Annotated in this window: 50 protein-coding genes (1 of these 50 running past the window's edge); 30 read left to right on the forward strand and 20 right to left on the reverse strand. The window is 71.1% G+C overall.

Translation table 11 applies throughout. The annotated features are described in order from the left end of the window. Positions 1-195: 195 nt before the first annotated feature. Positions 196-1,230, reverse strand: coding sequence for an RNA polymerase subunit sigma-70 (locus ABD811_RS18810; RefSeq protein WP_344948995.1), 1,035 nt, complete (start codon positions 1,228-1,230; stop codon positions 196-198). Positions 1,231-1,418: 188 nt separating this feature from the next. Next, positions 1,419-2,399, reverse strand: coding sequence for an alpha/beta fold hydrolase (locus ABD811_RS18815; protein ID WP_344948998.1), 981 nt, complete (start codon positions 2,397-2,399; stop codon positions 1,419-1,421). A gap of 1,583 nt (positions 2,400-3,982) precedes the next feature. Here ABD811_RS18815 and ABD811_RS18820 point away from each other — a divergent pair. Further along, positions 3,983-5,743 carry an ATP-dependent nuclease gene (locus tag ABD811_RS18820; RefSeq protein ID WP_344949000.1) on the forward strand — a complete coding sequence of 587 codons (1,761 nt, stop codon included), beginning with the start codon at positions 3,983-3,985 and terminating at the stop codon, positions 5,741-5,743. Positions 5,744-5,792: 49 nt separating this feature from the next. Here ABD811_RS18820 and ABD811_RS18825 read toward each other — a convergent pair whose 3' ends face one another. Then, positions 5,793-6,335 (reverse strand): flavoprotein, encoded by a 543-nt coding sequence (locus tag ABD811_RS18825; RefSeq protein WP_344949003.1) that lies wholly within the window; start codon positions 6,333-6,335, stop codon positions 5,793-5,795. After that, on the reverse strand, positions 6,332-7,822 hold the full coding sequence (locus tag ABD811_RS18830; RefSeq protein ID WP_344949006.1) for a helix-turn-helix domain-containing protein: 1,491 nt from the start codon (positions 7,820-7,822) through the stop codon (positions 6,332-6,334). Before ABD811_RS18830 ends, ABD811_RS18825 begins: the two co-directional genes overlap by 4 nt. Positions 7,823-8,258: 436 nt before the next feature. On the opposite strand from ABD811_RS18830, the gene ABD811_RS18835 reads away from it, so the two are divergent. The 3 genes from ABD811_RS18835 (at position 8,259) to ABD811_RS44030 (ending at position 9,427) form a co-directional block, all read left to right on the forward strand. Further along, positions 8,259-8,657: a hypothetical protein gene (locus ABD811_RS18835; protein WP_344949008.1), complete on the forward strand. Its 399-nt coding sequence runs from the start codon at positions 8,259-8,261 to the stop codon at positions 8,655-8,657. A 13-nt stretch (positions 8,658-8,670) separates the two neighbouring features. Continuing rightward, a complete protein-coding gene (locus ABD811_RS18840) occupies positions 8,671-8,889 on the forward strand; it encodes a hypothetical protein (RefSeq protein ID WP_344949011.1) in 219 nt (72 codons plus the stop codon). Between the two features lie 196 nt (positions 8,890-9,085). Continuing rightward, positions 9,086-9,427 (forward strand): DUF2399 domain-containing protein, encoded by a 342-nt coding sequence (locus tag ABD811_RS44030; protein WP_425549432.1) that lies wholly within the window; start codon positions 9,086-9,088, stop codon positions 9,425-9,427. A 147-nt stretch (positions 9,428-9,574) separates the two neighbouring features. Here the strand turns inward: ABD811_RS44030 and ABD811_RS18845 are convergent, their stop codons facing one another. The 3 genes from ABD811_RS18845 to ABD811_RS18855 all read right to left on the reverse strand — a co-directional run bounded on the left by ABD811_RS18845 (position 9,575) and on the right by ABD811_RS18855 (position 12,000). After that, positions 9,575-9,760 carry a hypothetical protein gene (locus ABD811_RS18845; RefSeq protein WP_344949013.1) on the reverse strand — a complete coding sequence of 62 codons (186 nt, stop codon included), beginning with the start codon at positions 9,758-9,760 and terminating at the stop codon, positions 9,575-9,577. A 9-nt stretch (positions 9,761-9,769) separates the two neighbouring features. After that, entirely contained in the window at positions 9,770-10,744 is a 975-nt protein-coding gene (gene corA, locus ABD811_RS18850; RefSeq protein ID WP_344949015.1) for a magnesium/cobalt transporter CorA, read from the reverse strand. Positions 10,745-10,842: 98 nt separating this feature from the next. After that, on the reverse strand, positions 10,843-12,000 hold the full coding sequence (locus ABD811_RS18855; RefSeq protein ID WP_344949016.1) for a magnesium and cobalt transport protein CorA: 1,158 nt from the start codon (positions 11,998-12,000) through the stop codon (positions 10,843-10,845). 466 nt (positions 12,001-12,466) lie between these two features. Between ABD811_RS18855 and ABD811_RS18860 the strand changes: the two genes are divergently transcribed. The 3 genes from ABD811_RS18860 to ABD811_RS18870 all read left to right on the forward strand — a co-directional run bounded on the left by ABD811_RS18860 (position 12,467) and on the right by ABD811_RS18870 (position 18,736). After that, positions 12,467-16,900: an HAD-IC family P-type ATPase gene (locus ABD811_RS18860; protein WP_344949018.1), complete on the forward strand. Its 4,434-nt coding sequence runs from the start codon at positions 12,467-12,469 to the stop codon at positions 16,898-16,900. A 600-nt stretch (positions 16,901-17,500) separates the two neighbouring features. Beyond that, on the forward strand, positions 17,501-18,319 hold the full coding sequence (locus ABD811_RS18865) for a DUF2637 domain-containing protein (RefSeq protein ID WP_344949021.1): 819 nt from the start codon (positions 17,501-17,503) through the stop codon (positions 18,317-18,319). Between the two features lie 174 nt (positions 18,320-18,493). Next, on the forward strand, positions 18,494-18,736 hold the full coding sequence (locus tag ABD811_RS18870) for a hypothetical protein (protein ID WP_344949023.1): 243 nt from the start codon (positions 18,494-18,496) through the stop codon (positions 18,734-18,736). 33 nt (positions 18,737-18,769) lie between these two features. On the opposite strand, the gene ABD811_RS18875 is transcribed toward ABD811_RS18870, so the two are convergent. Next, the gene (locus tag ABD811_RS18875; RefSeq protein ID WP_344949026.1) at positions 18,770-20,275 is read right to left on the reverse strand and encodes a bifunctional aminoglycoside phosphotransferase/ATP-binding protein; all 1,506 of its coding nucleotides are present in this window, start codon (positions 20,273-20,275) and stop codon (positions 18,770-18,772) included. Beyond that, entirely contained in the window at positions 20,157-20,651 is a 495-nt protein-coding gene (locus ABD811_RS18880; protein WP_344949030.1) for a CBS domain-containing protein, read from the reverse strand. The genes ABD811_RS18875 and ABD811_RS18880 overlap by 119 nt, the downstream gene beginning before the upstream one ends. Positions 20,652-21,249: 598 nt before the next feature. Between ABD811_RS18880 and ABD811_RS18885 the strand changes: the two genes are divergently transcribed. Beyond that, complete coding sequence (locus tag ABD811_RS18885) at positions 21,250-22,089, forward strand: universal stress protein (protein ID WP_344949033.1); 840 nt, start codon at positions 21,250-21,252, stop codon at positions 22,087-22,089. Positions 22,090-22,628: 539 nt separating this feature from the next. Here ABD811_RS18885 and ABD811_RS18890 read toward each other — a convergent pair. From ABD811_RS18890 to ABD811_RS18900, 3 genes are all read right to left on the reverse strand, one after another. Next, positions 22,629-23,309, reverse strand: coding sequence for a CBS domain-containing protein (locus tag ABD811_RS18890; RefSeq protein WP_344949035.1), 681 nt, complete (start codon positions 23,307-23,309; stop codon positions 22,629-22,631). A 242-nt stretch (positions 23,310-23,551) separates the two neighbouring features. After that, positions 23,552-26,023, reverse strand: coding sequence for a glycoside hydrolase family 65 protein (locus ABD811_RS18895; RefSeq protein ID WP_344949038.1), 2,472 nt, complete (start codon positions 26,021-26,023; stop codon positions 23,552-23,554). Positions 26,024-26,039: 16 nt separating this feature from the next. Further along, positions 26,040-26,468 carry a universal stress protein gene (locus tag ABD811_RS18900; protein WP_344949041.1) on the reverse strand — a complete coding sequence of 143 codons (429 nt, stop codon included), beginning with the start codon at positions 26,466-26,468 and terminating at the stop codon, positions 26,040-26,042. Between the two features lie 429 nt (positions 26,469-26,897). On the opposite strand from ABD811_RS18900, the gene ABD811_RS18905 reads away from it, so the two are divergent. Further along, on the forward strand, positions 26,898-27,467 hold the full coding sequence (locus ABD811_RS18905; protein ID WP_344949044.1) for a hypothetical protein: 570 nt from the start codon (positions 26,898-26,900) through the stop codon (positions 27,465-27,467). 339 nt (positions 27,468-27,806) lie between these two features. Here the strand turns inward: ABD811_RS18905 and ABD811_RS18910 are convergent, their stop codons facing one another. After that, the gene (locus tag ABD811_RS18910; protein ID WP_344949046.1) at positions 27,807-30,470 is read right to left on the reverse strand and encodes a bifunctional acetate--CoA ligase family protein/GNAT family N-acetyltransferase; all 2,664 of its coding nucleotides are present in this window, start codon (positions 30,468-30,470) and stop codon (positions 27,807-27,809) included. Positions 30,471-30,963: 493 nt separating this feature from the next. On the opposite strand from ABD811_RS18910, the gene ABD811_RS18915 reads away from it, so the two are divergent. From ABD811_RS18915 to ABD811_RS18950, 8 genes are all read left to right on the forward strand, one after another. Next, positions 30,964-31,833: a universal stress protein gene (locus tag ABD811_RS18915; RefSeq protein WP_344949049.1), complete on the forward strand. Its 870-nt coding sequence runs from the start codon at positions 30,964-30,966 to the stop codon at positions 31,831-31,833. 6 nt (positions 31,834-31,839) lie between these two features. Beyond that, positions 31,840-32,988 carry a 4Fe-4S dicluster domain-containing protein gene (locus tag ABD811_RS18920; protein ID WP_344949051.1) on the forward strand — a complete coding sequence of 383 codons (1,149 nt, stop codon included), beginning with the start codon at positions 31,840-31,842 and terminating at the stop codon, positions 32,986-32,988. Further along, positions 32,969-33,451: a cyclic nucleotide-binding domain-containing protein gene (locus ABD811_RS18925; protein ID WP_344949054.1), complete on the forward strand. Its 483-nt coding sequence runs from the start codon at positions 32,969-32,971 to the stop codon at positions 33,449-33,451. The genes ABD811_RS18920 and ABD811_RS18925 overlap by 20 nt, the downstream gene beginning before the upstream one ends. Next, positions 33,439-34,269, forward strand: a complete 831-nt coding sequence (locus ABD811_RS18930) for an FAD/NAD(P)-binding protein (RefSeq protein WP_344949056.1) — start codon at positions 33,439-33,441, stop codon at positions 34,267-34,269. Before ABD811_RS18925 ends, ABD811_RS18930 begins: the two co-directional genes overlap by 13 nt. A gap of 1 nt (position 34,270) precedes the next feature. After that, complete coding sequence (locus ABD811_RS18935; RefSeq protein ID WP_344949059.1) at positions 34,271-35,071, forward strand: NADH-quinone oxidoreductase subunit B family protein; 801 nt, start codon at positions 34,271-34,273, stop codon at positions 35,069-35,071. Further along, entirely contained in the window at positions 35,068-36,375 is a 1,308-nt protein-coding gene (locus ABD811_RS18940; protein ID WP_344949061.1) for a Ni/Fe hydrogenase subunit alpha, read from the forward strand. Before ABD811_RS18935 ends, ABD811_RS18940 begins: the two co-directional genes overlap by 4 nt. Beyond that, positions 36,363-36,839 (forward strand): hydrogenase maturation protease, encoded by a 477-nt coding sequence (locus ABD811_RS18945; RefSeq protein WP_344949063.1) that lies wholly within the window; start codon positions 36,363-36,365, stop codon positions 36,837-36,839. The genes ABD811_RS18940 and ABD811_RS18945 overlap by 13 nt, the downstream gene beginning before the upstream one ends. A 255-nt stretch (positions 36,840-37,094) precedes the next feature. After that, entirely contained in the window at positions 37,095-38,027 is a 933-nt protein-coding gene (locus ABD811_RS18950; RefSeq protein WP_344949066.1) for a universal stress protein, read from the forward strand. A gap of 60 nt (positions 38,028-38,087) precedes the next feature. On the opposite strand, the gene ABD811_RS18955 is transcribed toward ABD811_RS18950, so the two are convergent. Continuing rightward, positions 38,088-38,711: an Rv1733c family protein gene (locus ABD811_RS18955; RefSeq protein WP_344949069.1), complete on the reverse strand. Its 624-nt coding sequence runs from the start codon at positions 38,709-38,711 to the stop codon at positions 38,088-38,090. A gap of 183 nt (positions 38,712-38,894) precedes the next feature. Here ABD811_RS18955 and hypF point away from each other — a divergent pair, with 183 nt between their 5' ends. The 13 genes from hypF to ABD811_RS19020 all read left to right on the forward strand — a co-directional run bounded on the left by hypF (position 38,895) and on the right by ABD811_RS19020 (position 51,032). Next, positions 38,895-41,249 (forward strand): carbamoyltransferase HypF, encoded by a 2,355-nt coding sequence (gene hypF / locus ABD811_RS18960; RefSeq protein ID WP_344949072.1) that lies wholly within the window; start codon positions 38,895-38,897, stop codon positions 41,247-41,249. Between the two features lie 5 nt (positions 41,250-41,254). After that, positions 41,255-41,524, forward strand: coding sequence for a HypC/HybG/HupF family hydrogenase formation chaperone (locus ABD811_RS18965; protein WP_344949075.1), 270 nt, complete (start codon positions 41,255-41,257; stop codon positions 41,522-41,524). Next, complete coding sequence (gene hypD / locus ABD811_RS18970; RefSeq protein ID WP_344949077.1) at positions 41,521-42,609, forward strand: hydrogenase formation protein HypD; 1,089 nt, start codon at positions 41,521-41,523, stop codon at positions 42,607-42,609. Before ABD811_RS18965 ends, hypD begins: the two co-directional genes overlap by 4 nt. Then, positions 42,606-43,652 carry a hydrogenase expression/formation protein HypE gene (gene hypE / locus ABD811_RS18975; protein ID WP_344949080.1) on the forward strand — a complete coding sequence of 349 codons (1,047 nt, stop codon included), beginning with the start codon at positions 42,606-42,608 and terminating at the stop codon, positions 43,650-43,652. The genes hypD and hypE overlap by 4 nt, the downstream gene beginning before the upstream one ends. Before the next feature lie 36 nt (positions 43,653-43,688). Then, a complete protein-coding gene (locus ABD811_RS18980) occupies positions 43,689-44,120 on the forward strand; it encodes a hypothetical protein (protein ID WP_344949083.1) in 432 nt (143 codons plus the stop codon). Next, positions 44,117-45,040 carry a hypothetical protein gene (locus ABD811_RS18985; protein ID WP_344949086.1) on the forward strand — a complete coding sequence of 308 codons (924 nt, stop codon included), beginning with the start codon at positions 44,117-44,119 and terminating at the stop codon, positions 45,038-45,040. The genes ABD811_RS18980 and ABD811_RS18985 overlap by 4 nt, the downstream gene beginning before the upstream one ends. Further along, positions 45,027-46,481, forward strand: a complete 1,455-nt coding sequence (locus ABD811_RS18990; RefSeq protein ID WP_344949089.1) for a V-type ATPase 116kDa subunit family protein — start codon at positions 45,027-45,029, stop codon at positions 46,479-46,481. The genes ABD811_RS18985 and ABD811_RS18990 overlap by 14 nt, the downstream gene beginning before the upstream one ends. Further along, positions 46,478-46,720 carry an ATPase gene (locus ABD811_RS18995; RefSeq protein ID WP_344949092.1) on the forward strand — a complete coding sequence of 81 codons (243 nt, stop codon included), beginning with the start codon at positions 46,478-46,480 and terminating at the stop codon, positions 46,718-46,720. Before ABD811_RS18990 ends, ABD811_RS18995 begins: the two co-directional genes overlap by 4 nt. After that, on the forward strand, positions 46,717-46,944 hold the full coding sequence (locus ABD811_RS19000; protein ID WP_344949095.1) for a V-type ATP synthase subunit F: 228 nt from the start codon (positions 46,717-46,719) through the stop codon (positions 46,942-46,944). Before ABD811_RS18995 ends, ABD811_RS19000 begins: the two co-directional genes overlap by 4 nt. Before the next feature lie 71 nt (positions 46,945-47,015). Next, the gene (locus ABD811_RS19005) at positions 47,016-47,501 is read left to right on the forward strand and encodes a hypothetical protein (protein ID WP_344949098.1); all 486 of its coding nucleotides are present in this window, start codon (positions 47,016-47,018) and stop codon (positions 47,499-47,501) included. Beyond that, positions 47,486-48,991 carry a V-type ATP synthase subunit A gene (locus ABD811_RS19010; protein ID WP_344949101.1) on the forward strand — a complete coding sequence of 502 codons (1,506 nt, stop codon included), beginning with the start codon at positions 47,486-47,488 and terminating at the stop codon, positions 48,989-48,991. The genes ABD811_RS19005 and ABD811_RS19010 overlap by 16 nt, the downstream gene beginning before the upstream one ends. Continuing rightward, positions 48,988-50,433, forward strand: a complete 1,446-nt coding sequence (locus ABD811_RS19015) for a V-type ATP synthase subunit B (protein ID WP_344949103.1) — start codon at positions 48,988-48,990, stop codon at positions 50,431-50,433. Before ABD811_RS19010 ends, ABD811_RS19015 begins: the two co-directional genes overlap by 4 nt. Then, complete coding sequence (locus ABD811_RS19020) at positions 50,430-51,032, forward strand: V-type ATP synthase subunit D (protein ID WP_344949107.1); 603 nt, start codon at positions 50,430-50,432, stop codon at positions 51,030-51,032. Before ABD811_RS19015 ends, ABD811_RS19020 begins: the two co-directional genes overlap by 4 nt. 23 nt (positions 51,033-51,055) lie before the next feature. Here ABD811_RS19020 and ABD811_RS19025 read toward each other — a convergent pair whose 3' ends face one another. The 6 genes from ABD811_RS19025 to ABD811_RS19050 all read right to left on the reverse strand — a co-directional run. Then, the gene (locus tag ABD811_RS19025) at positions 51,056-51,517 is read right to left on the reverse strand and encodes a pyridoxamine 5'-phosphate oxidase family protein (RefSeq protein WP_344949110.1); all 462 of its coding nucleotides are present in this window, start codon (positions 51,515-51,517) and stop codon (positions 51,056-51,058) included. A gap of 70 nt (positions 51,518-51,587) precedes the next feature. Then, positions 51,588-52,622 (reverse strand): Acg family FMN-binding oxidoreductase, encoded by a 1,035-nt coding sequence (locus tag ABD811_RS19030; protein ID WP_344949113.1) that lies wholly within the window; start codon positions 52,620-52,622, stop codon positions 51,588-51,590. 157 nt (positions 52,623-52,779) lie between these two features. Beyond that, the gene (locus tag ABD811_RS19035) at positions 52,780-53,700 is read right to left on the reverse strand and encodes a universal stress protein (RefSeq protein ID WP_344949116.1); all 921 of its coding nucleotides are present in this window, start codon (positions 53,698-53,700) and stop codon (positions 52,780-52,782) included. 157 nt (positions 53,701-53,857) lie between these two features. Further along, positions 53,858-54,850, reverse strand: a complete 993-nt coding sequence (locus ABD811_RS19040) for an HAD-IC family P-type ATPase (protein ID WP_344949151.1) — start codon at positions 54,848-54,850, stop codon at positions 53,858-53,860. Then, positions 54,738-56,471: a cation-translocating P-type ATPase gene (locus tag ABD811_RS19045; RefSeq protein WP_344949119.1), complete on the reverse strand. Its 1,734-nt coding sequence runs from the start codon at positions 56,469-56,471 to the stop codon at positions 54,738-54,740. The genes ABD811_RS19040 and ABD811_RS19045 overlap by 113 nt, the downstream gene beginning before the upstream one ends. A 674-nt stretch (positions 56,472-57,145) precedes the next feature. Beyond that, on the reverse strand, positions 57,146-57,284 hold the 3' end of the coding sequence (locus tag ABD811_RS19050; protein ID WP_344949122.1) for a CBS domain-containing protein. 236 nt of this gene lie beyond the right edge of the window; only the last 139 of its 375 coding nucleotides appear in the window; the start codon falls outside the window, past its right edge — the gene reads right to left on this strand; it ends in the stop codon at positions 57,146-57,148.

The raw sequence follows: 57,284 nt of genomic DNA on the forward strand, positions 1-57,284 counted from the left end.
CTCAAGCAATGGAGAGGGCTGGCCACCCGCTACGACAAGACACCCGACAGCTACCTGGCCGGACTCCACCTGCGCGGATGCATCATCTGGCTCCGCAGCCTGCCAGCCCTTCCATGATCTGAACTAAGAACAGGCCCTAGTAGGCCCGGTCCTCGCCGACGGCCAGGACGACCACACGCCGCCGGAGCCCCACGGTCATGAGAGGACCAGCGGCAGGCCGAACGCGGCGAAGTGGCGTGGTGCGAACGACGTGATCGTGGTGATCCGGCCGTCGTCGACACGGAGCACGTCCAGCACCTGCGCGCGGTACGCCCCGGCCAGGCCCCTGGTCTCCTCCGCCGTGGGGTGCTGGACGTAATGCGCCACGGCGGGCTGGAGGTTGGCGCCGGTGACCACACCGCGCCAGCCCCCGTGGTACCACTCCGACGCCTGGTCGAAGACCTGTGCGGTGAGGGTGAGCAACGGGTCCCGCCCGACCAGCCAGGCCGGATACGGCGGCATCGTCACCTGCACGTCCTCGGCCAGCAGCCCGGCCAGAGCGTCGAGGTCGGCCTGCTGGTGCGCCTGGACGTAGCGTCGCAGCAGCGCCTGCTCCCGCGCGTCCGGCTCCCTCGCCCTGGACCAGTCGTCCCGGCGCGGCGGCAGATGGTCCTTGAGCGTCGCCCGCGCCCGCTGCAGGGCGCTCTTGACCGACGCCACGCTCGTCCCCAGCAGGGCGGCCGTCTCACCGGCCGGCCAGCCCAGCACATCCCTGGTGATCAGCACGGCCCGCTGCCGGGCGGGCAGCCGCTGGATCGCCACCAGGAAGGCGAGCTCGATCGTCTCCCGCGCGACCGCCGCGGCCGCCGGATCCTCCGCGGCGTCCGGGGCCAGCACGTGATCGGGGACGGGCTCCAGCCAGGCCACCTCGAACGGCGGCTGCGCCTCCGGCCCGACCAGCGGCGGCACCTGGTAGGGCCGCGCCCGCCGCCTGTCGCGGTCGATGAGATCGAGGCACGCATTCGTCGCGATCTTGTACAGCCAGGCCCTGAACGTCGACCGGCCCGCGAAGGTCTCGCGCCGCCGCCACGCCTTCAGGAACGTCTCCTGGACGATGTCGTCGGCGTCATCGTACGAGCCGAGCATGCGATAGCAGTGCACCCGCAGCTCCCACCGATGCCGTTCGGCCAGCTCCCCGAACGCCCGCTCGTCACCGGCCAGCGCCGCCGACAGCCCGCTGTCCCCGACCATCGCACTCCTCGCCCGTCGCCGCCGCTCCTTCCGTACAGACTGCCGAACCGGCGCAAACGCATCGGGCGACCGCCGTCGCGCCGAACCGCACCGGTTGGCCGCCTGCGTAACTGTGCGCACGCCCCGGGGCCGACGCCGGCTGTCCAGCCCTCCGGCCTCCTCGCGTCCGGCACCCGGCGCGTCCCGCGTCACAGGGAGGAGAGCCAGCCGGTCAGGATCTCATTGACCTCCGTGGGGCGCTCCTGCTGGATCCAGTGGCCGCAGCCGTCGAGTATGTGCGAGGAGACCAGGCCCGGCAGGGTGGTGGGGTATGCCGCGATGGCGTCGGCCATCCAGGTGGTGGAGGCGTCCAGCGCGCCGCCGATGAACAGGGACGGCTGAGTGACGGGGGCACCGTCGAAGTCGGCGAGGTCCGCCCAGTCCCGGTCCATGTTCCGGTAACGGTTCAGCGCCCCGGTCATGCCGGTCCGTTCGAACTCCGCGGCGTAGACATCGAGGTCGTCCTCGCCGAGCCAGGCCGGCAGCGGCCCGGCCGGGAAACGGTCGCGCAACGTCCCGCCCTTGGAGACGAAGTGCGGGTCCGGGGCGTCGGCGGGCGGCATGGTGTCGGCGGACAGGGCGGCGTAGAAGCCGGCGAGCCAGCCGCGGACGTCCGGTTCGATCTCGGCCTCGGCCCGGCCGGGCTCCTGGAAGTAGCTGACGTAGAACTCGTCCTCGCCCCCCATCCGCGCGAACATCTCGCTGGGCCGCGGCCCGCCGCGCGGGGCGTAGGGCACGCTCAGCAGCCCCACCGCGCGGAAGACGTCGGGCCTCACGAGCGCGGAGTTCGCGGCGATGGTCGCGCCCCAGTCGTGACCCACGATCACCGCCGTCCGCTCGCCCAGGGAGCGCACCACGGCCACGTTGTCCTCGACCAGTTCCAGCATCCGGTAGGCGGCCACGTCCTCGGGCTTGGACGACCGGCCGTACCCACGGACGTCGACGGCGACGGCCCGGTAACCGGCAGCGGCCAGCACCGGCAACTGGTGGCGCCACGAGTACCACGACTCAGGGAACCCGTGCACCAGCAGCACCAGCGGCCCGGAGCCCTGCTCGACCAGGTGAACACGACCAGCAGAAGACGACACCAGGCGATGCGTGACCGCCAGGGCAGGACCAGCCTGAGACATCAATCCCCCCAACTCCCGATCCGCGTGCGCCCAGTGCAGCCACGTCCGGATGGGCCGTACCGCCGATCATCCGCCGCCCACCAATGCCACCGCCAACCCCGTTGCCAATCCTGCAAAACCCGATCGCCGACGCCCCCACGACCTGGGCGTACGCCTGCCCTCAACACGCCGCCCCGGAGTTCGGCCGCCCGCTCCCCCCGGAAAACACCGCCGCAACGGCAGACCGCTACAGAGCCTGGAGCGTGCGTGGGAAGAGGCGCGAGAGCTGGCGTTCACGCCCGCCCAGGTCGAATCTCCGCTCGCTGAGCGTCCGGCCGTCCTGTGTCACGCGGCCCTGAGCATGCGGCTCAACGCCGACGTCTCGCTAGCGGAATGTGGCCAGTGTGTGGGCAACTCCGTTGAGCTCCTGCTCAAGCGCTACGTCAGCTGCCTGGACGGCCAGGTACAGCAACAAGCGCATCGAACGGGCGCTGCGGGGCGCCTGAGGGCCGAAAGGTCTTTCGCAGGTCTCTTGTTAACACTGTGAAACAGCGACAACCGGCGGGACTCAGTTGGACTGGGGTCCCGCCCGACCTACGTGTGTACGCCCAGGCCAGCGCCTGTAAGCGCTGATCTCGGCAGTGCCCCCGCAGGATTCGAACCCGCGCACCCAGCTCCGGAGGGCGCGCTGATCCAATCCGGCTGACCCCTGGCGCTGACCTGCGCTCGGGCCCTGGCTTCTCCGCCACGTCGTTGCGTGCCGTTCCGCGCATGTTACGGATCTTGGGCAACGAGCGCACTGTCAGCTTGGGAGGCCTCATTCGTTGATCAACGATCAATAGCAGTGCCCCTGACGTGGTACTACCCGGAGGCCTCCCCGTTGATGATCGTAGACGATCATGATCGTCCGCTCTAACGGGTACGACTCAGATCCGCGGGAACCGAGTCGTCTGGCCCGCCATCTAAACTTCAAGTAGGCCAACCATGGCTAGGAGCGATCTTGGCATCGAAGAAGGACCGTCGACAGCAAGCAGCTGCGAGAGTTCTCGCCGCGTGGCTTGCGGTCCTGGCTGGTGCTGCTGGCTACGTAGAAGGTACGGAGCTACGTATCGCAGCGCTGGGTCTTCTTGCTCTAAGCGGGTACGTGGCCGCCATGCCGCTCCCCCAAAAAAAGCTCAGTGCCCCTAAGTCAGGTAGCATTGGCGCTTCTCAAAAAAAATCCACAGTGCTAAGTACCTGTACGTTCACCTAAGTGGACTTACAAATACCTACCTACCTGATCTTCTCGTCTGTCGTCGTCCCGCACTCCGCGCTGCTGGGCCTGGGCCATGGGGGTGAAGGTGGAGCGCCCCACTGGACGAACCACCTTCACCCGCTGGCTCTGGTCTGCTCGGCTCTGCCTGTACGGCGGCGGGCGTGGTGTCCGATCCCCGTGACCTCTTGGGCGTGCGGCGTAGCCGTTGTTCTTCCTACGCCGCACGCTGCGGGCGGCGTAGGCGCGGGGCTGGTGCGGCGGCGCGAGCGGCGCCGCCCTTGATCTCTAACGGCCGAATCCGGCAATGTGTTCACCCGTCGGGGCGGAGACGCCTACGCTACTAGCTCCGGTGGACGAACGATACGGGCCTCGTCTAGATAGAAAGCTGGAGGCCGAAGTGCCAATAAAGGTCGCGATTTCAAAGTTGCATTTCTCCGATGGCGACTCTGTCGACATTCCAGAGAATGGTGTCACCGTTATCGTTGGACCAAATAATTCGGGCAAATCATTTTCTCTAAGGAACATATCAACTGCCGCCAGTGGGACAATTGATCATTATGGCGAGATTGGCCCTGTTGTTACTGGAGTCGAGGTCAACAAAGAGTCAGAACATCCAGCGGATATCATTAAATGGCTAGAGGTTTCCGGATGGAAGTCGGTTCAGATTCCAGGCCAACAAGAGGCTGTCTATGGTGTCACTGACCATGGAAGCAATGGAATGACCAAATCGGCCATCATGGGAGAATGGAGGAGGGGCGGCGCTCTCGGTGGACTGGCGCGTTTTCTTCTAAAACATGAAGGAACTGAGAACCGTCTCAGTCTAATTAGTAGTGAACAAATGTTTGATCCATTGCGATCTGCACCCAGTGGGCCTGTTCAGTTGATTGCATTTGACTCGAAGTATCTGCAACGTGTCTCAGCGCTAACCCTTCGCGCTTTTGGTGAACAGGTATGCATCAACACTTTTGTGCCCACACTTGAGCTTCGTCTCGGAAAGGTAGACCCGTATCTTGTTGATGGTCAGGTGCCTTATCACATTCATGAGCAGTATGCTTCCCTGCCCACTGTCCGCGAGCAAGGTGACGGCATTCGCAGTTTTGTAGGACTACTCCTTCATGCAGTTATTAGGCCGTATCCAATTACACTTATAGATGAGCCGGAAGCTTTTCTTCATCCATCGCAAGCTCGGCGCCTTGGTCGCATACTGGTTGACGAGACGCCAGGCGACTCGCAATTGATTGTTGCTACCCATAGTCAAAACATTCTTCAAGGGGTCTTGGAATCTACCAGCAGAGAGGTGAGTATCATCCGCCTTAGTAGGGGGCCTCAGAAGGAGTTTCGTCATAATGTATTGACTCCCGAGCGAATTTCGAGGGTGTGGAAAAATCCACTCCTAAAGTACTCGAATATCTTGGATGGCCTATTTCATCAGGGTGTTGTGATAGCGGAGGGAGATTCTGACTGTCGTTTCTATACTGCTGTACTCGACGTCATGGAGCAGGTAGATCGAGACCTTGATCTGCTATTTACGCATGTGGGCGGCAAAGGGCGTATTTATAAGGCAATAGCTGAACTCGGGGCCCTGACGGTCAAGGCGGCCGCCATAATTGACCTCGACTTGCTCAATCAACGAGGATTGTTGCGTAATACGGTACTGGCTGCAGGAGGGTCCTGGGATGCGATTGCAGACGACTATGATGTTCTACAGGCGGCAGTCCAGGAACTGAATCCTGAGGCGCCCATGCTATCGGAGGTCAAAAGGGCTGTAGCTTCCGTGGAGGCAAATATGGGAGGCGAGGCCGTTCTTGCAAGTACGGAAATTGAACGAATCAAGAAAAGTCTCAAGGGAAAGACTGCGTGGGGAATCGTCAAATCGGGCGGACTGGCCAGACTTAACGACAGCGGCTACTCTGCAGGTGTGCGAATCACTCAACAGTTGGCACATCTGGGAATTTTCTTGGTCCCCGGTGGGGAGCTGGAATCGTGGATACCTCTAGATGCAAGCAAAGAACTCTGGCTATCTGAGGTTTTTGAGAACGAACTCCACCTAACGCCCTCAAGCGAGCTGCGGAATTTTCTGTTGCAACTCGTAAAATATTTCGACGCGTGATCGCCTCGGCGTTCTAGTTGTCTAGACCTTCAGGGGGGGAGGTATAGGATTAGAAGCGTTCGGCTTCATCGAGGGTTAGGGGCCAGGGGTAGGCGGCGAGATAATTGCCGCCGGTGCCGGGGGTGTGGGGTTCGAACTCACCGGGGCCCAGGAGGATGCGGACGCCTTCGGCTCGGAGGTCGGTGATGCTGCGTTGGAAGGGGTGGCGTCCGGCTAGGGCGGTGTTGACGAACGGTAGGACTACTACGGGGATTCCTAGGCCGGGGGCTTCGGCGAGGATGCCTAGGGCGTAGGTGTCGCTGATGCCCGCGGCCCATTTATTGATGGTGTTGTAGGTGGCGGGGGCGACGATGATGGCGTCGGCCTTGGGCGAGCGGGGTTCGCCTGGCTTGCGGTATTGGCTGCGGACGGGGTGGCCGGTTTGGGCCTCCAGGGCGGGGACGTCGATGAAGTCCAGGGCTGATGGGGTGGCGATGATCTGGACGTTCCAGCCTCGTTGGTGGGCGAGGGTGACGAGTTTCCCGACGTCGCCGGCGGGGCCGGCGGCGCACACGATGACGTAGAGGACTCGGCGGCGGTCGGGTTCGGTCACAGGCGCACCCCGATTTGTGCGGCGAATTCTCTGAGGTCTCGCTTGGTGCTGGGTGGGGCGGTGGTCATGAGTTCGCGCATCATGCGGTGGCTGGAGGGGCGTTGTGAGATCTCTTCGGGGGCGAGGCTGTGAGCGAAGCTCAGCATGTCGTAGGCCTTGTCGTGCTTGCCCCACTGGGTCAGGGCGCGGGAGGTGTCGATGAGGAGGGTCACCTTGCGCTCGGTCTGGGGGATGCGATCGAGGTTGACCCGGCGGGCCTGGTGTATGGCGGCTCCGGCGTCGCCTAGTTGGAGGGCGATGTTGACGCGGTGGAGTTGGACGTTGGTCGGGCCGAATGCGGTCCAGCGGTGGTTGAAGTCTCCGCCGAGTCGGCGAGCGGCGTCTTCTGCCTCGTCCAGGAGTGTTGCGGCGGTGTCGCGGTCGTTGCGCTGACCGGCGGCGACGGCTCCGCGTAGCAGGAGGGCGCCGTACACAGACAGGAAAGCGGGTGTCTTGTCGTCGGCGTCGCGGTGGATGCGTTCGGCGAACGTGCGGGCGGTCTGCGTGGCGGCGCCGTGGTGTCCGCCGTGCATCAGGGCGTGGGTGACGATACGGGCGCTGGAGCCAATGATCGTCAGGTCTTGGCTGTGGCGTGCGGCCTGCATGCTGCGATCGGCGGCAAGCCAGGCAAGCCAGGCAAGCCCTTCGTGGTCGAGCTTGAGCAGAATGCTCGCCGCGACGTGGTGCGCCTCGGCCGACAGGGCCTCGACCCTAAGTCGGGCGTCTCCATCGTGGGCCTCGCAAGCGGTGCGCAGGTCGACCAAGAGGCGCGGCAGGGAGTCGATGATGATGGAGTATCCGCAGTCCTGGTAGTTGCGTTTTGCGGCCGCTACGGCGTTGGTCAGCCTGGTCAGGTCAACGGTGTTTCGGCTGGGTGGGCTGCCGATGTCGGGATAGCCCGCCAGTGCGGCGGTGAAAGCGTCGACGCCTTCGAGCGGGGCGCCGTCTCCAGGGAGGTCGGCGAGGATCGCGTTGAACACGCCGGCTCCGGTGATCTTGTGGAACGTTCGCCTGCGCACGGGTTGCCCTTCCTGCTGGACGTCGGGCTCTACGTCCAGGGAATCCAGGAATCCGGATGCGGCCAAGACCGCGGACTCATCTGGCCGTGTGATGACGGTCGCGTTGGTCGTCGGGGCTGCGCTCGGATCGAAGGTGCGTGGCGCCAGGCCCAGGGTCATACGGGCGGTGTCGGGCATGTTCAGGCCATCGGCGATGCGTTCAAGGACGTCCAGGGTCTGGACCTGGCGGCCGCCCTGCTTCATGTAGATGCTGACGGTGCCTTGGGACATGCCGCACGCGATGCCGATCTGAGTCTGACTGGCGCCTGCGTGCTGGCGCACGAGGCGGAAGACGACGCCGATACTGCGGGCACGTAGAGCCTCGGCCATCTGCGGTCGCTGCCACAGCGAATCGGGGATGACGATCGGGTCTGACGCCCGTCGGGGCATCGTCCACCTCCCCTTGCGCAACGGGTGCGACGTCTGTCACTGAGCGTATATCTCGCCGCGTGATATCGCCGCGGAATGGGCGCTGCTCGGCGGGCTGGCGATGGTGGAGCGCATGACGCAGCAGACGGCGAAGAACCCCCCTTGCAGTGCCTGCGGCGGGCGTGGGTGGAAGTACATCCACGATCGGCAAATGGGGCTGATGGGGGCGACTGGTTCGGACGACGGGCCTCGGCCGTTGCCGTGTCGGGAAGGTACGCCGACGCGCAAGACGCGGGCGGCGTGATGAGCGGCGGGGCCGGCGGTGTGGTGCGGCTCGTCGGCGGCGGCCTGGTGACCCCCCGGCCTGGCCGCACGGTGAGCGTCCCACTGTGCGGGCCTCCGGCCCCGCTTCATTCATGCGGGAGGCGACATGAACGAGGCGACAAACAGTCGGCCCGTGGCCGATTCCCAGTGGCGGCCGTTGGCTGAGCGGGTGACCACGGTGTCGACGGCGCTGGTGTCAGCGCTGGAGGCGCGCGGCCTGATCGGCAGGGTGCTCGCACTGGGTGTCGTGCTGGCGATCAACCCGGCGGGGGATCCTGAGGACGGCGATCCCCGCACGCGGGTGATGAGTCCAGGCCTGCGCCAAGAGGTCCGCTGCCACCGCAACCCCCGTGACGGGGTGCTGTGGTGGTACTGGGCGTGGGCGGGGCCGACGCGGCAGTCTCCGCCGGATCTGGAGCCGTTGTGTCCGGCGGCCGATGCTGAGCTGGCGGCCGAGCGGATCGCGAAAGTCCTGGAGGTGCCCTTCTCCGCCGACGCGGCGTCACACGGCGGGCTGCGTGATGGCGGGTGAGCGGCCGTGCCGGATGCCGTCTGAGGTGGATGGGCGGCTGCTGGCACGGATCAAGCAGGACTTTCCGGACGTGCAGGCGTGGTACGGGAAGGCGACGGGCACCTGGTGGGCGATGGTCCCGATCGGGCCGCGGTGGCGGCTGGTGGAAGCGGTCGACCCAATGGAATTGCAGGGAGCGATCCTGAATCCGGCGGGCTGGCCGTGGCCTCGGAACTGGGTAACGCTGCCGTAGGCGGTGCCGGGCATGTCGGCCCACACGTCGCGGGGCACGTCTCGGTGACGCTGGCATGTCCGGTGTCGTGCCTGGGGGGTTGGACAGGCGGCTACTGGAGTAGGTCGGCCGCGTGGCCAGGTTTCCGGACAACGAGCACCCGGCCGGGCGGGATCGGTTCGACGCCATCCTTGACGATCTGGCCAGCCGGGTCCTCGTGCTCAACCTGCCGGCGGACGGCGCCGGACTGGGGGAGTGCCTGACCGGCGCCGCTCCCTTCGGCACACCGTTCAGCATCATCGAACGCCACAGGGCACACCCCTGGCGAATGTCCGCCACCGACTATCTTGCCGGAATCACCACAGGTGACAACCACGTCGAGCTCACGGGCCGGCCACTCCCCACACCTTGGGACTCCGAGCTTCCCAGGCAATGCGAGAACACGGACAGGCCGTCTACGAAGAGGCCGTCGCGGATCCGCTCCTCGCCGACCTCCAAAGATCGACGGCCCCTCCCTCATAGAGGCGGCGTCTGGCTGAGCCACCCCACGCAGCGGTGATGAACTCACCGGCACCCGGCGGACCGTGACGTCACCGCACGCATCGTTCAGATTGATCAGGAGACGATGTGGGCGACCAGGGCCGTGGTCGACTTTCGCGCGCCGTTGAACGATAGGCAGCTTGATACGCCGCTGCCGGGTGTGGTCTCAGGGCGGCGGCGTGGGGTTTTGCGGGATCGTGGTCGCGAGGGCGGAGGCCGCGAGTGCGGCAGGTCGGGGCTTGGGGAGGCGAGGACCGCGGTGGATCAGCACCGCGAGCGTCACGATCCAGATCGCCAGCAGCGCCAGCACAGCGATCGGCCACCAGGAACGGGGACGGGGGATTCCGCTCACGTTCTCGCCCTACAGCCAGCCGCTCTTGCGGAGCTTGACGTACACGATGACGCAGGCGACGACCATCACGGCCAGGACGATCGGGTAGCCGAACAGCCAGCGCAGCTCGGGCATGTAGTCGAAGTTCATCCCGTAGAACCCGGCGATCATCGTGGGTATCGCGATGATCGCCGCCCATGAGGAGATCTTGCGGACGTCCTCGTTCTGCCGCTTGCCCAGCAGCGCCAGATGGGCGGTCAGCACGCTGGTGAGCAGCTCGTTGTGGGCGTCGACCTGCCCGTCGACCCGCAGCAGGTGGTCCAGGACGTCGCGGAAGTACTCCCGGGCCCCGCCGACCAGCTCGACCCGGCCTTTGGTGATCTCCTCCAGCACCGGGATCAGCGGGCCCTCGGCGTTGCGGAACTCCAGCACCTCCCGCTTGAGGAGGTAGATGTCCTCAGTGACGTCCCTGGCCTGGGGGTTGAAGACGGCGCGCTCCAGCTCGATGATGTCGTTCTCGACCTCTTGGGCGATGACGCCGTAGCGGTCGACGACCTCGTCGCACACCGCGTACAGCACCGCCGCCGGACCCGTCCCCAGCAGCTCGGGGTCCGCCTCGATGCGCCTGCGCACCGGCGCCAGGGGGTTGGCCGCGCCGTGCCGGACGCTGACCACGAAGTCCCCGCCGAGGAAGAGCATGATCTCTCCGACCTCGATGTCGGAGGTGGCGTCGCGGTAGTCCAGGGTCTTGAGCACCACGAACACCGTGTCGTCGTAGCGCTCCAGCTTGGGCCGCTGATGGGCGTTGACCGCGTCCTCCACCGCCAGGGGGTGGAGTTTCAGCTCCTCCTCGATGAGGCCGAACTCCTCGGCCGTCGGCTCGTGCAGCCCGATCCACACGAAGCAGTCACGGTCGTCCGCGCGGGCCTCGTCGAAGGCGTCGCTGATGTCGCCATCGATGTCCCGCCGCCGCCCGGCGTGGTAGATGGCCTTGTCCACGATCACGGGATGACATTGTGGTCGATCGACCCGATCCGTGCCTCACCTTGACCGATCCGCCCTCCGAAGGGGGCGCGCCCCTGCCGTCACCGCTCGACGGCGAGTCACAGCCAGTCACGGCGTTTGAAGATCAGGTAGAGGGTCGCGCAGGTCCCCGCCATCAGCGCCAACGCCAACGGGTATCCGATGGTCCAGTGCAGCTCGGGGATGTGCTGGAAGTTCATCCCGTACACCGTCCCGATCAGGGTGGGCGCGAACAGGATCGCCGCCCAGGCCGAGATCTTCTTGATCTCCTCGTTCTGGGCGTAGCTGGCCTGGGTGAGGTGTTTCATCTCCTCGTTCTGGGCCTGGGAGACCAGGGTGGCGTTGACGGTCAGGATGTCGCCCAGCATCTGCCGGAACCCGGTGACCCGCTCCACCACCGTGGTGGCGTGGTCGGCCACGTCCCGCAGATACCGCTGCAGTTCCTCGTCGGTGCCGTACTTGTCGAACCCGGCCATCAGCCCCTCCAGCATCCCCAGCAGCGGGCGGGTGGCGCGCTGGAACTCGATCACCTCGCGCGACAGCTCGTAGATGCGGCGTGACACCTTCGGGTCGCCGCGGAAGACCTCGGTCTCGATCTCGTCGATGTCGTTCTGCAGCCCGGCCACCACGGGTGCGTATCCGTCGACCACCGCGTCCAGGATCGCGTACAGGACCGCCTCGGTGCCGCGTTTGAGCAGTTCCGGATCGTCCTCCACACGCTGCCGCACCACGGCGAGGTCGGGCGCCTCGCTGTGCCGGACGGTGAGCACGAAGTTGGGGCCAAGGAAGACGTGCAGCTCGCCGAAGTCGACTTCCTCGGACTCGTCCAGGTACCGGGCCGAGCGCAGCACCACGAACAGGGTGTCCCCGTAGCGTTCCAGCTTGGGACGCTGGTGGGCGACGATGGCGTCCTCCAAGGCCAGCTCGTGCAGCCCGAACTCCTCGGCCAGCGACCGCAGCTGCGACTCGGCCGGGCGGTACAGCCCGATCCACGCCATGGCTCCGTCGGTGTCGCGCAGCCGCTTGAGCGTGTCGGCCAGCGAAGGGGGAGTGTCGATGCGCCGCCCGTCGCGGTAGATGGCGTTGTCGATGACGCGGCTGTCCATCGCCGTCTCGGGCGAGGCGCCCCGGGGGTCCATCGACCGCTCCGGCGCCACCATCTGATCGCCATCCGGCCCGCGCCCGTAGGACTGGCCGCGCTTGTGCGGACGCAACGGACGCAACCGCCGCTCAGCCATCGCCAAGACCTCCACACCATCTGCCCGAGAACGAATCACAGGCCGGTGCCGGACCGAAGAAGGCCACGAAGCTGCCCATACTCGGCGAAGAACACCGCGGGGTCCCAGTCTGTCGCTCCGGCCCATCCCAATCCGGGCATTCAGCCGGTTCTTGGAGCACGCTATCCCAAACCCGCTCCCAAACCCTCAACTCCTACCGTAAAGGCTTCATGTCGCCCACGGACGTCGTGGCAGGGGGCGCTGGAGAAGATCAACGCTTCCTGCGAATGCGACCCGACCGGCGAGCGCTCAGCGCCTCTGCATGTGGAACAAGACCTGGTCGCGGTCGGAGGCGATGACCGAACCAGACGGCGCCGGCCGGCGCGGAAACGAGCAGTGCCGGTCGTCGTGTGACTGCTCGGCGGTCCGCGGTATGACCTGGGCGGGCTCGGGCAGGGGAGAGGCATCAGGAGAGGAACCGGGGGATATGGCGGTTTTCGGGCTGCCGACACCTGCTCCCGTGTCCGGTGCGGTCGGGTTGGTCACGGGCGTGGCCGGCCGCCTGTCGGGTGGGGGGCGGGACGTGTGGGAGCGTCCAGGACGGCTGCACATCGAGACCCACGGGGTGCACGGTGCGGGTGGCGACCGGGTCGCTCGCCGGGTGGAGCGCGTTCTGGAGCGGCATCCGGGGGTGGTGTGGGCGCGGGTGAACGCGGCGGCGTGCCGGGTGGTGGTGGCGGTGGCAGACCCGCCACCGCCGCGCCGCGAGCTGGTGGCTCTGGTGCAGCGGGCGGAGTCCGCGCCGGTGAGCGTGGAGGAGGAAGTCGCCGAGGAGGAGTTTCACCACCCGGCCGAGGGCGTGCGGGGCACCCGCGTGCTGTCGAACCTGGCCGTCGACGCGGCCGCATTGGGCCTGGCCGGCCTGACCCGGGTGGCACCGTGGGCACCGCTGCCGGCAGAGCTGGCCGGCTTGGTCTCCGCCGTTTCGCTGCACCCGCGTCTGCGTGAGCTGACCGCCAGGCACCTGCACGGGCGGGAGCAAGCCGAATCGCGGGTCGCCATGGCCATCGGCCTGGCGCACGCTCTGGCCGGGGGCGGAGCCGGCGCGGTGCTGGACGTCGCCCAGCGGGTCGGTCAGTGGCAGGAGGCCCGCGCCGATCAGCGAGCGTGGCGGGAGGCCGAGCCGCGGCTGATCCGCGGCCCGCAGGACGCCGACGCCGATCCCGTGGCCGTTGAGCGGCCGTGTGGGCTGCCGGACGGGCCGGTGGAGCGTTACCAGCGGCGGGTGCTGGCCGCGGGGGCGGCCGCGGTCCCCGCGATCGCACCCCTGGCCGGGTGGCGGCGAGCGGCAGCCGCGGGGCTGGCCACGCTGCCCAGGGCGACCGAGGTAGGCCGGGCCGCGTTCGCGTCCCATCTGGGGCAGGTGCTGGCACGCGACGGCGCGCTGGTGATGGATCGGGCGGTGTTGCGCCTGCTGGGCCGGCTCGACACGCTCGTGCTGGACGATGCCGCTCTGCGCACGGGCCGCTGGGAGCTGACCGACCTCGTCCCGCTGGCCGGGGTGGACGCCGGGGACGTGGCAGAGGCCGGTTTCGCTCTGTTCTCGCCCGAGGACGCGCAAGCCGTACGTCGTGCCGGCGAGTGGGTCCTGGGACCGGTCGAGAAGCTGGAGCTGCGTGGCCGCACCGGGGTCCGGCAGCGTCGGCGGCTGGCCGAGACCGGGGCCGACCTCGTGCTGGGCCTGGCCCGTGGGAGACGGCTGGAGGCCGTGCTGGCGGCCGAGCGCGAAACCGCGCCCGGCCTGGACGCGGTCATCGCCGCGGCCCGCCGCGCCCACCTCAAGATCGTGCTGACCACGGACGAGCAACGCCCGCGTGCCGGCTACGCCGACGCCGTGGTGCGGCCTCACCGTGGTCTGGCCGCCGCGGTGCGGGAGATCCAGGCGGCCGGCGGGGCGGTCATGCTGATCTCCGGCGACCGCCGGGCGCTGGGCGCCGCCGACTGCGGGCTGGGCACGCACAGGGACGGCTCGCCGCCCCCCTGGGGCGCGCACGTGCTGGTCGGGTCCGACCTCGCCGCGGCGGTCCTGCTGGTGGAGGCCGTGGCGGCGGCGCGTTACGTGGACCGCGACTGCATCGTGCTGTCCCAGGCGGCCACCGGGATCGGCGCGGTCTCCGCGCTGGAGGGCGGGTCGGCACGGCCGTCCGCGCGCAGTGTCGGGGCGGTCAACGGCGGTGCGGCGCTGGCCTTCGCCGACGGGGTCTGGCGTGCCCACGACCTGCACACTCGTGCGCCCGCCCGCGCCGCCGCCCGTCCGCCCTGGCACCTGATGCCGGCGGAGGCCGTGCTGCGCCGCCTGGACACCCGCGAAGGCGGCCTGACCAGCAGCGAGGCGAAACGACGGTGGCGGGCGGGAAGGCGCCCGGAACCGCTGGGCACCAGCCTGGGCGCGGCGTTCATGGAGGAGCTGGCCAATCCGCTGACGCCCATCCTGGCCGGCGGGGCCGCGCTGAGCGCGGTCGTCGGCTCGCTGGTGGACGCCGGTCTGGTCGCCGGGATCAGCGGGATCTCCGCACTGACCGGCGCCGTGCAGCGGGTGCGCACCGACCGGGCGCTGACCGAGCTGCTCGCCCGCTCCGCGATCGGCGCGAGAGTCCGCCGCGACGGCGTCGAGCAGGTCGTCACGGCCGAGCGGCTCGTTCCGGGCGACCTGGTCACGCTCGGCCCCGGCGACGTCGTCCCGGCCGACTGCCGGCTGGTCCGGGCCGAGGGAGCGGAGGCCGACGAGTCGTCACTGACCGGCGAGTCGCTGCCGGTGGCCAAGGACGTCGTCCCTGTGATCGCCGCGGAACTCGCCGAGCGCCGCTCCATGCTGTACGAGGGCACGACCCTGGCGGCCGGCCGGGCCGTTGCGGTCGTCGTGGCGACCGGCGCCGACACCGAGGTCGGCCGCAGCATGGCGGCCGCCCGGCAGCGCGCCCCCGCCACGGGCGTACAGACCCACCTGAGCCGCTTCACCCGCCACAGCCTGCCGGTGGCACTGGGCTCGGCGGCCGCGGTCACCGGCGCTGGGCTGCTGCACGGCGTGTCCGCCCGGCGCAACCTGGGCGCGGCGGTGAACCTGGCGATCGCCTCGGTGCCCGAAGGCCTGCCGTTCCTGGTCAACGCCGCACAACTGGCGGCCGCCCGCCGCCTGGCCGACCTCGGCGCGCTGGTGCGCAACCCGCGCACCATCGAGGCCCTGGGCCGGGTGGACGTGCTGTGCTTCGACAAGACCGGCACCCTGACCGAGGGCCGGCCGGCGGTGCGCGAGGTCCACGACGGTGCCCACAGCCGCCCGCCCCAGGCGCTGGACGGCCCCTGCCGCACGGTGGTGGCGGCCGCGCTGCGGGCCAGCCCGGCCGCCCGGCACCCCCAGGACCTGGCTCACCAGACCGACCGCGCCGTGGTGGAGTGCGCCCGCCGCGCCAGGATCCGGCCGGGAACCGGCCAACGGGGCTGGCGCAGGATCCTGGCCCTGCCGTTCGAACCGTCCCGCGGTTTCCACGCCACCCTCGGCCGGACCGGCACGCAACGGATCCTCAGCGTCAAGGGCGCCCCCGAGGTCGTGCTGTCGCGCTGCCGATGGCGCCGGACGGACGGCCGCGAGACCGCCATGACCGCCCACGACCACGCCGCCCTCACCGACCTGGCCGAACGCCTCGCCGGAGCCGGCCACCGAGTGCTCGCCGTGGCCGAGCGCCGCCTCCCCGGCAACGCGCGCCCGCCGTCGACCGCGCGTCGGCCCGACGATGCGCTCGAGGCCGGGCAGATCGACGACGAAGCGGTGCGCGACCTGGTGTTCCTCGGCTTGCTCGCCCTCGCCGACCCGGTACGCACCAGCGCCGCCCCGGCCGCCGCGCGCCTGCGCGACGCCGGCGTCCAGACCGTCATGATCTCCGGAGACCACCCCGCGACGGCCGACGCGATCGCGGCCACCGTGCACCCGGACGCCGCACCCAACCACGTCATCACCGGCGCGCAACTCGACCGGCTCGACGACAGCGCCCTGGACCGGCGGCTTCCCCACATCAACGTCATCGCCCGCTGCAGCCCGGCCCAGAAGGTCCGCATCATCCAGGCGTACCGGCGACTGGGCAAGGTCGTCGCGATGACCGGCGACGGAGCCAACGACGCCCCGGCCATCAGACTGGCCGACGTCGGCATCGCGCTGGGCCGCCGCGGCACCCCCGCCGCGCAGGCCGCCGCCGACCTCGTGGTCTCCGACGACCGGCTGGAGACGATCATCGCGGCGCTGATCGAGGGACGGGCGATGTGGTCCTCGGTACGGCACGCGCTGGGCATCCTGCTCGGCGGCAACCTCGGCGAGATCGCCTTCACCGTGCTCGGTGCCGCCCTGACCGGCCGATCCCCGCTCAACACCCGTCAACTGCTGCTGGTCAACCTGCTCACCGACCTGGCGCCCGCGCTGGCGATCGCGCTGCGCCCGCCGAGCAGGTACGACATCGCCCACCTGCTGCGCGAAGGCCCGGACGTCTCCTTCGGCAAGCCCCTCACCCAGGAGATGACGATCCGGGCGCTGGCCACCACCGCTGGCGCGGCCGGCGCCTGGCTCGCCGCCCGCCTCACCGGCCGCCGCCACCGCGCCGCCACCGTCGCACTCGCGGCCCTGGTCGGCACCCAGCTCGGACAGACCCTGCTGATCGGAGGCGCGGACCGCAACGTCCTGGCAGCCGGCCTGGGCTCCGCCGCCCTGCTCGCCGCCGTCATCCAAACACCGATCGTCAGCGGCTTCTTCGGCTGCACCCCACTCGGCCCAGTCGGCTGGAGCATCGCCCTCGGCAGCGCTACGGCCGGCAGCATCTTCGGCGCCGTCCTCACACACTGGCCCCCGTACCCCACCCGCAACCCGCTCCCTTGATCAGCACCCCCAGAGACAGACCGTCCAAAGCCGACACGGGACAGACCGTGCCCCGCTGCGCACGCCCGTTCAGACACCTCTGGCAACTCTCCGAAAAGAAAAGCACCGCTTTGCGCGCAAGCCCTATGACTTCCGTCACGCGGAGGTCCCGTGGCGGCTGAACGCGGGTGCTCCGGCGGTGTACGCGGCCGGGCAGGGGGGCACAACGTGGAGGTGCTGCCAAGGATCTACGCACACTGCCTGGACGGCGACGACCGGCACTGGTTCGAACCGGATGGACGCCGCTCTTGGCCGGTAGCGCGAGACGGGCACCGGCTCCGTAACCGACGCCTTTTGCTCGGGTGACCTGGGCGGATGCGCTCCGGCCCGTTCCGCGTATGTTCCGGGGACCGCGACAAACGGTGGCTTCCGGTGGCACATGGCTGCATACGCGCGAAACCCCGGTGACAGGCGTTGTGCCTGGTCGACCGGGGTTTTGGCTTGGTCGCCTTGGGTGCCCCCTGCAGGGCACGCAGAACATGGGAACAGACGCGACCAGGCTTCTCATCGTTGAGGAGCGGTTCTCCCTACCCGGTACGCCGCGGGGGAGGGGGAGCGGCCGTGGCTGAGGTCCAGCAAGCCTGGAGCGATCGGGCGATCCGGTGGACGACCACCGTCAGCGTCATCGTGCTGGCAGGGATCGCAGCGGTGTTGTCGTACAAGCACATGTACACCCTGGTCCGGCAGTACGGCGAGACCTCTTGGACCGCGGCTCTGCTGCCCGTCTCGGTGGACGGAATGATCGCGGTGTCATCCATGACGTTGCTGGCCGACTCCCGGCAGGGGCGACGCAGCGGCTTTCTGCCATGGGCACTGCTGGTGACCGGAAGCGCCGCCAGCCTGGCGGCCAACGTCGCGGTGGCCGAACCTTCGCTGGTGGGACGGCTGATCGCTGCATGGCCATCGGCTGCGTTGATCGGCTCATATGAGCTGTTGATGCGCCAGGTTCGACACAGCGCGGCACGTGGCATTGAATTCGGCACCACTGCCTTGGGGCAGCCTCACTCCACCTCTGAGGTGGTTCATAGGGTTGCTGAGAACGTTCATAGGACGCGATGCGTTGCAACGGCACCCGCGGATGCCTCTACGAGGGATCGCAGCGCCCAAGGTGAGGCCTCAGAGGAAGCTCGTAGAGACCGTGCTCTCGAACTCATATCTCCTGGCAGTGCACAGGTACGGCGGTCCAGGCAGCGCCTGCGTGGTGGAAGGGATCTCCATCTTCAACAGCGTGCGTGGCAGTGGGCGATGGCAAACCGCACGGCTGAAGGAAACCTTCCGCCGGGGAAGGCAATCGCAAATCAGTTCGGGCGTAGCGAGCGCTGGGGGCGGCTGGTCAAGCAGGCCGGCCTTGCCGGGCGACTTGATGCGATTGTCTCGTGAGGGTTGTCCCAAGGTCAGGTGCCTCCCTCCGGGGCCGCGGCGAGCCTCGGTGGGTCCTTGGCCTTTCCGAGGGGATGCGCAACGTCGGTCCTGGAATCCCGAAATTGGGTTCCTGGCGACAGCTTCGGGGAGGCGTTGTCGGCTTGACGCCCGGGGGCAAGATGTGGGCCGACAATGAGGCCGATATTTGATCTTCTGGGTTTCGACTTCCTGGTCGACGAACTGGTGGTGGCACTCACCGAACCGAGATTGCTGCCGTTGACGGTCGGGCTCCTGGGGGACTGTGGTGCAGGTAAGAGCAGCCTGCTGAAGATCACCCAGCGAGAGTTGGAGTCGCTGGAGAAGACCTACGTCGTGCTGCCTTCAACCCGTAGCAGTGCGAGAGCTATGACGCTGATCCACACGGCGCCCGGCTGATCACCCGTGGACATTCAGCCGGGAGCCAGGCGTTCAGCCGGGAGCCAGGCGCGGGCGGCGGTGCCAGACGTGCTCGGCGCCGTGCGGGCGGACGAGCGTGAGCGCCTGACGGACGGATTCCTCCGGCGGACCGGTGGTGTCGATGATGGTCGCGTCGGGCCATGGGCAGGCGTCGGCGGCCATCGCCGCGGCGATGGCGGCGTCGGCGTCGGACGCGCCGTGCGGACGGGTGCGCAGCCGTTGCGCGGCGACGCCGGGCGGGGACTGGCAGCGCAGGGTGACAAGGTCGGCGTGCTCCTGGCGGGCCGCCTCGGCGGCCGCGTCGCGGTGTTCGGTCGCGGTCCAGGAGGCGTCCAGGACGACGCTCTCGCCCAGCCGCAGCAGGCGCCGGGCGCGGTCGATGAGTTCGGTGTAGGTGCGGTGAGTCCAGGCCGGGTCGTAGATGCCCTCGCCGTAGGCGGCGGCCGTGGGCTGTTCGGGTGCCAGCCCGGCGAGTTCCTTGCGGACGTGGTCGCTGCCGAGCAGCGTGCAGCCCAGCCGGTCGGCCAGCGCCCCGGCCAGGGTCGTCTTGCCGGTGCCGGGCGGCCCGCCGACCAGGATCAGCCCCACCGATCCGGCGCGCAGGTGCCGCAGGGCCACCTGGACGAGGGTGGCCGCCTCGGCGGCCGCGTGCGGGTCGCCCTGGTCGTGACGCAGGCAGGCGACCTTGGCGCGGACGAAGGCGCGGTAGGCCACGTAGTGGTGGCGCAGCGACGGCGGCGCGGGATCGGCGGCGAAGTCGGCGTACCAGGCGACGAAGCGTTCGGCCAGGGCGGGCGCGGCGAGGCGTTCCAGGTCCATGGCCAGGAACGAGGCGTCGTCGAGGCCGTCCAGCGAGCGGAGGCGGTCGTCGAACTCCAGGCAGTCCAGGACGCGCGGGCCGTCGTCCAGGCAGAAGATGTCGTCGGCCAGCAGGTCGCCGTGCCCGTCAACGACGCGGCCGTCGGCGATGCGGGCGTCGAACAGCGGCGCGCGTCCGGCCAGGAAGCGCAGGACGCGCTGTTCGATCTCCAGCGCGCCGGCGGTGTCGATCGACTTGCCGTGGAAGGGCCGGACCTGGTCGAAGCTGTCGGCCCACCGGCCCCGGAGGGCGTCGCGGGTGCCCTCGGCCGAGATGCGCGGGCCGCGCGGCGCCATGGCGTGCCAGCTCGCCAGTATGTGCGCGACGGCCCGCACCGGGTCGTCCACCGGGACGTGCGCGGCGACCAGGCGGGACAGGCGCCGCTCGGCGGACATCCGGCGCATGACGACCAGATGGTCGCAGGGTTCGCCGCCGGGGCCGTGCACGTCGGCGACGCCGAGGTACACGTCGGGGGAGAACCTGCGGTTGAGCTCCACCTCCCGGTGGCAGGCGCGCTCGCGCGCCTCCCGCGTGGTGAAGTCAAGGAAACCGAGGCTCACGGGTTTCTTCAGCTTGTAGGCCCGGTCGGCGGTGAAGAAGATCACCCCGATATGGGTCTCGGCCACGGCGGCGGGCGGCGCGGCGTCCGGCATCGGCATTGGTGTCACACCCGGCGGTAGGACTCGGAATGGTGGCGTGCTTGTAGTAGAGCAGCGTGTGGGCTGAGGCGTCACGGGGCAGCGTGACGGCGGAGCTGGTCATCAGGCCGCAGGTGTCCACAGCGCTGGCCTTGGCCTGCGTGCCGCAGTGCCGCAGCGTCTCCGGCAGTTTCTGCGGGCTCGCCGCGTTCTTGTCCTCCTGCTTGCGCGGCAGGTCGGCGTCGCTGACGATGCCGGTCACGCGGCCGTCCTGGTCGGCCAAGGGGAGCGCGTGGATGTTGTGTTCGGCCATGGTCTCCACGATCTCGATGAAGGCCATGTCCTCGGCGACGGTCACGACCGTTGCCGCCATGACCTCCGCCTTGCGTCGTCGCATGTTCCCTCCGCAGGCTGTCGTAGGTCTTCAGCCTTGTCGGGATGATCGGGGCTGCGTAGTGTCGAGCGACCCTTGGCGCGGGGGACTTTCGCCTCTCAGCAGGAGGCGCCTGCGCCGGTGGTGCCGGGCGCGCTTCGGCTGCGGACGAGCTTCACCAGTTCCGCCTAGATGTGCGCCAGTTCTCGCCTGTGCGCCTTGCGGTGCAGCCATTCGGCCTGGCCCATCAGTGATCCCCCTCCATAGCGCCAATCGACATGGGAGGCTCCTATTCATGAGTTCCTCGAACATTTCCGCTTCGTTTTCGAGTCATCGATGCAGCGGCAGTCGGCGCGACTCTTCCAGCTCGCCTGGATGGGTTACCAAACAGGCTTGACAGACGACGATCACGGCCGGCCAGTGGCGAGACGTCGAGTCGTCGGCCTTGAGAGCGACGACGGCGCCCCGCACCATCGTGGCGAGTGTGGGCCCCTCGGACGTGCGGATCACCATCTGTGACGCAGGGCAGTGCGTGAAGGGGCTTTCGGCCCTACGCCGAGTTGCGCCATCGGGATCCGATGGAGGTTAGGGCTTGGGAGGGACAATGACTCGGGGTTCGTATGTGCTCGTCGGTTACGACGCGACAATAGAGAGTGAACGGGCGTTGCTGTGGGCTGTGGAGGAAGCCCGGCTGCGTCGTCTGCCGCTTCATATGTGCCATGCCTGGCGCTGGCCATACCCGGTCGGTTACTTGGACTACGGCTGCATGGCCAAGGTTCAGCGGATCGGAGAGAACATCCTTGACCGTGGGATCGCTTTGGCCCAGAGCATCGCGCCCATGGTGGAGACGCGCAAGCACCTGATGGACGGCCCAGCCTACGCCGCGCTGATGCACCATTCCCACGACGCGGAGCTGATCGTGGTGGGCTCGCACGATCCGGATGATCTGTCGGTGGGGTCGACCGCGTTGCGGCTGCCCGCCCGCGCGCATCGCCCGGTGGTGGTCGTGCGCACGACGGGGACACGGTTCGGGCAGGTGGTCGTCGGCGTTGACGGTTCGGCGGGCGGCGACGCGGCCCTGGCTATGGCCTTCGAGGAGGCGGACCTGCGTGGCTGGCGGGTGCGGGCCGTGTACGGCTGCTGGGAGCCCAGCGCCGCTCGTGACGGCGACCTCGCGTTGTTCAACGACGAGGAGAAACTGCGCCGGGTCAGCCGGGACCGCCTGGACCGCGCGATCGCGCCCTGGCGCGCGCGTCACCCGCTGGTCGAGGCCGAGGCCACTCTTGTGGTCGAGCCGCCACGGCAGGCACTGTTCGCCGCGGCCGAGGCCGCCGATCTGGTCGTGGCGGGCAACCGCGGCGCGGGCGGGCTCGACCCGCTGGCGCTGGGAGCGACGAGCAGCGCGCTGCTACAGCATGTGCCGTGCACGGTCGCCATCGTCCAGCCCGCCGGCCAGGCCTAAGCGCGACCGGGCGAACCGGCGCACCGCCGCCAAGGCCGGCATCAAGTGCCGGCCGGGATGAGCGGCGGTCGGCGGTGTCGATCGACTTGCCGTGGGCGGGCCGGAGTTGCTCGAAGCTGTCGGTGGTCACCGCCCTGGAGGGCGTCCTGGGTGTCCTCGACTGAGATATGCGGGCCTCGTGGCGTTATGGCGCGCCGGCTCGCCAGGATGTGCGCGACGGCTCGCAGCGGGTTGTCCACTGCGACGTGTGCGGCGAGCAGGCAGGAGAGGCGCCGGTCGGCGGGTATCCGGCGCATGACGACCAGGCGGTCGCAGGGTTCGTGGACGTAGGCGACGCCGAGACACACCTGGGTTGAACCTGCGGTTGAGCGCGCCCTCCCGGTGGGAGGCGGCTTCGCACTTCCCGCGCGTGTTGGAGTCCAGGAACCGAGCTTCACGGTTTCAGCTTGTGCATGCTGTCGGAGTGAAGAAGGCGATCCCGATCTGAGTCTCGCCCACGGCGGCGAGCGGCGCGACGTCCAGCGGCGTTGGCATCGGTGTCACACCCGGCGGTAGGACTCGGGAATGGTGTCGTCGTGCTTGTAGTAGAGCAGCTCGTGGACGTTGACCACGCCCTCGGTGGCGGCGGCCAGCCGGATCAGCACCGGGATCATGCTGCGCCGCTCGACCCGTCCGGTCAGCTGGACCACCCCGTCCTGGACATGGACGGCAACCGTCGAGGGATCCTGCCAGAGCCGGTCCACCAGGACCTCGCGGATGATCTCGTCGCGGATGTCGTCGTCGGAGCGCAGGAAGACGCGCAGCAGGTCGGCGCGAGTGACGATGCCGGCCGGGTGGCCGTCGGTGTCCACGACGGGGGCCTGCTTGAACCCGTGCCGGGCCAGCAGCCGGGCGGCCTCGGCGATCGTGGCGTCGGCGGGCACCGTGACGGCGGGGCTGCTCATCAGCCCGCGGGCGTCGACCGCGCCGGCCTTGGCCTGCGCGCGGCGGTGCCGCAGCAGCTCCAGCAGCGTCCTGGGGGCCGCGGTGTCCTTGTACTCCTGCTTGCGCAGCAGGTCGGCGTCGGTGACGATCCCGATCACCTGGCCGTCCTGGCCGACGACCGGCACCGCGTGGATATGGTGCTCGGTCATGGCGTCCACGATCTCGATGAAGGGCGTCTCCTCGGCGACGGTCACGACCTGACGGGTCATGACGTCCTCGACCTTGCGTCGGCGCATTTTCCCTCCTGGGACGTCGTTCGTCTTTATCCTCACCGGGCCGATTCGGGCGGCGTGGTGCTGAGCGGCCCCGGGACTGGACCTCGGCCCCTTCCGTTTCTTCAGCCTGTTACCCGCTCCTGCACGGCGGCCACGGACGGGCTTAGATCGGTATCTCCAGCGGCCGGGCCGGTCGCGGACATAGCGTTCGTTCCTGTCTTCAGCCCTGCCCGCGGCGGCGACGCTGAGGAGATGGACCTTGGTCATCGGTGCGCCGCCGTAGGGCCCGAGCTGAGCGGTGTGGAGGACGGAGTGGCGGGGGTCTCGCCTGGCTGCGGCAGGCGGCCGTGCTCCAGCGGTCGTTCCCATGAGCCGCCCGGTTCGATGGTCACTGTCTCGTCGCCGCTGGTGATCTCGATCGGGGATGCGACGCTGGGGTGCAGCGCCACGTGCAGGCGGTCCTGGGTGCAGGTGATGTCGATGCCCCAGTGGCCGTGGTAGCGGAGGCTGAGCCGCAGTTCGCCGATCGCGGCGGGGAGCCGCGGTGCCAGGTGCAGGCGTCCCCCCTGCGTTGCGACACCCGCGTGACAGCGCTGTACCAGGTCGACCGCGCCTGCCATCGCGCCGAGGTGGATCCCTTCCGGGGTGGTGCCCTGCTGGCTGTCGTCGATGTCGCCGCGCAGCGTCTCGGTGAACAGCCGCCAGGCGTCCTGCCCGTCGGTGCGTGCCCGCAGCCAGGCGTGCACCAGCGAGCTGAGGCTGGAGCCGTGGCAGGTGCGGGGCAGGTAGTAGTCGATGGTGCGGCCGATCAGCCCCTTGTCGTAGGGGTAGCCCAGCCGGGTCAGGACGGCGCTCAGTTCGTCCGGCGAGAACAGGTAGAACAGCATCAGCACGTCGGCCTGCTTGGACGCCTTGTACCGGTTGGGTGTGTCCCCCTCGGCATCCAGGATCCGGTCGAGGCGGCGGATGTCGCCGTAGCGGCGCCGGTAGAGCGGCCAGTCAAGTTCGGCGAGCCGGTCGTAGCCCTCGAACTGGGTGAGGACGCCCTCGTGGAACACGACCCGCATCTTGCGGCTCACCTCGTCGATCCGCCGGATTTCACCCGGGCCGAGCGCCAGGCGTTCACGCAGCTCGGCGTCGCGGTCCTCGGGCAGGAGTCGCAGGACGTCCAGGGCGCGGCACAGCACCCACGCGGCCAGGACGTTGGTGTAGGCGTTGTTGTCCAGGCCGGGGGCGTCTCGGCCGGGGTAGGCGTCGTGGTACTCGTCCGGGCCCATGACGCCGCGGATGTCGTAGCGGTCCAGCGCGCGGTTGTAGACGGCCAAGTCGGCGAAGAAGCGGGCGACCTCCAGGATCATTTCGGCGCCGTACTCGGCCAGGAACTCGGCGTCGCCGGTGACCTCGTAGAACCGCCAGGCGTTGTGGGCCACGGCCAGCCCTACATGACGTTGCAGGTGGGAATGGTCAGGCAGCCAGCGGCCGGAGCGGGGGTTGAGATGCAGCCGCTGGGTCTCCTCCGACCCGTCGGCGCCGCTCTGCCACGGATACATCGCGCCGCGGTGCCCGGCCGCGCGGGCCGCCCACCGCGCCTCGGGCAGCCGCCGCCACCGGTACAGCAGCAGCGCCCGGGCGATCTCCGGGAACCGCGTGCTCAGGAACGGCAGGACGAACAGCTCGTCCCAGAACACGTGCCCCCGGTACGCCTCACCGTGCAGGCCGCGGGCCGGCACGCCCACGTCCAGATCGACGGTGTGCTCGGAGACGGTCTGCAGGAGGTGGAACATGTCCAGGTTCAGGACGCGCTGGACGTCCTCATCGTCGACGCTGAGCTGACAGCGCCGCCACAGCCGCCCCCAAGCCGCCACGTGCCGCTCCAGCAGTTCCTCGAAGCCGTCGGCGCGGGCCACCCGGGTGCGGGCGGCGGCCGAGAACTCTTCGATCGCCCGGTCGCGGGAGGTGAACACGGCCGCCACCTTCTCCACGGTGACCTGCGTCCCCTCCTCGGCGTCGATCAGTAGGTCATGGGCCGTCCAGCCGGGCTCGCTCAGGGACGTCCGCTCTGCGGGGGCGTCGGCGCGGGTGCGCGCCGCGACCGCGACGCCGATTCCCGAGGTGGCGGTGTGCGCGGTCAGCCAGGCGGTGTCCGCGCCGTTGTCGCCGTTCGGGCCCGGACGCAGGTGGGCGCCGTTCAACGCTCGATAGCGTTCCACCCCGCAGTTGGTCACCCGGCCGTCGATGGCGGATCGGACGCGCAGCCTGCCGCTCCAGTTCTCCGGAACCAGCGTGGTCTCCAGGGCCGCCAGGTGCGGGTCGTCCATGGACACGATCCGCCGCTGCGCCATCCTGGTCACCCGTCCCGCCTCGTCGGCGAACCGCAGCAGACGGGTGAGCACCCCGCGGCGCATGTCGAGCTCCTGCCGGAACGACAGCAACCGTCCGTCCGCGAGGACCGTGTCGAGGTCGAACCAGGGGCCGTCCTCGACGCGCACGCTCAGCGGCAGCCAGTTCGGGCAGTTGACCAGGTCCTCGTTCTCGACGACGCGCCCGGCCACCGCCGTGGCCAGCCGGTCGTGGCAACCGGCGATGTAGGTGCCGGGATAGTGCGCGGCGCCGGCGGCCGACTCGGGGGCGGCTCCGCGTGTGGCGAAGTACCCGTTGCCCAGCGTGCACAGCGTCTCGTGCAGCCGCTCGGCCGCCGGATCGTAGCTCTCGAAAGCCAGAATCCACGCGGTCATGGCGACAGCTCCGGGATCAGGACGGCTGACGGCTCGCGGCCTGATCCGCACAGACCACCACCTCGCAGGCGGACCTGTCCAGCACCGCCGACACGATCGCCCCACCCAGGGGATTGCCATGCTCGGAGTGCTCACGGGCACCGACGACCAGCAGCTCGGCGCGGCGACTCGCCGCCGTCAGCACCTGGCCGGGATCGCCGAAGGGGACGCGCAGCCGGGTGGAGATCTGCCGGGAACGCGGGATTTCCCGTGCGGCCAGCCGACGCAGGCGCAACCACTCGACGACGGCGCGCACCAGGCGCGGGCGGCTGCCGCGGGGACCCAGGACGTGGATCACGTCCAGAACGGCGTGGCGTCGGCGGGCCTCGGCGGCGGCGCGACGCAGCGCGGCGATCGAGTTGGGCGAACCGTCGACGCCGACCACCACGCACCGGGGACCGGGCATCACATTCATCGTGAACCTCCTGATCGGCACCAGCCTCGCCGCCGCCGGGGTGCTGCCGACAGTGCCGACAGCCCTCGGCGTGCGGGACCTTCGGCCCTTCAAATCCGGGCGGCGTCGACAGCAGCCCGACGACGGTCGAGCTGTTCCTGGCAAGCCTGGCCGGGGGTACTGTCCACCACGGACGGGCCGCGGGTCGCCCGCATCTACCTGACTATGCGTCCGCTGATGGGTCTGCCGGAGGGGACGGGCAGGCGCGTGGCCCTGGTGGCGGCCGCCGCGGGAACGTTGCCCCCGAGGCGGGGTTTCCGTGCTCCCCGGCTGCTTGGAGGACCAACGTCCCGCCGATCAAGAGTCTTATGCTCCTGCCGCCCTGGGCGGGCGGGGGGTTGAGTCGGTTGTGGCAAACCCCCTGGAGAAGGTGAGAGGACGATGGCTGTCTCCACTCCCAAGGCCCGTAACGGGCATCGGACCATCGCTCAACTGCGCCCGGCCCGGCCTGCTCCGCTGACCGAATCGCCCGCGGCACGGTACGTCTGGGCGATTGCCCGGCTGTCGCTGGGCTGGGTGTTCGTGTGGGCATTCCTCGACAAGACCTTCGGGCTGGGGCACGAGACCCCCGGCGCGAGGGCGTGGATCAACGGCGGAAGCCCGACCGAGGGCTTCCTCGCGCACGCGCCCAAGGGCCCGTTCGCGGGCTTCTACCACGACATGGCCGGGGTGGCCGCACTCGACTGGCTGTTCATGATCGGCCTCGCCGGAATCGGCCTCGCGGTGATGCTGGGCGTCGGCATGCGGATCGCGACGGCGGCGGGCGCGCTGTTGCTGGTGATGATGTGGAGCGCGGTGCTGCCCCCGGAGAACAACGTGTTCATGGACGACCACCTGATCTACGCGATCGTGCTGGTGGGCCTGGCGCTGGTCAGCGCGGGCGACACCCTCGGTCTGGGCAGGCGGTGGAAGCGAACCGCCCTGGTGCGTCGCTTCCCCGTCCTGAAATGACCCGCCGGCGTCGACGGGAGGCCGATGAGCAGGCACGAACCAAAAGAGTCAGGCGGTGACACCGGGACATCGGTGGCACCGCCTGGCTTTTGGCTTGGCACGGGGAGCCTTCGCTTGGCCGTGAACTTGCCGCGCAGCAGGTTCACCTTGCTGACGATGCCAGCGTCCCCCGGCGCGGTCATCACCTCACGGACCAGCAGAGCGAGCTCAGGAGCTGCTGTCGTCAAATAACTTCACGACGCCGTCGACGGTTCCGTGGGGGCGAAGGTCCGCGTGGACCGGCCGACGGTCGGCTGCCGAGCCGTCAGGTGGCGGGCGGCCTGGGCGGCGGCCGACGGCTCAGCCGAGGGCGCGGTTGAGCGGGGACGGCGCCGGAGGGGGCGGGGCGAGGCGGATGCGTGCGTCGACTGCGGCCGTGCCGCGGGGCGTGACGATCACCGGGTTGAGGTCGAGTTCGGCGATCTCGGGGTTGTCGGCGACCAGCCGGGCCACCCGTGTCACCTGGTCCTCCAGGGCGGACATGGCGGCCGGTGGGCGGCCGCGGTAGCCGGTCAGTAGCGGGGCGCAGCGCAGCGAGCGGATCATCTCGCCGGCTTCGCCGTCGGCCAGGGGCGCCGCGCGGAACGCCCGGTCGCCGAGCAGGTCGGCGGCGGTTCCGCCCATGCCGACCATGACCAGCGGGCCGAACCTGGGGTCCTCCAGCGCGCCGATGATGATCTCGACGCCCTCGCCCGCCATGCGCTGGACGACGGCGCCGGTCATTGCATCGCCGAGGGCGGCGGCCATGTTCCGGTAGGCGTGGCGGACCTGTTCGGCCGTCCGCAGGCCCAACCGGACGCCGCCGATGTCGCTCTTGTGTACCAGGGCCGGTCCGGTGGCCTTGAGCGCGACCGGGTAGCCGGTCAGCGCGGCGGCCTCGACGGCGCCCTCCGGTCCGTCCACGCTGATCGTTTCGGCCATGGCGATGCCGTAGTGGTCCAGCAGCCGGTGCGTCGTCTCCGGGTCCAGCCAGCGCCCCTCGGGGGTGAAGCGCAGCTCGGCCTCGATGAGGGAGTGCGCCTGTTCTGGTCGGATGCCGGTCGGCTCGGCCGCCGGGGCCGCGGGCCGCTGCCGCCACTCGGCTTGGTCGGCCGCGTGCCGCAGCGCCGTGACCGCCTGCTCGGGGTAGGCGTAGGCGGGCACCTGGACGGTGCCGTCGTCGATCAGCGCGTCCTCGCCGATGACGCATGCCAGCACCGGCTTGTCCGTTCCGTGCGCCGCCGCGGCGATCGCCGCCATGGACGTGGCGGCGCCGGAGCCGAACGGCGGGGTGTAGACGGCGATGGCCGCGTCGATTCCCGGGTCGGCGAGGACGGTCCGCAGCGCTTCGGTGAGCTGGACGGCGCCTGCGTCGGCGGTGAGGTCGACCGGGTTGGCGACCGCCGCCGCCGCGCCCAGGGCTCGGCGCAGCGTGCTCTGGGTCGCCTCGGCCAGTTCGGGGACCTGCAGGCCGCGCGCCGCGCAGGCGTCGGCGGCCAGCACACCGGGTCCGCCGGAGTTGCCGACGACGGCCACGCGCCGTCCGCGGGGGAGCGGCTGGTGGGCCAGCAGGCGGGTGGTGTCGAGCAGGTCCCGGACGGTCTCGACGCGGACGACCCCGGCGCGGCGCAGCAGCGCGTCCACCGCGATGTCGGAGGTGGCCGCGGCGGCGGTGTGCGAGCGGACGGCGCGACCGCCGGCGTCCGAGCGGCCGCTCTTGAGCACCACGATCGGCTTGCGGGCCCCGATCCGGCGGGCCAGGGTGGCGAACTTGCGCGGGTTGCCGAACGACTCCAGGTAGAGCGCGATGACGGAGGTGTCGGGGTCGTCCTCCCAGTACTGCAGCAGGTCGTTGCCGCTGATGTCGGCCTTGTTGCCCGCAGACACGAAGCTGGAGACGCCCAGCCCGGTCGCCCCGGCCTGCGCTAGCAGCGCCACGCCGACCGCCCCGGACTGCGACATCACCGCCAGCCGCCCGCGCGCCGGCATGGCGGGCAGGAAGCTGGCGTTCAGGCTCTCGGCGGTGTTGACGATGCCCAGGCAGTTGGGGCCGACCAGGCGCATGCCGGCGTCGCGGCAGATGGCCAGCAGTTCGGCCTCGCGCCGGGCGCCCTCCGGGCCCGTCTCGGCGAATCCGGCCGTCACCACGATCAGCGCCTGTACCCCGTGTTCGGCGCAGTGGCGGGCCACTTTGAGCACCGCGTCGGGTGGCGTGGCCACGACTGCCAGGCACACCCCGCCGGGGATCGCCGACACGGTGGGGAACGTGGGAAGCCCCAGGATCTGGTCGGCGTGCGGGTTGACCGGGTAGACGGCGCCGGAGTAGCCGCCGTCCAGCAGGTTGCGCAGGATCCGGTGGCCCACCGTCCCCGGGTGGCGGCCGGCGCCTATCACGGCCACCGACCAGGGCCGCAGCACTCGGTTGAGTGAGGCGGCCCCGGCGGTGTGCTCGCGCGCCTCGATCGCGGCAATGAGCTCGCCGGTGCACGCCAGCGGGAAGCGGACATCGTACTCGCGGTCCTCGAAGCGGCGCCGCACCTGGAACCCGGCCGTGTCGAGCAGGTCCATCATCGACTTGTTCTCCCACAGCACCGTGGCGGTGAAGTCGGTGATGCCGCGGGCGGACGCCTGGATCGCCAGTTGTTCCAGCAGCAGTGTGCCCAGGCCCCGGCCGTGCATCCGGTCGTCGACCAGGACCCCGGTCTCCGCGCTGGTGCTGTGGTCGGCGGGGATCATCTCCGCCAGGCCCATCGCCCGTCCGCCCGCGAAGGCCACCAGGGCGTGCCCTGGCCAGCCGCCGCCGGTGAGCCGGTCGATGTAGGCGTGCGGGGTGCGGTGGCCGCCGGTGAAGAAGCGCAGGTAGGCCGACTGTTCGGACAGCCGGTCGACCAGGCCGTGCAGCGCCGCTCGGTCCGATGGCGCCAGCGGTCGGATGTGGACCATCGAGCCGTCCCGCAGCAGTGCGTAGTCCCCGGAGTCGGTCATGGGAGCCGACATCATCTGCCTCCAGGCACGAAGGCGGTCCGAGCGACGCCAGACCGCGAGCCATTTGCCGCCTCCACGACATCAGCCTGGAGAGACGCGACGGCAGGGGCGAAGGTCCCCGAGAAGTAGAAGGATGGACTCTGAGGGCCGCGAGTGGCTCCATACGCGGCACCCACCGGCGGTCGCTCGCGGACGGCTGGATATCCGGGTCATCCGTCTTGGCGACGGCGGGTCTTGCGAGCGCTACGGCCCGTCTGTTCCCGTCCCGGTCCTGGCGGTCCTCCACGTTTCGTCGGTGGGTGTCAATTACAGGCTGCCCTCCTCCGAGCGGCGGCACGACTGCGTTGGTCCCGCGATGCCGGGACGAAAGTCCCGACTCTTCGCGGTGCGCTTGCGGTGTGCGGAGGTCCTGTGGCCTGGGGTCTTTCGCCCCTGGGCCGGAGCCCGGCCCATGAGTGCAATGGGATGAAGACCCAAGCGACCGGGAGGCGATATGAGCAGGGGCTCGTACGTGCTTGTCGGCTATGACGGGGCCAAACAGAGTGCATATGCCGTGGGGTGGGCGGCGCTGGAGGCCCGGCTGCGGCGGCTTCCGCTGACGGTCGTGCACGCCTGGCGCTGGCCGTACCCGATCAGCCACATCGATTACGAGGGCGCGGCGATCGTCAAGCGCATGGGCGAGCACGTTCTCGATCACGGCGTGTCGCTGGCCGAGCGTGCCGCGCCGGGGGTGCGGGTCCACGGGCGGCTCATGGACGGACCGGCGTACGCGGCCCTGATGTCGGCGGGCGGCGACGCCGAGCTGATCGTCGTCGGCTCGCACGAGCAGGACCGGTTGCCGGTGGCCTCGACCGCGTTGCAGCTGCCGGCCCGGGCGCGCTGCCCCGTGCTGGTCGTGCGCACCCCCGTCCTGGGACACCGGCGGGTGGTCGCCGGGGTGGACGGCTCGGCGGGCGGTGACGCGGCCCTGGGGTTCGCGTTCGAGCAGGCGGCCCTGCGCGGCTGGAGCCTGCTGGCGGTGTACGGGTGCTGGGAGCCGGGCGCGGTGCCGCGCGAGGAACTGGACATGTTCCACGACGACGAGAAGCTCAAGCAGGTCTGCGGCGCCCGGCTGGAACGCGCCGTGGCCCCCTACCGGGTGCGCTACCCGCAGGTTGACGCGTGGACGTCGCTGGTCCTGGATCCGCCCCGCGAGGCTCTGTTCGACGCGGCCGAGCACGCCGACCTCGTCGTGGTCGGCAACCGCGGCTGCGGCACCGTGGACCCGCTGCTCCTCGGGGCCACCAGCAGCGCGCTGCTCCAGCACGCCCCCTGTTCGGTCGCCATCGTGCCGCCCACCCACGAGGACATTCGCGAGGAATGAACGGCGATGGCGAAACTGATGACAGCCGGCCTGAGCGCTCTGTACGACGCCCTGCGCCGGGCCGGCTACACGGTGGTCGGGCCGACCGTCCGCGACGGCGCGATCGTTCTCGACGAGCTGCGCTCGGCCGACGACCTGCCGTTCGGCTGGGGCGTCACGCTCGCGCCCGGCGGCTACCGAGTCCGGCGCCGCGACGATCAGGCTGCGTTCGGTCATTCAGCGGGTCCCCAGTCGTGGAAGCCGTTCCTGCACCGGCCGCGGGTGAAGCTGTGGGAGGCCGACCGCACCGAGGACGGGTTCGAGGTGCGAGAGGAGCGGCCCGAGCCGCCTCGCTACGCCTTCCTCGGCGTGCGCCCGTGCGACCTACGCGCCATCGAGATCCAGGACAAGGTCCTCATGGGCGGCCGCCACACCGACTCCGCGTACGCGTCGAGACGCGAGGGCGTGTTCATCGTCGCGGTCGACTGCACCGAGCCGGGCGAGACGTGCTTCTGCGCCTCGATGGGGACGGGCCCGAAGTCGGGACCCGGCTACGACCTGGCGCTCACCGAACTGATCGACGACGGGAGTCCCCGTTATGTCGTCGAGGTCGGCAGCGAGGCGGGATCGGCCGTCCTGGCCGAGGTGCCCACCGAGGAGGCAGGCGAGGATCTTCGGGAACGCGCCCGCGCGGAGGTCGCCGCGGCCGCCGAGCACATGGGACGGGAGATGCCCGCCCTCGGCCTGCGCGACCTCATGGCGGGCAGCCTGGACTACGCGCGCTGGGACGAGGTGGCATCCCGCTGCCTGAGCTGCGGCAACTGCACGATGGTGTGCCCGACGTGCTTCTGCACGACCGTCGAGGACACCACCGACCTGACCGGCGAGCACGCCGAGCGCTGGCAGTTGTGGGACTCCTGCTTTGACCTCGACTTCTCCCACCTGCACGGCGGCGACGTGCGCTCCTCCCCCAAGAGCCGGTACCGGCAGTGGCTGACGCACAAGGTCGGCACCTGGCACGACCAGTTCGGCTCGTCCGGCTGCGTCGGCTGCGGCCGCTGCATCGTGTGGTGCCCGGTCGGCATCGACCTGACCGAGGAGGTGGCGGCCCTGCGGGCCGAGCGCGACGAACGTGCTTCAGGGGAGGAGGTGCGTCATGACCGAAGTGGGGATTGAGCAGCTGGCGGGGCAGGCCGTCTTCACGGGGATGGACGCCGCCGATCTGGCCAGGCTCGCGCCCACAGCGCGCCCGGTCAGCTTCCCCGCCGACCGGCGGCTGTTCGAGGAGGGCGGCACGGCGGACCGGTTCTGGATCGTCCAGGACGGGACCGTCGCCCTGGACCTGCACCTGCCGGACCGGGGCACGCTGATCGTCGAGACGCTGGGCCGCAGCGCGATCGTCGGCTGGTCCTGGCTGTTCCCGCCCTACCGGTGGAGGTTCGGGGCGGTGGCGACGCGGCCGGTGCGGGCCCTGGAGTTCGACGCCCGGCTGGTGCGCCTCATCTGGGCGCTCGACCCGCGGCTGGCGCACGAGCTGACGCGACGGTTCGCCGAGGTGGTCGTGGACCGTCTACAGGCCACCCGGATCCGCCTGCTGGACCTGTACGGGGACGCGGCGGAGGTCCGATGGCGCCCCTGACACCTGTGCCGTACCGGGTGGCGGAACGCCGCCAGGAGACCCGGGACACCGTCACGCTCGCCTTGGAGCCCGTGGCCGCCCGGATCGCCGAGCCGAGCCCCGGCCAGTTCACGATGATGTACGCCTGGGGCGTGGGTGAGGTGCCGATCTCCGTCAGCGGCGGGGTGGACGGTGCCGGCGGTGCGAGACCACTGGTCGAGCAGACCGTGCGGGCGGTCGGCGCGGTCACCCGCGCGCTGTGCGACGCGCACCCGGGGGCGATGCTCGGGCTGCGTGGCCCGTTCGGCATCGGCTGGGGGCTGGAGGAGGTACAAGGTTTCGACCTGATCCTCGCCGCCGGAGGCATCGGCCTGGCGCCGCTGCGGTCGGTGGTTCTGCGTGCGCTGGCCGAACCCGGCCGCTACGGACGCGTCGTGTTGCTCGTCGGCGCCCGGACTCCCGCCGACCTGCTGTATCCGGACGAGCTGCAGGACTGGCGGCGGTGCGGCGTGCAGGTGGAGGTCACCGTGGACCGCGCCGCGGCGGACTGGACCGGGCACGTCGGCCTGATCACCTCCCTGATCGACCTGGTGGACGCCGACCCGGCCCGCTCGGCCGCGTTCGTGTGCGGCCCGGAGATCATGATGCGGCTCACCGCACAGGGCCTGGTGGAGCGCGGGGTGCCGGGTGACCGCGTGCGGCTGTCCCTGGAGCGCAACATGCGCTGCGGCGTCGGCTGGTGCGGCCACTGCCAGCTGGGGCCGCTGCTGCTGTGCCGCGAAGGGCCGGTCATTCCCTATGAGCGCGCCGAGCCCCTCATGGCCGTGAAGGAGCTGTGACATGAACAAGGAGAAGCCGACGCTGGCGGTGTGGAAGTTCGCCTCCTGCGACGGCTGCCAGCTCACCCTCCTGGACTGCGAGGACGAACTCCTCACCCTCGCCGGGGAAGTGGAGATCACACACTTCCTGGAGGCGTCCGACGAGACCGCACCCGGCCCGTACGACGTGTCCCTGGTCGAAGGGTCGATCACCACACCCGACGACGCCGAGCGCATCCGGCACATCCGGGAGATCAGCGGCACGCTGATCACCATCGGGGCCTGCGCCACCGCAGGAGGCGTCCAGGCACTGCGCAACTTCGCCGACGTGGAGGAATTCGCCTCGCTGGTCTACGCCCGCCCGGAGTACGTGGCCACCCTGGAGACGTCCACGCCGATCAGCGCGCACGTCCGCGTGGACTTCGAGCTGCAAGGTTGCCCCATTGACCGGCGGCAGTTGCTGGAGGTTCTGTCGGCGTTCCTCATGGGCCGCAAGCCACACATTTCGCAGCACCCAGTGTGCTTCGAATGCAAGCGGCGCGGCAACGTCTGCGTCATGGTCGCCCACGGCACGCCGTGCCTGGGGCCGATCACGCACGCCGGCTGTGGCGCCATCTGCCCGGCGTACGGACGCGGCTGCTACGGCTGCTTCGGCCCGTCCCCGAACTGGAGCGGCGCCCGGCCCAACACACGCGGGTTGCTGCCCTGGCTGGACATGACGCCCGACGAGACCGAGCGGGTCCTGTCCACCTTCAACGTCGCGGCATTCCGCGAGGAAGACCACGAACTCCGACGGCCGGACACCCCCGGGGGCGGGTCATGACACACCGGCATGAACGCACGCTGAGCGTCGGCGCCTTGGCGCGGGTGGAGGGTGAGGGCGCGATGTACGTCCGTGTCCACGACTCCACGGTCGAGGAGGTGCGGCTGGACATCTACGAACCACCCCGCTTCTTCGAGGCGTTCCTGCGCGGCCGCGCCTACACCGAGCCACCCGACATCACCGCCCGCATCTGCGGCATCTGCCCCGTCGCGTACCAGATGAGCGCGTGCCAGGCCGTCGAGGACGCCTGCGGGGTCACCGTGGACGGCCCGCTGAACGACCTGCGCCGCCTGCTGTACTGCGGCGAGTGGATCGAAAGCCACGCCCTGCACATCTACCTGCTGCACGCCCCCGACTTCCTGGGGTACCCCAGCGCCATCGACCTCGCCCGGGCCGACCGCGACCTCGTCCAGCGCGGGCTGCGGCTGAAGAAGGCCGGGAACACTCTGATGGAGACGCTCGGCGGGCGTGCCATTCACCCGGTGAACGTCCGCGTGGGCGGCTTCTACCGAACCCCGCCTCCGGCGGAGCTGCGTCCGCTCGCCGACATGCTGCGGCACGCGCTCGACGACGCCCTCGCCACCGTGCGATGGGCGGCCGGCCTGGACTTCCCCGGCTTCACCCACGACCACGAATACCTGGCGCTCACCACCGCCGACGACTATCCGCTCGAATCAGGCATTCCGCGCACGACGGGCGGCCGCTCCTTCACCGCCTCCGCCTTCGAGAACCACGTCGTCGAGATGCACGTCCCGCACTCCACGGCCTTGCACGCACGCCTGGTGGACGGCGCCCGGTACATGACCGGCCCTCTGGCCCGGTTCTCGCTCAACCGCGACCGGCTGCCGCCGATCGCCGCCCAGGCCGCCGACGAGGCCGGGCTCGGAGCCGAGTGCCGCAACCCGTTCCAGAGCATCGTGGTACGCGCCGTCGAGATCGTCTGCGCCGTCGAGGAGGCGCTTCGCCTCATCGCCGCTTACCGGCCGCCCGATCACGCCTACGTTCCGGTCGCTCCTCGCAAGGGCACCGGCCACGGGGTGACCGAGGCCCCGCGCGGCCTGCTCTACCACCGCTACGACCTTGACTCCCAGGGGCGTATCACCGCCGCCAGGATCGTCCCGCCGACCTCACAGAACCAGGCGGCCATCGAGGACGACCTGCGCCGGTTCGTGGCGGCCTGGCTCGACCTGGATGACTCGGCGCTCACCCGCGCGTGCGAGCGGGCGATCCGCAACTACGACCCGTGCATCTCCTGCTCCACACACTTCCTTGACCTGACCGTGGACCGGCGATGCCGATCGTGATCGGCGTCGGCGACCGGTTCCGCCGCGACGATGGCGCCGGCCCCGCCGTGGTGGAGGCGCTGCGCGGGCGGACGCCGGACGGGGTGACGCTGGCGGTTACCGACGGCGAACCCGCGCGGCTCATCGAGCTGTGGGCCGGCGCCGACCTTGCGATCGTCGTCGACGCCGTACGCGCCGAGCCGTGCCGTCCCGGACACGTCCACGAGATCGGACCCGACACCGCGCTCCGTTCCGGCGGGGTCGCGAGCAGCCACACGCTGGGCCTGGGCGAGGCCGTCGCGCTGGGCCGGGCGGTCGACCGGATGCCCGGGGCGCTGCGCGTCCTCGCCATCGAAGGAGCCGAGTTCGGCTGGGGGTGTGAGCTGACTCCCCCGGTCGCCGCCGCCGTCGAAGCGGTTGCGGAGCGGATCGTCTCTCTCCTGGCCCGCCGCCGGGCGCCTCAAGGGGGCAGGGGCATGGCGTGACCCGGGACGTAGCCCGCACGTCACGAACTGGGCACCGGTCCCGCCTGGTTCCATCAGGAGCCGTCGAACAGCGCGATCTCTCCGGTCGCGCATCTCGCGTCCCACGTGACGTATGGAGACAGCCTCTGGTCACCGACGCTTGGAGCTCCCCGGCCGACGGCAGCAGAGGCCCTGCCCCTCCCAACAATCAAGGGCCCTGGGCGACCAATGTGCATCAGCGCCGCATCGGGGCCGTTGAGCGAGCCTAAAGTCCCGGTGACCGGGGCCAAAATCCCCCTGGACGGCAGCCCAGGGTCGCCTAGCGTCACGAATATGAACGAGATCGTAGTCGGAGTCGACGGCTCGGAGCACGCTCTGGTGGCGGTGGATTGGGCGGCCGAGGAGGCGCACCGCCGTGCGGCCAGTCTGCGGGTCGTCCACGTGATGGTGCCCTGGCCGCTCGACATTCCGGTCGATCCCCGCGTGGTAGCCGTATGGGAGGGGCAGGTGAACACCGGTGAGGGGCAGCAGGTCGTCGACGAGGGCCTCCAGCGCGCGCGCCGACGCGTGCCGGACCTGCGGGTGGCGGGGGAGCGGTCGAGCGGCCAGCCCGCCGCGACCTTGATCGAGGCGGCCGAGAACGCGGCCATGCTCGTCGTGGGTTCCCGGGGCACCGGCGCCCTGGCCGAGGTGTTGCTGGGATCGGTGGCCTTGCAGGTCGCCTCGCACGCCCGATGCCCGGCGGTCGCGGTGCCGGCCGTCGGCCCGGAGGTCCATGGCGAGATCGTGGTGGGGGTGGACGGATCGCCGGCCGGCGCGGCGGCGGTGCGCTTCGCGTTCGAGGAGGCCGAGTTGCGCCAGGCGAGGCTGCGCGCGGTGCTGGCGTGGACGCACCCGGCGTCGACGAGGCCGGGTGACATGCAGCCGCTGGTGTTCGATCCTGAGATCGTCGCGGCTGAGGAAAGGCGGCTCCTGAGCGAGTCGCTGGCCGGCTGGCGGGAGAAGCATCCCGACGTCACGGTGGTGCCGGAGGTGACACGGGCGCGGGCCACCCGGGCGCTGGCGGCGGCATCGGAACGCGCCGATCTGCTCATCGTGGGATCGCGCGGCCGCGGCGGGTTCACCGGGCTGCTGCTCGGCTCGGTGGGGCATGCCATGCTGCACCGGGCGCACTGCCCGGTGGCGGTGATACGTCCCCACACGAACTGACGCATGAACTGACAAAGCGGGCGGATCAGCGTGAGCGCTCTGGCGGACAACCGGCGGCGGTCAACCGGCGTAGCGGCGGTCGAGCCGCTCCCACGCCCTGTCCCACGACGCCGCGCGACGGCGGTCGCACACGCGCCGGGTCAGCGCGTACACGAAGGCCAGGGGTGTCCCCACCCCCATGACGACCCAGCAGGCGGCCAGCGCCGTGTCCACGACGACCTGCTCTCGTGACAACGGCCGGGCGACGAGGTCACCATTGGTGTTCACCCAAATCCGCCGGGTGCCGTCCTTGCCTGCGGACGGCCACGCCGGGATCTCCCCGGTACGAGCCGTGCCGTCCGGGGCACGCCAGCGCGCCCACACCGTGGACGGCGACTGATCGCCGGTGTCCACGACGGCACCCGCCGAGGGCTGCCTGATCGTCGCGACGACCGGGTACCGGCCGACCTTCTGGGCGGCCTCGGCGTGCAGGCCCGCCTGGTGGGCGTGGCTCGCCGCCCAGATCGCCAGCGGCGCCGCGATCACGAGGAACACAAGGACGATCGCGACGCCGACGGTGCGTTGTGCGCGGTCGACGGGACGCCGCAGGTCGCTGTGGCCGAATCCGAGCCGCCGGGCGAGCGGGCGCAGCCGCGGGAGCGGGCACAGACGGGCGCCCGTGCGCGCCGCATGTGATCGTCGCATGGCTCCTCCCTCGGTCCCTACCGACGCTAGAAGCGGGCGGCAGGGGCTGGGAGGGGCTTTGTCCCCTCGCCCCGCACCCCGAAAGCCCTTCTTACAGAGGGCTGAGCAGTCGGGACCTTCGTCCCGGCCGCCGAGGTCGCGCGGCCCTGCCAGGTGTCGCGGACGGCGGGCGAGGCTGGCCTTATGACCAGCGTGCGAACCCGCGAGGAGACCGACGAGATCGAGCTGTGGCGGTTCGAGGTGCGCGGAACCGTGCAGGGCGTGGGTTTCCGGCCGTTCGTGTACCGCCTGGCGACGGCCTGCGGGCTGCGCGGGGACGTGCGCAACAGCGGCGGGATCGTGGTGATCAACGCGGCTGGTGCGCGTCCGGCGCTGGACGACTTCGCGGCCCGTCTGGTCGCCGAGGCGCCCCGCCAGGCGTCGGTGACCGGCGTGACGAGCGTGGCGGCGTCGCGTCCGGCCGAGGCAGTGGTCCCGGCGGGGTTCGCGGTGCTCGGCAGCGCTTCGGGCGGGTCGCCCACCCGGGACGTGCCGCCAGACCTGGCCACCTGTGCGGACTGCTTGGGGGAGCTGTTCGATCCGGGTGACCGGCGGTACCGGTATCCGTTCGTCAACTGCACCGCCTGCGGGCCACGGGCCACGATCATCGCGGGTCTGCCTTACGACCGGGAACGCACGACGATGGGCGCCTTCGTCATGTGCCCGGCGTGTGCGGCCGAGTACCGCGACCCGGCCGACCGTCGTTTCCACGCTGAGCCCGTCGCCTGCCCGGCCTGCGGGCCGAGTCTCGCCTGGTATCCGAGCGGCGAGCAGGGGGAGGACGCCTTGGCCGCCGCCGAGGCGGCACTCCGCGACGGCGGCGTGATCGCGGTGAAGGGCATCGGCGGCTACCAGCTCGTGTGCGACGCCACCGATCCGGGGGCGGTCGAACGGGTGCGCGCCGCCAAGGGGCGGGAGGGCAAGCCGCTCGCCGTCATGGTGCCGGACGTGGCGTACGCGTGCGCGCTCGCCGCGCTGGCCGTCACCGACGTCGGCCTGCTGACCTCACCCGCACGTCCCATCGTGCTGGCTCCCCGCAGGCGCGGGACGCTGGCTCCGCAGGTGTGCGACGGCCTGCCGGACGTGGGTGTGTTCCTGCCCTACAGCCCGCTGCACCACCTGCTGCTGCGCGACCTCGCCCGGCCGCTCGTCGTGACCAGCGGCAACCGCGCCGACAGCCCCATGGTGATCGACGACGACGCGGCCCGTCGCCTGCTCGGCCCGGTCACCGACGGCGTCCTGAGCCACGACCGGCCGGTCCTGGCACGCTACGACGACTCGGTGGTGCGCGCCGTCGCGGGGCGGCCGTCCACCGTGCGCCGTGCCCGCGGGTACGTCCCGGCTCCGCTGCCGCTGCCGGTCGCCGCCCCGGAGCCGATCCTGGCGCTGGGCGCCCAGCTCAAGCACACCTTCACCGTCGCCAACGGTGGGCGTGCCGTCGTCGGACCGCACACCGGTGACCTGGAGAACGCCGAGACCTTCGCGGCGTTCGAACGTTCGCTGGAGCGCTGCCTGCGCGTCGAGGACGTCCAACCGGCGTATGTCGCGCACGACCTGCATCCGGAGTACCTGTCCAGCAAGCACGCGGCGCGGTGGCCCGCAGGGCGGCGGATCGCCGTCCAGCATCATCATGCCCACGTCGCCGCGACCGCCGCCGAACACGGCGTCCGCGGCCCGTTCCTCGGTGTCGCCTACGACGGTCTCGGATTGGGGGACGACGGCACGTTCTGGGGCGGGGAGATCATGCTGGCCACCTACACGGCCTACCGGAGGCTCGGCCGCTTCTCGCGGGCGCCGTTGTGCGGGGGCGCCGTGGCCGTGCGGCGCCCGGCCCGCATGGCACTCGGCTATGTGTTCGGCGCCGAACCACTGGGGGAGAGCGGCCCGGATCCGGAACTGGCCGCCGACCTGCTGGCGCGGTTGCCGCGACGCGAGGTCGCCGTCGCGCGCCGCATGATCGACCGCGGGGTGAACTCGCCGTTGGCCTCCAGCGCCGGGCGGCTGTTCGACGCTGTGGCCGCCCTGCTGGGGATCTGCGACGACAACCGCTACGAGGGCGAGGCCGCCATGCGGTTGGAGGCGGCCGCCATGAGGCATGGGGACACCGACCCGCTCGCCTGGCGGGTTGTGCGGCGCGACGGCCAGTGGGTGTACGACGCCGCGCCCACCCTCCGCGAGGTGGTGCAGGCCCGGGCGGACGGCCGGCCCATCGGAGGCATCGCCGCGGCTTTCCACCAGACCCTCGCCGCCGCCACCGCCGTGCTGTGCGAACGCGCCGCCACCGAGACCGGCGTCGGCACCGTCTGCCTGTCGGGGGGTGTGTTCCAGAACCGCACGCTCGCCACCGCCGTCGTCACCGCGCTGGAACGCGCGGGCTTCACGGCCTTGCTCGGCGAGCGGATCCCGGTGAACGACGGCGGCATCAGCTATGGACAGGCCGCGATCGCGGCGGCCCGGCTGGCGGCCGCCGACGGATCGCGTGGCCCGGACGGAGGGTGAGCGTCATGTGCCTGGGCATCCCCGGACGCGTCGTCGAGATCCTCGACGCCGACCCGCGCATGGGCGTGGTCGACTTCGACGGCGTCCGCCGCGAGGTCTGTCTCGCCTACGCCCCCGAGGCGGGTTTGGGCGACTTCGTCATCGTCCACGTCGGTTTCGCGATCAGCACGGTCGACGAGGAGGAGGCCGCGCGCACCCTCGCCGTGCTCCGGGCCATCCCCGACGCGCTGCGCACCGAACTGGGCACCGGCGAGGAGAGCGGGGGAGCGGCATGAGATTCCTGGACGAGTACCGAGACCCCGTCCTTGCCCGGCGGCTGCTGGCCGACATCCACGCCGCCGCCACCCACCCCTGGACGATCATGGAGGTCTGCGGCGGGCAGACGCACACCATCGTCCGGCAGGGCATCGACGAGCTGCTGCCCGCGACCGTGCGCATGATCCACGGCCCTGGCTGCCCGGTCTGCGTCACGCCGCTGGAGACGCTGGACCGCGCCCTGGCCATCGCCGCCCGTCCGGAAGTGACCTTCACCAGCTTCGGCGACATGCTGCGCGTGCCGGGTACCTCCGGCGACCTGCTCGGGTCGCGCGCCCGCGGCGCTGACGTGCGTGTCGTCTACACTCCGCTGGACGCCGTCCGACTGGCCGCCGACAACCCGGGCCGCCAGGTCGTCTTCTTCGCGGTCGGTTTCGAGACCACCGCCCCGGCCAACGCCATGGCCGTGCTGCGCGCCCATGCCCTGGGCCTGGACAACTTCTCCATGCTCGTCAGCCACGTGCTGGTGCCTCCCGCCATCACCGCCATCCTCGACTCCGCCGACAACCAGGTGCAGGCGTTCCTGGCCGCCGGACACGTGTGCGCGGTGATGGGCTGGACCGAGTACGAACCGATCGCCGCCCGCTACCGGGTGCCCATCGTGGTCACCGGCTTCGAGCCGCTCGACCTGCTGGAAGGCATCCTGATGGCCGTCCGCCAGTTGGAGGACGGCCGCTGCCAGGTCGAGAACCAGTACGTCCGCGCCGTCCGCCGCTCCGGCAACACCGCCGCCCAGAACGCCGTGCGCCGCGTGTTCCAGGTGACCACCCGGGCATGGCGCGGCATCGGCCCCATCCCCGCGAGCGGTCTGGCGCTGGCGCCCGAGTTCGCCGCCTACGACGCCGAGCGTCGCTTCGGCACGGGCGACCTCGACTCCGCCGAGAACGCCGAGTGCATCGCCGGAGCGATCCTGCGGGGCACCAGGCTGCCCACCGACTGCGCCGCGTACGGCACGCGCTGCACGCCCCGCCACCCGCTGGGCGCGCCGATGGTCTCCAGCGAGGGCACCTGCGCCGCCTTCTACAACGCCGGGAGAACGCGATGACCGATCCGACCACCATGAGCTGCCCCGTCCCGGCGGTCGAGACCGAACGGGTGCTGCTCGGGCACGGGTCGGGCGGTCGACTGATGGCCGAGCTGCTCGGCGACGTGATCGCCGCCGAACTCGGCGGCGACGTGACCAGCGAGGACGCCGCCACCGTCGACACCGGCACCGCCGAGGTGGTGATCAGCACCGACTCCTTCGTCGTCACGCCCCGCGTCTTCCCCGGCGGCGACATCGGCGCCCTGGCCGTGCACGGCACCATCAACGACGTGGCCATGCGCGGCGCCCGGCCGGTGGCGCTCAGCCTCGCCTACATCGTCGAGGAGGGCCTGCCGCTGGACGAGCTGCGCGCGGTCACCGCGTCGGCGGCGCGCGCGGCGGACGCGGCGGGCGTGCGGATCGTCACCGGCGACACCAAGGTCGTGCAGCGCGGCGCCGCCGACGGACTGTACGTCACCACCACCGGGCTGGGCGTCCGCCCGCCGGACGCGCAGCCGTCGGCGGCCGGGGGCCGTCCCGGCGACGCCGTCCTGCTGTCCGGGCCGATCGCGCTGCACGGCACCGCGATCCTCAGCGCCCGCGAGAGCCTCGGCTTCGAGGCCGAGATCGCCTCCGACAGCAGGCCGCTGCACGCGCTGGTCGCCGCGATGATCGAGGCCGCCGGACGCGAGGTGCACACGCTGCGCGACCCGACTCGCGGCGGCCTGGCCAGCACCCTCAACGAGCTCGCCGAGGCCTCGTCGGTGGGCGTGGAGATCGACGAGGACTCCGTGCCCGTTCCGCCGCCCGTGGCCGCCGCCTGCGAGCTGCTCGGTCTCGACCCGCTGCACGTGGCCAACGAGGGCTGCCTGGTCGCCTTCGTCGCGCCCACCTCGGCCGGCGCGGTCCTGGACGCGATGCGCGCCCGCGCCGAGGGAGCCCAGGCCCGCCGGATCGGCGAGGTGACCGCCGGGCATCCCGGGCGTGTCCTGATGCGCACGCTGCTCGGTGCCACCCGCGTCGTCGACATGCTCGTCGGCGAACAGCTCCCCCGCATCTGCTGACACCGCCATCGGACAAACCCGCGAAAGGAGGCATCGGTGCCCGCCATCAGAGACCTGCTGGAGCGGTTCCGGCCCGCGGGCGCGCCCGGTGCGCCCGCCGCCGCGGTACCCGCCGACCGGCGCACCGCCCTGGCCGCCGAGCTCGAACCGGTCTTCGCGCTCCTGGAGCCCGTCGGACAGGAACGGCGCGCGCTGCTGGAGGATGCCGAACGGGAGGCGGACGCGATCCGCGCCGCCGCCCGGGACCGGGCCGCCGGGATCGTCGCGGCGGCACGCGCCCGGGCCGCCGCCGAACGCGCGGCGGCGGCCTCAGCCGTGCGCCGTGCGGCCGCCGACGACCATGCCGCGGCGCTGGCGGCGGCCCGCGATGAGGCCGCGCGGATCCGCGAGTCGGCGGCCGGACGACTGCCGGAGATGGCCGGACGTGCGGTGGACGCGGTGCGGGCGCTGGCACGGGAGACGCCGTGAGCGCGGGCTGGGTCGCCGGAAGCGTGCGGGCACGGGCGCTGGCGCGGCGGCGTCTCGGCCCGGGACGGGCACGGATGCTCGCCGGATGCGACTCCCTCACTTCGGCGCTGGACATGCTCGCCGTGTCCCCGTACCGGCGAGGCGTCGACAAAGGCCAGACCGTGGCCGAGGCGCAGCATGGCGTCGCCGCGACCCTGCTGTGGCATCTGCGGGTGCTGGCGGGATGGCTTCCGCGTGACGGGGTGACGTTGCTGAGGGCGGCGGCGGGCTGGTATGAGCTGGCCAACATCGACGGGCTCATGCAACGGTTCGACGGCCTTGACGCGGAGAAGCCGTTCACCCTCGGTGCCGTGCAGACCGCGTGGCCCCGGCTCGCCGACGCCACAGGCCGAACCGACCTGCGTGCCCGTCTGGCCGCCTCGCCGTGGGGCGACCCCGGAACCGGCGACCCGTACGGGGTGCGCCTGTTCCTGCGGCTGTCCTGGGCACACCGGACAAGCGGGGCGGCGGCACGGGTACTGCCCGTCGCTGCGGGCTCGGCGGCGGCACTCGTGGCGGGGGAGCGCTTCACGTCCGGGAGGGACCTGCCTTCGTCGGCGCGGGAACGCGCCTGCCTGCTGCTCGGCGAGCGGGCCGTCCAGGCGGCGGGCCTCGCCGAGATGACCGATCGGCTCCCCGCCGCCGCACGCTGGGCACTGGCAGGCATCGACGACCCTGCCGACCTGTGGCGGGCGCAGGCCCGCTGCTGGACGCGATTGGAGCGCGACGGCGAGGCTCTGCTGACGTCCGGGGGATTCGGTCCGGAAGCGGTTGTGGGCGTCGTGGGCGTTCTCGCCGCCGATGCCTGGCGCGTCCGGGCCGCCCTGGAGATCGCCGCTCATGGCGGCGGGCCGTTGGGAGTCTACGATGCGGTGGCCTGAAACGCTGCGGCCGCTGCGCATGGCGCGCGTGGCCGTCGTCGCACCCGAAGAGTCGCTGCGCCGGGCCCTCGCCGTCACCGCCGACGCGGGCGTCTTGGAGCCCGACCTGCCCGACCCGGAGTCGCCAGCGCCGGGCAGAGCGTCCCAGGCGTTGCGGCGGACGGGCGGCGGGTCGGCCGAACCGGCGCTCACCCTGGACGCCCCGGACCCCGAGCAGCTTGCTCGGGATGGGCGGCTGGACCTGCTCGCTGGAGAGGCCGAGCTGGAAGCGCGTTCGGCTGCCGTGTTCCGCCGGGGAAACGTGGCGGCGCTGGCCGGATGGACACCCGAGCGGGCCCGTCCCGCGTTGGCGGCGCGGCTCGCCGAATCGGGTGCGGCCGTGGTGCCCCTGCCGTACCCGCGCGGAGCCGAGACGCCCACCCTGCTGCCCGGCCCCGGCCGGGGCGGTGACGGCCTGCGCGGCGGCGGCCTGCGCGGCGGCGGCCTGCGCGGATCGCTGGCGCCACTCGTCGAGACCTACGGGACGGTGCCGTACGCCGACATCGACCCCACGCCCCTGGCCTGGGCGGCGTACGTGCTGATGTTCGGGATGATGTTCGGCGACGCCGGGCACGGCCTGATGCTGCTGGGCGTCGCGGCGGCTTTGCTGGCCGGATGGCCGGGACGGCTGCGCCGCCTCCGCCGGGCCTGGCCGTTCGTGCTGGGGGCCGCGGTCACCAGCATCTTCTTCGGGCTGCTGTACGGGGAGTTCTTCGGACCGACCGGTCTACTGCCCGTGCTGTGGCTGAATCCGCTGGCGGAGCCGGTGACGCTGCTCGTCGCCGCCATCGGCGTGGGTGCGGTGCTGCTGGGTGGCGCGTACGTGATCGGCATCGTCAACCGGTGGCGCGAGGGCGGTTGGCCGGTGGCGCTGTACGAGCCGTCCGGCATCGCGGGCGCGTCGCTCTTCCTGGGGCTGGGCGTGGTCGCCGTCGGACTACGCCTGTCCTTGCCAACGCTGACGATCGCCGGGGCGCTCGTCGCCGGGACCGGTCTCGCCCTCGCCTTCGCGGGCTTCCTGGCGGGCGCGGGGGGTGGTGGCACGGGCGTCGCCCAGGCGATCGTCGAGCTGTTCGACTTGGTCGTCCGGCTGGGCGCCAACGTGGTGTCGTTCGCCCGGCTGGCCGCCTTCGGGCTGGCCCACGCCGCACTCGCCGGGATCGTGTGGTCGGTCACGGCCGGATCGTGGGCGCGCGGCGGCGCCTTCTGCTTGGTGGCCGTCGTGGTGTTTGTTGTGGGCACTGCGGTGACGTTCGCGCTGGAGGCGCTCGTCGCCGGCATTCAGGCGTTGCGGCTGGAGTACTACGAGCTGTTCTCCCGCCTCTTCCGCGTCCAGGGACGGCCGTTCCGGCCCTGGCACATCCCGATCCGTCCATCTGCCGAACGGGAGGGCATGTCATGACCGCTGAGATCGTCACCGCGGCTGCGGGCAACTGGGCCCCGCTGCTGGGCAGCGGGATCGCCGTCGCCGGGGCCGCCATCGGCGCGGGCATCGCGGTCGCCTACACCGGCGCCGCCGCGCTGGCCGCGATGAGCGAGCGTCCCGAACTGTTCGGCCGGGCGATGGTCATCGTCGGGCTGGCCGAGGGCATCGCCATCTACGGCCTGATCATCGGCATCATTCTCATCGGCAAGGCGTGAGCGCGATGGGCCGGATCGCCGTCCTGGGGGAGGACGCCCGGGTGCGGGGCTTCGCGTTGGCCGGGGCGCTCGTCCGGCCCGCCGACGGCCCTCGAGAGGTGGCGGAGGCGTGGAACACGCTGCCCGCCGACGTGCGGGTCGTGATCCTCACGCCCCGAGCCGCCGAGCACCTGAAGAGCGCACACCTGGAACACGAACGGCTGACGGTGGTGATGCCGCCGTGACCCCAACACCGATCGACGCACCGATCACGGCACGCACCGCCTCATCCCCGGCGCACGACGCCTTGGCCCCGGTGCGGGACGCCCTCATCGGCGGCGCCCGCGCACAGGCAGGACAGACACTCGCCGCTGCGCGGGCAGACGCCGACACGATCGTGGAGGCCGCTCGGCGGGAAGTCGACGCCATCCTGGCCGAGGCCCGTGCGGCGGGCGAGGCCGACGGGCGGGCCGCGGCCGCGGCCGAAAGGTTCGGCGTACGCCGCCGCGCTCGTACTCTCGTCCTGGCCGCACAACGCGAGTTGTATGAGGAACTCTGCCGTCAAGTCCGCGCCGGCGTGCGCGAGTTGCCAGCCGATCCCTGCTACCCGGCCCTGATCAAGAAGCTGGCCCGGCTGGCCAGGCGACGGCTGGGCCCGGCGGCCACCGTCGAGGAGGCCCCGGGCGGCGGCATCGTCGCCCGAACCCCGGATGCCGAAATCGACCTTTCCGCTGACGCGCTCGCCGAACGCGCCTTGGCCGACCTGGGAGCGGAGGTGACGCGGCTGTGGACCCGGAAGTGACACGGGTGAACGGCCCGCTCGTCGAGGTCACCGGGCTGACCGGCGCCGCCATGAACGACGTCGTCGATCTGGGTGCGGGCCGCCTGCCCGGCGAGGTGGTGGCCCTCACCGGCGGCCGGGCGGCCGTCCAGGCGTACGAGTACACCGGCGGTCTCGCGCCGGGCGCCGCCGTCCGTTCCACCGGACGGCCGCTGTCGGCGCCGCTCGGCGACCACCTGCTCGGCGGGGTCTTCGACGGGCTGCTGCGCTCGCTGCGCGACTCGGACGTCTGGCTCGCCCCGTCTCGCCGCTCCCGCCACCCCACCCCGGGCACGAGCGCGTGGCCCGTGCGGCGTCCCCGCCCATACGCCGAGCGGCTTGACACCGACGTCCCGCTGCACACCGGGCAGCGCGTGATCGACCTGCTGTTCCCCGTGCCGCGCGGCGGCACCGTCGCGGTGCCCGGCGGATTCGGCACCGGCAAGACGATGCTGCTGCAGCAGATCGCCAAGTGGTGTGACGCCGACGTGATCGTCTACGTCGGCTGTGGTGAGCGCGGTAACGAGATGGCCGACGTGCTCGCCGACCTCGGCGAGCTGACCGACCCGCGCACCGGCGGCCGCCTGGCCGACCGGACCGTGGTGATCGCCAACACCTCCAACATGCCGATGATGGCGCGGGAGGCGAGCGTCCACAGCGCCGTCACCGTCGCCGAGTACTTCCGCGACCGGGGCCGTGACGCGGTGGTCATCGCCGACTCCACCTCCCGGTGGGCCGAGGCGCTGCGCGAGCTGGCCTCCCGCACAGGCGAGCTGCCCGCCGAGGAGGGATACCCGGCCACCCTGCCCTCCGAGCTGGCCGCCTTCTACGAACGGGCAGGCCGTGTGCGTACCGCCGCCGGCGGTGAGGGCTCCGTCACGATCATCGGTGCGGTCTCTCCGCCCGGCGGCGACATGACCGAGCCGGTCAGCACCTACACCCAGCGGTTCGTCCGGGCGCTGTGGACGCTGGACCGTGATCTGGCCTACGCCCGGCACTACCCGGCTGTGTCCTGGGCGGGGTCGTTCGCGCGCGACGCCGCCGCCCTCGCGCGCTGGCACGGCGCCCACGGCGACCCCGGATGGGCGACGCGGCGGGCGCGTGTCGGAGAGCTGCTGGCCGAGGCCGACCGGCTGTCGGCCATCGCCGAACTGGTGGGGACGAGCACCCTGCCTGGCCGGGAACGCGTCGTGCTGTTGGGCGGACGGCTGCTGCGCGAAGGGGTTCTGCAGCAGAGCGCGCTGAGTCCCCGCGACGCCTATTGCGATTTGGAACGCGGTGCCGCGCTCGCCGACGCCGTTCTCGCCGTCCTGGACCGCTGCCAGGAACTCGTCGACGCCGACGTCCCCGCCGCCGCCATCGAGGAGCAGGACTTCTCTCCGGTGGTGCGGGCCCGCGAGGATGCAGGCGGCGTCGCGGATGTGCGGGCCCGCCGTGAGACCGTCCTGCACCGGCTAGGGGAGCTGACATGACCGACGCCGACACGACCGAACCGCGCACCTGGGACGAGACACCCGGTTGGGCGTCGATCACCTACACCAGGATCACCGAGTTGCGCGGGCCGCTCATGACCGTCCTCGGAGCGGCAGGCGTCGGATGGGACGAGTTCGCCGACATTCGCGTCGTCCCGCAGGACGGTGACGGTGAAGAGGAGCGACGGCACGGTCTGGTGCTCGACACCTCCGCCGACCGTGTCCTCGTCCAGATCTTGGAGGGGACCGGCGGCATGCGGCCCGGCGGCACGCGGATCACCTTCAGCGGCACCCCCATGCGGATCCCCGTCGGCCCCCAGTGGCTGGGACGCGTGTGCGACGGGCTGGGTCGCCCCTTGGACGACGGCCCTCCGGTGTTCGGCACCGCAAGCAGCCCGGTCGCGGGGTTGCCGCTCAACCCCGTGCACCGCGAGCCGCCCGCCGAGGCCGTCCTTACCGGCATCTCGGCCATCGACGCGCTCACCACCCTGGCCCGCGGGCAGAAACTGCCGGTCTTCTCCACGGCAGGACTGCCGCACCTGGAACTGGCCGCGCAGATCGCCGCGCAGGCGTCGGCGGGCGGCGAGCCGTTCTGCGTCGTGTTCGCCGCCATGGGCCTCACCCATGCCGACGCCACGGCCGTCCGCCGCACCCTTGAGGACCGGTCGGCGGCGGGGGACCTGGTGCTGCTGCTCAACCTGGCCGACGCCCCCGTTATCGAACGGCTGATGACCCCCAGGATCGCGCTCACCGTGGCCGAGCACCTGGCCTTCGACCTCGGCCGCCACGTGCTGGTGGTGATGGGGGACATGACGGCCTACTGCGAGGCGCTGCGCGAGGTGTCCGCCGCGCGCGGCGAGATCCCCGCCCGCCGCGCCTACCCCGGCTACCTCTACAGCGACCTGGCCTCGCTGTACGAGCGGTGCGGCCGGATCCGGGGCCGCACCGGCTCGGTGACGCTGCTGCCCATGCTGACCATGCCCGGCGGCGACATCACCCACCCCGTCCCCGACCTCACCGCCTACATCACCGAAGGCCAGATCGTGCTGTCGCCCGACCTGCACGCCCGCGGCGTCTACCCACCCGTCGACGCGCTCGGCTCGCTGTCGCGGCTCATGCGCAAGGCCGCCGGGCCCGGCCGCACCCGCGCCGACCACCTCGACGTCGCCGCGCAGACCCTCGCCGCCCTCGCCCAGGCCCGTCGCGTCCGCGAACTCGGCGAACTGGTCGGTACGGCGGCGCTCAGCGACACCGACCGGCGCTACCTGGACTTCGAACGGCGCTACGAGAGCACCCTGGTCAGCCAGAGCGTCGCCGAGGCCCGCCCGCTGGAGGAGACCATCGACCGTGCCTGGAAGGCGCTGTCGTCTCTGCCCCGGCGCGAGCTGACCATGCTGCCGCGAGAGTCGATCGAGGCCCACTACCCGGAGGAGCAGCGATGATGGGCACCCCGTCGGGAAGGGCCGGACGGCTGTGGCTGCGGCATCGCCTGGATACGGCCGAACACGCCGTCGACCTGCTCCAGCGCAGCCTGCGCGTCATGCGCGACGAGCGGGAACGGATGCGCCTGCGCGCGGCCCGCACCGAAGCGGAATGGCGGACGCGTTGCGCCGAGGCCGAGGCGCTCGTCCTGCGCGCCACCCTCGTGTGCGGCCGCCGCGCACTCCCGCTGGCCACCCCCGCCGAGCACGCTCACGTCACGATCGACCACGCCGTCACCATGGGCGTGCGCCACCCGGCCCACGCCACCTGCACGGCTCCGCACGAGCACTCCCGCGCCCCCGACGGTCTCGCCTTCGCCTCGGCCCGGCGGGCCTGCCAGGACGCGCTGCAAGCCGCCTGCGCGCACGCCGCCACCACCACCGCCCTGGCGGCCCTGGACCGTGAGATCACCGCCACCCGGCAGCGCCTGCGGGCGACCGAACGCCGCTGGCTGCCCCACCTGCGGATCGCGCTCGCCCAGATCGAGTTCGTTCTCGAGGAACAAGAACGCGAGGACAAAGCACGCCTTCGGCGCGGCACCGCCCGCGAACCGGCGTGATCGCCGACGCCCCCGCCGGATGGTTACGGCTGCCCCTCGGCCTCGCCCATGTGTTCCACGTGAACTCCTCCCGGGTGCAGGGGGAGGCGGCGGCCGGTCACGTGACGGGCCGCGATGCGCACGAAGTAGGGCCTGGCGTCGGTGACCCAAGGCGCCAGCCCCAGTGTCTCCAGCCACCGCTGTTCGTCGGCGTCGGTGATGATCGTGGCGGGGCCTTCGGCCAGGACGCTCCAGCCCACCTTGAGGGCCGGTTCGACGTCGTCGGCCTCGAAGATCATCGGACGCTCCCGGGCGACGGCGGCGAGCTTGGCACCCTCGGCGGTCCGGAAGACCACGGTGTCGCCGTCCATGACGAAGTTGACCGGGAGCACCGTGACCCGTCCGTCGTCGTCCGCCCAGGCGACGCGCCCGATCGGCACGCCGCGTAGCAGGGCCAGGCACGTCTGGCGGTCGAGAACCTGGATCGGCTCGTCGGTGCCGGGCATGTCGTCCTCCTTGAGCACTCGGACGGTCGGCGACAGAAACCGGCCGGGGTTGCGGTGCGGCATCCGCCGTTCAGAAGTCCTCGGTCATGGACTGGTCGGCCGGGCGACGCACGCTCGCCGGCGCGGCGTCGGCCCTGCCGAGCCGCAGCAACATCTGCGGGTACCGGCCGCCGCACAATCGGCAGCGGATCAGCTCCCGCAGTTCGGGGATCTCCAGGGCCTGGGTGTGGAACGCGGCCGCGACGTCCTCTTCGGCCCCGCGCAGCAGCATCCGTTGCAGCGCCTGCCCGGCCCCCAGCCAATCGCATGGCGTGTCCCCCGACGTGGCGATCAGCATGACGAGCCCCGTCACCGCGTCCTGGTCGCCCGTCCTTCCGGCGCCGGGGCCCGTTCCCCAGCCTTGGCCGCGGGCGAAGTCGCGTCCGGGAAAGAAGTAGGGCTCGGTGCGCGGCTCACGCCGCGGGTAGGCCGCCGGGTGCACCCCCTCCGGACGCGAGGTGCCCGGCCGGGGCGCCCAGCGGGCGTACTCCCGTCGGTACGGCGCGTCGAGCTGCTGCAGGCTCTCGGCAGCCTCCGTCAGCGCCGCCAGGACCCGGAGGGCATGAGGGTCTTCCATGACCAGCGGTGTGGCGCCCTCCCGTCGCGCCTCCAGTTCCATCGCCGACCGCAGGGACGGTGAGATCTCGTGACCGGGCAGGAAACCGCCCCGGTGGGTGCGCCTGCGCCGGATCTGCTCGTACAGCCGCCGGTCGTCCTCACTCTCGCCGGCTCGGCCGCCCAGGATGACGTCGGCGAGCAGGTTGGGACGGTCCGGGTCGGGCAGCAGGCGCACCTGCGGCTCGTACCCAAGCCACCGCACGGCGATCCGCAGGGTGAGCAGAGCGGCGCCGCAGCTGATCAGCATCTCTCTGCCCGTGGGATCGGCGACGCCCAGCCGCCGATCCGGATCGGCGCGCAAGGTGATGCGTGATCCGTGGTGGCTGAAGCTCCACGGCTGCGTGTTGTGCACGGAAGGCGCCCACACCGCCGCCTCGACGGCCTTCTGGACGTCCTTCGCCAACGATTCCGCCGGACCGTTCCGGCCCCACCGCCGGGTCGATTCCACGCTGACTCCTCGCGCCGGACTACCCGTCCAGCACATCGCACGGGCCTGCGTGCCGGTAGGGACGAAAGGCACATTCCGGATGGTGCTTATGTCGGCGTTCCTCCGTGAACCGCCTGCTGGTGGCGCTTTGTCGTGTTGCCGTGGACGCGTGCATGCATCACCACGGCTGATGCGCTGGCACTATCGCCACTGAGCAGGTGGCCTGCGCGAGCAGAAACTGGGGGACGGGGCCAAGGAGCGCCTGCGGGGTCGAGCCGATGCCACGGTCGCCCACCACCAGAAGCGCCGCGTCCTTGGCGGCGTTGGCCAGGGCGTGCCGTGGCGTGTCCACAACGAATTTGGCATCGACCGCCACCTTGGGGTACTCGTCACGCCATGGCGTGACGGCCTGCTCGAATTTGGTGATCGCCTCGTGCCGTACCCTCTCGGCGTCGATGAAGGGCGCGCGGTCTGGACTGGGTAGGGCGGCCGGGTCCCACCAGCCGCAGACGGCCGTGACCGAGGCGTCGCGCAGTTCGGCCTCCTGGAAAGTGAATCCGAGCGCTGCCTGGCTGGCCGGGGAGCCGTCCACGCCGACCACGATCCGCGCGGCCGGGCGTTCGGCGGATGGTGTCGGCCGGACGACGATGACCGGGCGGGAGGCGTGGGCGGCGACCTGCGCCGCGGTGGACCCCACGGTGAGTCCCTCAAAGCCGCCGTGCCCTCGCGCTCCGAGCACGATCAAAGTGGCGTCGCGGGACGCCTGCAGCAGCACGGAGGAAGCCGACCCCCGCTCCAGGCACCAGCGGACCTCCAATCGCGTGGCGAGCGCGCGGGCCCTGCGCACCCCCGCGTCGGCGACGATGGCATGGGCCTTTCGCACACCCTCGTCGGCGACGACCGCTCCCGCGCCACGAAGGATCTCAAGGGTGTCCTCGTCGGGCGCGGCCAACGAGTACGGCCACTGCCACGCGTGACAGACGGTGAGTGGAAGATCGCGGAGCTGAGCCTCCTCCACGGCCCAGCGCAGTGCCTGGTCCGCGGCCACCGACCCGTCATAGCCGACCAGGACGGGGCATCCGTCGCCGTTGCCGCTCATTGGCCGCCTCCCATCTCGACCGGAGATGTGTCCAGCTCACCAGGGCGCAAGCGCACCAGACAGGGACGGCAGTCCCTCAGACGAGGGACCTTCGGACCTCCGGCCCCCGCCCTTCCCGGACGACGCCACGTGGTCGTCTTCGGCAAGCTCTGGCTGCTCACTCATTGGACCGCGTGAGCGGTGCGGGATGCAGGATGCGATCGAGGCGGACGGCGACGTAGCCGAGCACGGACAGGCCGAACACGACGCCCACTTCCGCGATGGTCAGCGGCTCGGTGCCGAGCAGGTCGCGCAGGGGCGGCAGGTAGAGCCCGGCGAGTTGCAACGCCAGGGCGGACGCGACGGCGACGAGCAGCATGGGGTTGCTCCAGGAGCCCGGCCGGGAGCGGGAACCGATCGCGACCGCGAGCTGCGTGGCGCCCAGGGCGAGGAAGGCCATGCTCTGCCAGGGGTGTCCGGTGTGGTGCGCCCAAACGGCGACCCCGATGGTGACGGCGGTGAGGACGACGGCGATGCGCAGGACACGCTGCCACAGGCCGGCGCCCATGATGCTCTCCGTGGGCGGGCGGGGTGGCCGATCCATGGCGCCGGGTTCGACGGGCTCGCCGCCCAGGGCGACGCCCGGTAGGCCGTGGGTGATCAGATTGATCCACAGGATCTGTGCCGGCAGCAGCGGCAGGGCCAGCCCGAACGGCGGTCCGAGGAGCATGACCGCGATCTCGGCGGCCCCGCCGGACAGGGCGTAGACCAGGAAGCGGCGAATGTTGCCGTAGACACGGCGGCCCTCCTCGGTCGCGGCGACGACGGTGCCCAGGTCGTCGTCGGCCAGCACCAGGTCGGCGGCCTGGCGGGCGACCTCGGTGCCGCGCCGGCCCATGGCCACGCCGATGTCGGAGCGGCGCAGCGCGGGCCCGTCGTTGACGCCGTCGCCGGTCATCGCCACCACCTCGCCGCGTTCGCGCATGGCCTGGATGATGTCCAACTTCTGCGCCGGGGTGGCGCGGGCGAACACCGCCGTGCCGGCACTGTCGGCAACGTCATGCGGGACGCGGCAGTCGGCGACCGGGTCCTCCGGGCCGATGACGCCCAGTTCGGTGGCGACGGCGCGGGCGGTGCCGGGATGGTCGCCGGTGATGAGGACCGGCCGGATCCCCGCGCGGCGGCAGGCGGCGATGGTCGCGGCCGCCGCCCGCCGCGCGGGGCGGGTCGAGGATCGCGACCAGTCCGAGCAGGCGCAGGCCCTGCTCCAAGGGCTCGCCGTGCCGAGGGGAGGACGGCCGCGTGGCCTCGGCCACCGCCAGCACGCGGAAGCCGGCCCGGGCGAGCTCGTCGGCGCGGGCGGCGGCCCTGGCCACCAGCTCTGAGTCGTCGGTCAGGACCGTGCTGCCGAGCACCGCCTCCGGCGCCCCCTTGCACACGACGCGGAACCCTCCGCCGGGCAGCCGGTGCACGGTGGTCATGCGCTTGCGGTCGCTGTCGAAGGGGCGTTCGTCGTAGCGCGGGAAGCGGTCGTTCAGGTCGCGGCGGTCGATGCCGACCTTGGCGGCCGCGGCGAGCAGGGCCGCCTCGGTGGGGTCGCCCAGCGCCGTCCATTCCCCGTCGGCGGTGCCGGGCGGGGACAGCCGTGCGTCATTGCACAGCACCGCGGCCATCAGCAGGTCGGCCATTCCATACGGGTCGGGCCCGTCGAGCGTCCGGTCGCCGATCTGGATCCGCCCGCCGGGCGCGTAACCGGAGCCGGTGACGGTGGCCTCCGCCGCGGGCGTCCACAGGCGGCGCACGACCATCCGGCCTTCAGTGAGCGTGCCGGTCTTGTCGGTGGCCAGCACCGTGACCGACCCAAGCGTCTCGACCGCCGACAGCCCGCGGATCAGGGCGTGCCGCGCGGCCATCCGGCGGGCGCCCAGCGCCAGGCCGAGCGTGACCACGGCGGGCAGTGACTCGGGGACGGCCGCCACCACCAGGCTGATCGCGGTCACCACCATCAGCTCGGCCGGTTGCCCCCGCACCAGCCCGAGCGCCAGCACGACCGCGCACAGAAAGACCGCGACACCGGCCAGGACCCGGCCGACCCCGGCCAGGCGCCGCTGCAACGGCGTCAGAGCAGCGCCCTCGCCGAGCAACGCAGCGATCCGGCCGGTGGTGCTCGCCGCCCCCGTGGCGGTGACGACGGCCCGGCCACGGCCCTTGACGACCACCGTGCCCGCCGAAACCGACGCCTCCGCGGGGACGGCGACGCCCCCGATCGGGGCAGCCGTCTTGTCCACCGGGACCGACTCCCCGGTCAGGGCGGACTCGTCCACCAGCAACGCCGCCGCCTCCACCACCGTGGCGTCGGCCGGAACGATGTCCCCCTCGGCCAGCACCAGCAGGTCGTCCACGACGACCTCGGCCGCGGGGATCTGCCGCTGTGTGCCGTCCCGCACCACCCGCGCGGCCGGTGCGGTGAGCTCAGACAACGCGCTGATCGCGCGGTCGGCACGAATCTCCTGGCTCACCCCCACCGCGGTGTTCACGACAATGACCAGGAGGATCACGGCCATGTCGGTCCAGTCGCCGGTGGCGACGGTCAGCGCGGCCGCCGCCAGCAGCACCACGATCAGCGGGTCGCGTAGCTGGGTGGCGACCCGCCGCCACGGCGGCACCGGCGGGCGCGACGGCAGGACGTTCGGTCCGTCACTCCCCAGCCGGAGTGCAGCCTCGGCCGCCGACAGGCCCCGCGTCCAGGTCGCCGAGATGTCCTCGCGCCGCATCACCGGTCTCTCACCCACCTCGCTGTGCTCGTGCCACGCGATGGCACGGGCACGGCTCCCAGTCTCGGCGGCCCCCAACAGCGCGGACAGGGACGAAGGTCCCGCCGATCGGGCGGCGGGACCTTCGTCCGAGCGTGCCGTCGGCCGTCCGGCCTGGCGGGTCAGGGTTTCATCTTCATCGCCACGGTGTGGTCGAGTTCCAAGGCGCGCCGCAGGTAATTGCGGCCGATGCGGCCGAATCCGTTGATGCCCACGCGGGGACCCATCAGGTTCTCCTCTTCAAGGTTCTCCAGGTTCCAGCGTTGGACCTCGGTGGCCGGCGTCGTAGGGCCTTTGGTCGCGTCTGCTACGCGCTTCGTCCTTCGACGTGTCCAAGGTGAGCATCATCGAATCCCGCAGGCACTGCCCCTGGGGGATGGCAGAACTCGTGCGTCGCATCTGAGCAACCGCCCAGTCCGGTTGGTTGACCTCTCGGAGGGCCCTCAGCAGGCGGAGCGTCTGTACGACACGAAGACGCAAGTCCAACGGCGATTGAGCTACTTGGCGACGCCCGTGCTGCTGTGGCGGGTGCCAGGCTGGGTGTGACCTGCGGTGTCGTCATCTGACGGTCCAGACCGCGCGGCCGATTCCCGATCGACATCCGTGGTGCCCGGTCACCGGCGCATGTCGACATGACCGATGACGGACGGACGCTAGAGAGCCCATGTCTCCAGGGCGAGCAGATCGCGCATCGACACCATGCCGACCAGGCGTCCCTGATCGTCCACCGGCAGATGCCGGATGCCCGCGTCCAGCATGCGGCGGGCGACATCGCGCGAGTCCTCGTCCAGG

This window comes from Actinomadura miaoliensis, from assembly GCF_039536785.1.
Lineage (GTDB): Bacteria > Actinomycetota > Actinomycetes > Streptosporangiales > Streptosporangiaceae > Spirillospora > Spirillospora miaoliensis.

Excerpts from the sequence above, each read along its gene's own strand:
- ABD811_RS18810 (WP_344948995.1), bottom strand. The coding sequence starts at position 1,230 with ATGGTCGGGGACAGCGGGCTGTCGGCGGCGCTGGCCGGTGACGAGCGG.
- ABD811_RS18940 (WP_344949061.1), top strand. The coding sequence starts at position 35,068 with ATGACACACCGGCATGAACGCACGCTGAGCGTCGGCGCCTTGGCGCGG.
- hypD (WP_344949077.1), top strand. The coding sequence starts at position 41,521 with ATGAGATTCCTGGACGAGTACCGAGACCCCGTCCTTGCCCGGCGGCTG.
- ABD811_RS19020 (WP_344949107.1), top strand. The coding sequence starts at position 50,430 with ATGATGGGCACCCCGTCGGGAAGGGCCGGACGGCTGTGGCTGCGGCAT.
- ABD811_RS18910 (WP_344949046.1), bottom strand. The coding sequence starts at position 30,470 with ATGACCGACTCCGGGGACTACGCACTGCTGCGGGACGGCTCGATGGTC.
- ABD811_RS18915 (WP_344949049.1), top strand. The coding sequence starts at position 30,964 with ATGAGCAGGGGCTCGTACGTGCTTGTCGGCTATGACGGGGCCAAACAG.
- ABD811_RS18995 (WP_344949092.1), top strand. The coding sequence starts at position 46,478 with ATGACCGCTGAGATCGTCACCGCGGCTGCGGGCAACTGGGCCCCGCTG.
- ABD811_RS18935 (WP_344949059.1), top strand. The coding sequence starts at position 34,271 with ATGAACAAGGAGAAGCCGACGCTGGCGGTGTGGAAGTTCGCCTCCTGC.
- ABD811_RS18920 (WP_344949051.1), top strand. The coding sequence starts at position 31,840 with ATGGCGAAACTGATGACAGCCGGCCTGAGCGCTCTGTACGACGCCCTG.
- ABD811_RS18965 (WP_344949075.1), top strand. The coding sequence starts at position 41,255 with ATGTGCCTGGGCATCCCCGGACGCGTCGTCGAGATCCTCGACGCCGAC.
- ABD811_RS18880 (WP_344949030.1), bottom strand. The coding sequence starts at position 20,651 with ATGCGACGACGCAAGGCGGAGGTCATGGCGGCAACGGTCGTGACCGTC.
- ABD811_RS18900 (WP_344949041.1), bottom strand. The coding sequence starts at position 26,468 with ATGCCCGGTCCCCGGTGCGTGGTGGTCGGCGTCGACGGTTCGCCCAAC.
- ABD811_RS18855 (WP_344949016.1), bottom strand. The coding sequence starts at position 12,000 with ATGGCTGAGCGGCGGTTGCGTCCGTTGCGTCCGCACAAGCGCGGCCAG.
- hypE (WP_344949080.1), top strand. The coding sequence starts at position 42,606 with ATGACCGATCCGACCACCATGAGCTGCCCCGTCCCGGCGGTCGAGACC.
- ABD811_RS19035 (WP_344949116.1), bottom strand. The coding sequence starts at position 53,700 with ATGAGCGGCAACGGCGACGGATGCCCCGTCCTGGTCGGCTATGACGGG.
- ABD811_RS18890 (WP_344949035.1), bottom strand. The coding sequence starts at position 23,309 with ATGCGCCGACGCAAGGTCGAGGACGTCATGACCCGTCAGGTCGTGACC.
- ABD811_RS19015 (WP_344949103.1), top strand. The coding sequence starts at position 48,988 with ATGACCGACGCCGACACGACCGAACCGCGCACCTGGGACGAGACACCC.
- ABD811_RS18990 (WP_344949089.1), top strand. The coding sequence starts at position 45,027 with ATGCGGTGGCCTGAAACGCTGCGGCCGCTGCGCATGGCGCGCGTGGCC.
- ABD811_RS18870 (WP_344949023.1), top strand. The coding sequence starts at position 18,494 with ATGAGGCCGATATTTGATCTTCTGGGTTTCGACTTCCTGGTCGACGAA.
- ABD811_RS18830 (WP_344949006.1), bottom strand. The coding sequence starts at position 7,822 with ATGCCCCGACGGGCGTCAGACCCGATCGTCATCCCCGATTCGCTGTGG.
- ABD811_RS18875 (WP_344949026.1), bottom strand. The coding sequence starts at position 20,275 with ATGCCGATGCCGGACGCCGCGCCGCCCGCCGCCGTGGCCGAGACCCAT.
- ABD811_RS18925 (WP_344949054.1), top strand. The coding sequence starts at position 32,969 with ATGACCGAAGTGGGGATTGAGCAGCTGGCGGGGCAGGCCGTCTTCACG.
- ABD811_RS19025 (WP_344949110.1), bottom strand. The coding sequence starts at position 51,517 with ATGCCCGGCACCGACGAGCCGATCCAGGTTCTCGACCGCCAGACGTGC.
- ABD811_RS18930 (WP_344949056.1), top strand. The coding sequence starts at position 33,439 with ATGGCGCCCCTGACACCTGTGCCGTACCGGGTGGCGGAACGCCGCCAG.
- ABD811_RS18955 (WP_344949069.1), bottom strand. The coding sequence starts at position 38,711 with ATGCGACGATCACATGCGGCGCGCACGGGCGCCCGTCTGTGCCCGCTC.
- hypF (WP_344949072.1), top strand. The coding sequence starts at position 38,895 with ATGACCAGCGTGCGAACCCGCGAGGAGACCGACGAGATCGAGCTGTGG.
- ABD811_RS18860 (WP_344949018.1), top strand. The coding sequence starts at position 12,467 with ATGGCGGTTTTCGGGCTGCCGACACCTGCTCCCGTGTCCGGTGCGGTC.
- ABD811_RS18895 (WP_344949038.1), bottom strand. The coding sequence starts at position 26,023 with ATGACCGCGTGGATTCTGGCTTTCGAGAGCTACGATCCGGCGGCCGAG.
- ABD811_RS18945 (WP_344949063.1), top strand. The coding sequence starts at position 36,363 with ATGCCGATCGTGATCGGCGTCGGCGACCGGTTCCGCCGCGACGATGGC.
- ABD811_RS18815 (WP_344948998.1), bottom strand. The coding sequence starts at position 2,399 with ATGTCTCAGGCTGGTCCTGCCCTGGCGGTCACGCATCGCCTGGTGTCG.
- ABD811_RS18905 (WP_344949044.1), top strand. The coding sequence starts at position 26,898 with ATGGCTGTCTCCACTCCCAAGGCCCGTAACGGGCATCGGACCATCGCT.
- ABD811_RS18840 (WP_344949011.1), top strand. The coding sequence starts at position 8,671 with ATGCCGTCTGAGGTGGATGGGCGGCTGCTGGCACGGATCAAGCAGGAC.